Genomic DNA, 56,150 nt, shown 5'->3' with positions numbered 1-56,150 from the left:
GCCAGTACGCCAGCTGGATCGCCCCGCCGCGCATGGGCATCAACCAGCAGCCCGTGGACTACGAGTACGTGAAGATCGCCTGAGCGTCACCGGCCTGCGGGGTGGCCTACTCGCTGGGCACAAACAGCCACAGCAGGGCATAGGCCAACAGGCCTGAGCCGCCGAACAGGGCCAGCACCACCACCCCCAGGCGCCACACCCACGCCTCGATACCTGTCGATTGCGCCAGGCCGCCGCACACGCCGCCCAGCCAGCGGTCAGCGACGCTGCGGCGCAGGCGGTTGACGCCCTGCACCAAGCTCGGCGCCTGCACCTGCGCCCCGAGGGGCACGTCCAGCAGACGCGCCTTGGCTTGCCGGAACTCGTCGTCACTCAAGGCGCCCTCGCGGTGCAGTTGGTCCAGTCGGGTCAGGTCGTCGATCAGGCTCATGGCGGGTCTCCCGTGCTGCCCAGGGGGCAATGCTGCAGGCGATCTTGCCACCGGAGCCCCGCCATCGGGGCCCGGGTCCGACAGACTGCCGCTGGGCGTGACGGACCAACCCACAGCCAGCTCCAGATACAGCGGCCGGGAGATCAGCCGTGAGACGCCAGTAGCCAGCAGCGCGCAGGCCATCAGGCCCAGCACCTGGGACTGGCCCCCCACCATCTCCATCACGATGATGAAGGCGGTGATGGGGCCGCCGGTGCTGGCCGCCAGAAACCCGGCCATGCCCAGGGCCACCAGGACCACCGCCGAAGCCTGCGGCAAGGCCCACCACTGCGCCATGTCATGGCCGATGCCTGCGCCGATGGCCAGGGAGGGCGCAAAGACGCCGCCCGGCACCCCTGCCCAGGCGCTCAGCCAGGTGGCACAGGACTTCAGCAGGGTGTAGAGCAGAGGCGTGTCGGCGCCGCCCTCCAGCAGTTGGCGGGTGGTTTGGTAGCTGGCGCCGGCCGTGGCGCCGTCGCTCACCGCGCCGATGACCGCCACCGCCAGCCCACAGACCGCTGCGAAACGGTAAGGATGATGCTGTCGCCAGCGGCCCAGTCGTCCACCCAGGGGCCGGGCAGACAACACCAACAGGCGGGCGAACAGGCCCCCCGCCAAGCCGCAGGCCAGGGCCGTGAGCAGGGCCGGCCACCAGAGCCCGGCTGGCCAGACCGTGGTGCCCAGGTGCCCGAAATAGCTGTCCTGGCCGAAGACCGCCACCGCCACCAGGCCCGCCAGCACGATGGCGGCGATCACCAGGCTGCTGTGCGTCAAGTGTCGGCGGCGGGTCAGCTGCTCCAGCGCGAAGACGATGCCGCCCAAGGGCGTGTTGAAGGCGGCGGCCACCCCCGCAGCGGCTCCGGCCACCATCAGGTCGTGGGCGTCCAGCGTGGTCCGATCGCTCAGCCAGCGGCGGGCCTGCACCATCAGGCCCGCACCCACCTGCACCGTGGGGCCTTCTCGGCCCATGGACAGGCCGGCCAGCAGGCCACCACAGACCAGGCCGATCTTGTGCAGCGCGACGGACCAGCCCACCAGCTGCGCTCGGCGCCAGCCTGGGGTGTGCTCGTCCAGTGCAGACAACACCTGGGGGATCCCGCTGCCGGCCGCGGTAGGGGCCCAGCGCCGCGTCCAGCCCAGCAGCCCGACGGTGAGCAGCGGCGTCCAGGCCAGCATGACCCAGGGCCCCAGCGGCGTGGCGTTGGAGAGGGCCTGCGCGGCATGGCCGGCCGCCTCCGCCAGCAGCGTGAAGGTCACCACCGCCGCGCCGGTCAGCAGGGCGGCGCCCAGCACCACGGCCCGATCGGCCCAGGGGCGCCAGGCCACCGCTTCCTGCTGCAACTGCGCCCAGAACGCGGGCTCCACGTCCCGCAGGGCGCGCCATCCACCAGCGCAGAACAGCCACAGCAGCCGCCGGCCACGCCGCCACTTGGCCAGCAGGGCTGCTGCCCACCCGGTGCATGTCCGATGGGCGGCTTGGCAGGGAGCAGGGGCCGGCGCTGTCATAGGTGCCAGATTATATTTGTCTAAATATAAATTCCCGGGCGCAGTGCCTGGGGCGGCCTCACAGGTCGGCCAAGGGGGTCCGGGCGGCCCGTGCATCGGCCTCAAGATGGCGCAGCAACTGCGCCAGGTCCCGCTCCAGCCGGCCCAGACAGTCTGCATCCAGTGCCGCCAGCGCCTGCGGCAGCACGCCACTGAACGGCGCAGGCGCCCGTGCCAGCACGTCCTGACCTTGGGGCGTGAGGTGCAGTTGCACGGCGCGGCGGTCGGGGCCCTCGCGGCGTGCTTCCAGCAGCGCGGCCCCTTGCAGCGCGCGCACCAGGTTGCTGGCGGTGGAGGGGTGGACGTCCATGGCCTGGGCCAAGGCGCCGACGCCCAGGCCGGGCTCCGCCGCCACCAGGCTCAGCGCCCAAAGCTGTGCGCCGCTCACGCCGGCATGCTTCTCCACCTGTTGAAAATGGGCCCGCACAGTGTTGAACACTTGGCGGAACTGGCGCAGCACGCGGCTGGCCTGCTGGGGCGCGGGCTGGGCGGAAGTGGGGGGCATGCAGGCATGTTACGGGTGGCCAGGCGGTGCGGGCCCGTGGCCCAGGGGCTTGGGGCCAGGCCGAGCCCCCGGCTCAAAGCAGCTGGAAGGCCAGCACCGCCACGGCGGTGGGGGGCAAGGCCGCCAGGAGCAGCCCACCGGGATGGATGGTCTGGTCTTCAAAGCTGCCCCGCAGGATGGCCGCGCCCGCCGGGTTGGGGGCGTTGGCGATCACGGTCAGCCCGCCGCCCGTCACGGCCCCGGCCACCAGCGCGATCTTGAAGTCTTCCGGCAGACCGGGCACCAGCGAACCCAGGTAGGTCAGGGCGGCGTTGTCGGTGATGGCCGTCAGCGCGGTGGCGCCGAAGAACACGGTGGTGCTGTCCATGCCCAGCAACAGCGGGGAGAGCCACCAGGCCTGCAGGCCTCCCAGCACCACCAGGCCGGCCAGGAAGAAGGCCACCAGCAGCGCTTCGCGCAGGATCAGGGGACTCTGGTGGCGCTGGTAGGCGGCGGTGAAGCCCAGGAAGAACAGGAACAGGCCCAGAAACACCGGCGGATGGTGCGCAAAGGTCACCACCCCGGCCAGGAACAGCAGGTGCACCCCCACCACGCTGGCGGGCACCGGGGCTTCAGTGCCTGGGCGCGCCGCCTGCACGCCCCGCAGGTCGTGCCGGAACAGCCAGACCACCGCCAGGGCGTTGACCACCACGGCCACCGCCGATTTCCAGCCGAAGTGGGCCACCATGAAGGCAAGGTCCCAGCCCCAGACGCCGGCCACCATGAGCACCGGCGGTGCGGCGAACGGCGTGAGCGTGCCGCCGATGGACACGTTGACGAACAGGGTGCCCAGCACCACGTATTTCAGCCGGGTGCTGACGGCCTGACTGAAGACCAAGTCACGCAGCATGAGGGCGGCCAGTGTCATGGCCGCCGGCTCGGTGATGAAGGAGCCCAGCAGCGGCACCAGGGCCAGCAGCAGAAAGACCTGGGCCGGCGCCGCGGCCATCGGCAGCCACTGCGCCAGGCGGATGACGCTGGTGGCGGCCAGCTGCAGGATGGGCCGCGTGCCGGCCACGACCATGATGGCAAAGACGAACAGGGGCTCGGTGTAGTTGCGGCCATCCAGGTAGGCCGTGGCCTCGGCCTTGCCCTGCAGGGCGAACATCACCACCACCAGCACCATGGCCCAGAAGCCAAACACCACTTCCACCTCGCCCAGCAGGTGCCACAGGCCGGCGTGACGTGGATGCCGGTGGGCCAGGCGCTCGAAGAACTTGGTGGAGAAAGTGTGGACCAAGGCCAGGGCGAAGAGGACCGTGGCGATCAGGTGCAAGGTGCTGGGTGGGGACATGGTGAGGGGGCCGGTCAGATGGGTCGACCTAGAGCGGAGTGCACCCGCGCCGCAAGGTTCCGTCACGCGCTGCATTCCGAGGGCAGCAGCAAAAAAGGGGGCCCCGGCAAGGGGCCCCATGAACAGTCGCCATGCAAGTGGGCCGATCCCCCGGCGCTTGCATCACCCTAATGTATGGGGTCCAAGAGGATGGAGGCGTCGTTTCCAGGACGCCAGATCAGGGGACACCACCGGCCGGCCCGGCGCCGGCCGCCTGCAGCCAGGCCGCCCAGTGCTCGATGCAGGCGCGCACCTTGGGCAGGCGGTGGCGCTCCTTGAGCATGACCGCGTACATCGGCACCCCCTCGGCGGGCACTTGCGCATGCAGCACTGGCACCAGCTCGCCGGCCACCACCCAGGGTCGGGCCGCCAAGTGGGTGATGCGCGCAATGCCGGCGCCGTGGCGGGCCAGTGCCACCACCACGGCGGTGTTGTCCGCCCGGGTGTGGGGGCGGATCAGCACCTCGCAGGGGTGCCCGCTGTCGAGCAGCGGCCAGCGGTTGAGCACCGGGCTGGCGGTGTTGCCGATCAGGCGGTGCGCCGGGTCTTGCAGGGCGGCCACACTGGCGGGCGTGCCATGGCGGGCCAGGTAGGCCGGTGAGGCGTACAGGCCGCGGCCCAGGGTGCCGATCTGGCGGGCCACCAGGGCCTCGCTGGCCGGGCTGCCGGTGCGCAGGGCCACGTCGATGCCGTCGCGCGCCATGTCGATGATGCGGTCATCCGCGCAGATGTCCAGTTGCAGGCCCGGGTGGGCGGCGTGCAGCGCCGCCAGGCTGGGGGCGATCACGGCCTCGGCCAGCACCGGGCTCACGCTCACCCGGACCCAGCCCCGCGGCCCGCCCAGCTTGCCGGTCAGCTCGGCCTGCAGCTGGGCCTGGGTGTCCAGCAGCTGCCGGGCATGGGTCAGGAAGGTGTCGCCCTCGTCGGTCAGGCTCAGGCCGTGGGTGCTGCGGTGCATCAGGCGCAGGCCGCAACAGCCCTCCAGCCGGGCCAGGGCCCGGGTGACCTGGCTGACCGCCAACTGGCGCTCGCGGGCAGCAGCCGACAGGCTGCCCAGCTCAGCCACCCGCACGAACAGGGCCACGTCATCCAGTCTCAAGGCGGTCGGTTCCATGCCGCCATGCTGCCTTGGTTTTGCTGAAACTGCAAAACCAATTGCCTTACAGGCCAGTTTCCGACCGTTGGACAACACATAAAAATCAAAACCATCGATACCCCCCCGGCGCCCAAGCCCTTGCGGCGGCGCCACCTGCCGGAGACCACCATGTCCGCCCACCCGCCTGCCTTGCGCCTGCTGCAGACCCCACCGCGCCGCACCGCGACCGCACCGGCCCCTCAACGGCCGCCTGCGGGCCCCATGGCGCCTGTGCCCCTCAGTCCCGCCGTGCAGGAAGCCGCCCGCCAGCGGGCGCAGACCCTGCGGCAGGCCGCGGTGGACGACTTCTGGCGCGGCGCCGATGCGCTGCTGGACCGTGGCCTGTGCCGCATGGGCCGCAGCGCCCGTCGTCTGGCCGCCGCCCTGCGCCGTCGGGCGCCTTGAGAGCCCGCGCCCCCGCTTTCCTTGCCCCTGCCTCGTGGCCTTGCGGATTTGGAGAAACCGTCATGCCCTTGCTCAACGTGCTGCTCAGTCCCGTTCCCGCCCTGGAAGGACCCGCGGCCCAGCGCCTGTGCCAATCGGTGGCCAGCGACCTGCTGGCCCACACCGTGGACCACCTGCACAAGCGCGCCGACCTCACTGCCATCGTGGTGCAGCTGGTGCCGGCGCAGCAGTGGTTCATCGCCGGTCGACCCCTCCCTGAGCTGGGTCAGCCCAGTGCGGCGGTGGAGATCCGTGTGACCGACGACACCAACACCGACGCCGAGAAGGCCGCCTGGCTGGCCGCGGTGCAGGCCAGCCTGGGCCACCACCTGCCCGGCCTGCATGAGGTGAGCTACCTGCAGGTGCAGGACCTGCACCCGGCCGCCTGGGGTTACGGCGGCCGCACCCAGGCGGCCCGGCGGGCCCGCGCGCAGGGGCTGTGAAGAGCCAGGCAGCGTGCGGGGGCGGTCAGTCCACCACCTTGCCCCGCCCGGCCTTGACACCAGCGCGCTGTGCCTTGGCCGAGAGCCGCCGCTGTTGTGAGCCGTAGGTGGGTCGGGTGGCACGCCGGGTGCGTGGCACGCGCGCAGCAGCGTCCACCAGGGCTTGCAGGCGGGCCAGGGCGTCGGCCTTGTTCTGCGCCAGGCTGCGCGATTCCTGGGCCTTGATCACCACCACACCCTCGCTGCTGATGCGCTGGTCGCCGGTCTGCAGCAGCCGCGCCTTGACCGCCTCGGGCAGCGACGAGGCGGCCACATCAAAGCGCAGGTGCACCGCGCAGGACACCTTGTTGACATGCTGCCCGCCGGGCCCCTGGGCGCGGATGGCCACAAAGTCCACCTCGTCGGGGTTGACCGTGGGGGCGGGGCTCATGGCGCCGGCGCCTTCCACCGCCCCAACCACAGCGCATTGCTCACCACGCACACGCTGGACAGGGCCATGGCACCGCCGGCCACCATGGGGCTGAGCAGACCCAGCATGGCCAGCGGGATGCCGACGACGTTGTAGGCGAAGGCCCAGAACAGGTTCTGGCGGATCTTGCGGCCGGTGGCGCGGGCCAGGGCGATGGCTTCCACCACGCCCCAGGGATTGCCGCGCAGCAGGGTGAGGCCGGCGGTGTGCATGGCCACGTCGGTGCCACCGTCAACGTGCGCCATGGCCAGGCCCACGTCGGCAGCGGCCAGGGCGGGGGCGTCGTTGATGCCGTCGCCCACCATGGCCACGCGCTGGCCGGGGGGCAGGCTTTCCTTCAGCTCGGCCACCAGGGCGGATTTGCCTTCGGGGCGCACTTCGGCGTGCACTTCGGTGATGCCCACGGCCTGGGCCAGGTGGTGGGCGGCGCCGGGGTTGTCGCCGCTGATGAGCACGCAGCGCAGGCCCTGGGCCTGCAGCGCGGCCACGGTGGTGGCCGATTCAGCCCGGGCTGGGTCGCCAAAGGCGAAGCTGGCCAGCAGGGCCGGGGGCTGGCCAGGGCTGACATCGGCCAGCCACGAGACGGTGCGACCCAGGGCGGCCTGGGCGTCGGCGGCGGCCTGCAGGGCGCTGCGGTCCACTGCCAGCTCGGCCATCCAGGGGCCGCTGCCCAGGGCCAGGGTGCGGGGCACCGCCGCATGGGCGATCTGCCCGGTGACGCCGCGCCCGGCCACAGCGCGCAGGCCGGTGGTGGGCGGCAGCGGGGCGGGGGGGGCTGACGGACTGGCCGCGCCGGCCTGTGCGGCCAGCACGGCCTTGGCCAGCGGGTGCTCGCTGCCGGCTTGCAGGGCGGCGGCCAGGGTGAGGGCTTCACCTTCCGACGGGCCGGCGGCCGGCGTCAGGGTGGCCAGCAGGCGGGGCTGGCCGGCGGTGAGGGTGCCGGTTTTGTCAAAGGCCACCACCGCCACATCGCGCAGGTGCTCCAGGGCGCTGGCGTCGCGCACCAGCAGGCCGCGACGGGCGGCCAGGCCGCTGGCCACCATCAGGGTGGCGGGTGTGGCCAGGCCCAGGGCGCAGGGGCAGGCGATGACCAGCACGCTCACCGCATGGATCGTGGCCGTGGGCAGCCCGGCGCCGCTCCACCACCAGCCGATGAAGGTGAGCGCCGCCAGCGCCATGACCACCGGCACAAAGACCGCCGAGACGCGGTCCACCTGCTGCTGGATGGGCGCCTTGGCGGCCTGGGCATTGGCCACCAGGCGCACGATGCGGGCGATCTGGCTCTCCGCGCCCAGGGCGGTGGCCTGCACGGTGAGCAGGCCCTCGCCGTTGACGGCACCGCCGGTCACGGCGTCGCCCGGGCCTTTGGCCACCGGCAGGCTCTCGCCGGTGATCAGGGATTCGTCCACATGGCTGCGGCCCTCCAGCACGCGGCCGTCCACCGGCAGGCGCTCGCCGGGTTTCACCTGCACCAGGTCGCCCTTTTTCACCTGGGCGATGGGCAGGTGGACGGGCTGACCCTTGCGCAGCACGGTGGCGGTGGCCGGGCGCAGGGCCTGCAGCGCGTCCAGCGCGGCCAGGGTCTGGCGCTTGGCGCGGGCTTCCATCCACTTGCCAAAGCGCACCAGGGTGATGACGACGGCGGCGCTCTCGAAGTAGAGGTGCGGCATGCCGGTGTCGTCACGCCACCACAGCGCCAGCGACAGGCCCCAGGCGGCGCCGGTGCCCAGGGCCACCAGCACGTCCATGTTGGCGGTGCCGGCGCGCAGGGCCTTGGCCCCGGCCACAAAAAAGCGCCCGCCAAAGATGAGCAGCACCGGCGTGGCCAGCACCGCCTGCCACAGCGGCGCCAGCATCCAGTGCCGGCCCAACAAGTCACCCAGCATGGGCAGCACCAGCGGGGCACTGAGCAAGGCGGCCAGCAGCACCTGCCACCCTTCAGGTACGGCGGCAAGGCCGGTGCGACGGTGTGTTGGCGCGGTGGGGCTGGGGCCGGTGGGCCCTGCGTCATCGCGCGGGTGGGCCTCGTAGCCGGCCTTTTGCACCGCGGCGATCAGGGTCTCGGGCAGATCCGGCAGGGCCAGGTGGTCCACCAGGGCTTCTTGGGTGGCCAGGTTCACCCGGGCCTGCAGCACGCCGGGCACCTTGGCCAGGGCGCGCTCCACCCGGCCGGAGCAGCTGGCGCAGGTCATGCCCTCCACGGCCAGGGCGGTTTCGCTGCGGGGCACTTCGTAGCCGGCCTTCTCGATGGCGGCGCTGGCGCTGGCGGTCAGCTCGGCCATGGCGACGCCGGGGGCCTCGACCGCCGCGGTTTCGGTGGCCAGGTTGACGCTGGCCTGCGTCACGCCGGGCAATTTCTTCAGGGCACGCTCCACCCGGCCAGCACAGCTGGCGCAGGTCATGCCGTGGACGGGCAGGGTGATCATGGGCCCACTGTAGTGCGCCGGACTTTGCGGCGTTTCAAGAGGGCGCTCGGGCACCAGGGCGATACTTGGGGCCGTACCAGGCGGCCTGGCGGCCGCCCCCCTGTGTGTTTGTTGTTGTGGAGCCCTGCGCCATGATTTCCCTGACCCTGCCCGACATGACCTGCGGTCACTGCGTCAAGTCCGTCACCGCCACCGTCCAGCAGGTGGACCCCACCGCCACGCTGACGATCGACCTGCCCCGCCACCACGTGGAAATCGCCAGCCAGCAGCCGGCCGCGGCCTTCAAGGCCGCCCTGGCCGAAGAGGGTTATCCGGCCGCGGACTGATTGCGGCTCAGAAGCCCTCCAGCACGATCTTGCCGCGGGTGCGCCCGCTTTCCTGCAGCGCATGGGCCTGCCGCAGGTGGGCCGCGGTGATGCGGCCCAGGTGCTCCCCGCGGCTGCTGCGCACCCGGCCGGCCTCCACCAGGCCGCTCACCTCGGCCAGCAGCGCCTGCTGCGCGGCCATGTTGGCGAAATGCGGGTCGGTCTGGGTCAGGGCCGCCACGTAGCGCGGCGCCAGCTCAGCCCGGCGGCGCGGGGTGTTCAGCGCGTGGCCCGGCGGCGCACCGCGTCCAGGTAGGCGTGGCCGTCCGGCGGCAGGCCGCTGCGCTGCGAGGCCCAGATCATCTCGCCCAGGCATTCCATCACCTCATGCTGGGCGTCGTGCAGGCTGTTGCGTTTGGCCGCCAGCAGTTCCACCGCCTGGCGGATGCCGCGGGGCTGGTCGATGGAGCACTGCTCGCTCACGCTCAGGTGCATGGCCAGGTGCAGGAAGGGGTTGGTGCGGCCCTCGTCCACGGTGAAGACGGCCGCCAGCGCCGCGTCCACGTCGGCCAGGTCCGCGGCGTACTCGGGGTGCTCGTCGATCCAGCCGGCGGCCAGGGTCTCGATGGGGGTCAGGGGCTGGCCGGCGCGCTGCTTGGCATAGGCCTCGCAGAAGAAGCGGCGGACGTCGTGCTGGGAAGGCTGGAACATGGTGCCCACGATTGTCCTCCCCGTGGGCTGCGCCCCGCCTGGTGCAGGGGCTTCACGTTTCTTTACCGGGCTGGCAAGAGGCTTTGACCGCGCTTCACCAAGATGCGCGGTCGATACAGCGTGCCTTCACACGCCGGGGCGCCGTCCCGGCGGGGCCGGCGCGCATGCCTGAGAGGACTACCATGAACGTTTCCGCCACGACGGCCAGCACCCGAGCGGCCCGCCTGAACGCCGCCCTGCAGGTCTCCACCGCAGAAGCCATGTCCGCCCACCTCCTCCTGATCGATGACGACGCCCGCCTGACCGCCATGGTGGGCGACTACCTGCGCCAGCAGGGCTACACGGTCACCACGGCCGGCAGCCTGGCCCAAGGCCGCGCCCAGCTCAAGGCCACCCTGTTCGACGCCCTGGTGCTGGACCTGATGCTGCCCGATGGCGACGGCCTGGACCTGACCCGCGAGCTGCGCCAGGACGCCCGCACCCGCCGCCTGCCCCTGCTCATGCTCACCGCCCGCGGTGAGCCCATGGACCGCATCCTGGGCCTGGAGTTGGGCGCCGACGACTACCTGCCCAAGCCCTTCGAGCCCCGGGAACTGCTGGCGCGGGTCAAGGCCCTGCTGCGCCGCGCCTCGCCCGATCCCGCCTCCGACGACGTGCTGCGCTTTGGACGGCTGGAGATCGATGTGGGCGCCCGCGAGGCCCGTCTGGACGGCCAGCGCTGTGACCTCACCGGCCACCAGTTCGATCTGTTGCTGGTGCTGGCCCGCAGCCCGGGCCGCGTGCTGACCCGTGACCAGATCATGGACGCCCTCAAGGGCCACCCCATGGAGGCGTTTGACCGCTCCATCGACGTCCACATCTCCCGCATCCGGGCGGTGATCGAGGAGGATCCCAAGTCGCCCAAGCGGGTGATCACCGTGCGTGGCACCGGCTACGTCTTTGCCAAGAAGCAGGACGCGGACAACGCGTGAAGTCACTCTACCTGCGCATCTGGCTCACCGTGGTGGCCGCGCTGGCGCTGTTTGCGCTGGCCGCGGGCTGGCTGGTGCAGCACCACCTGGCGCAGGAGCGCGCCCAGGCCGATGCCCTGCTGGCCGAGCGGCTGGCCGGCTGGTCGTTGATGATCGAGGATTCGCTGCCGCAGGCCGGTGCCCCGGCCGAGGACCAGGCCGCCCGCATCGAGGCCTGGTCTGACCGCCTCAAGCTGCCCATGGCCCTGGACGATGCCCAGGGCCGGCGCATCGGCACCTCCGAGGTTTTCGCCCACATGGAGCGCGACGGGGTGATGCGCCAGCGCCGCCCGGTGGCCCTGCGGCTGTCCGATGGCCGCACGCTGTGGGTCTTCCGGCCGGGTTGGCGGCGCCTGCCGCCCGACCTGGATCGCCTGCCCCTGCCGGGGCGCGCGGCCTCCGGTCCCCAGGGGTCCCGTGAAGCGTTGCAGCCGGCCGACTCGGTGCCGGACGCGCGCCAAGTGCCGCCGGCGGCGCGTTTTCCCCGTGGGCCGGGCCCCCAGGCCCCGGAGGCGGGCATGCCCTGGACCCAGGCACCGGGGCGGTTGGACGGTCCCCAAGGGCCGCCACCCGACCTGCGCGGGCCCGGTGGCCTGGACGGTCCGGAGGGCCTGAACCTGCCCGGCCTGACCGGGCCCTGGTCGGCCCAGATCGGCCTGCTGGCCCTGGGCGGGCTGCTGTTCCTGGCGGTGGCCGTGGGGGCCTACCCGGTGGTGCGGCGCCTGACACGCCGGCTGGAATCGCTGCAGCAGGGGGTGGAAGCCTTTGGCGCTGGCGACTTGGGCCACCGCGTGCCGGTGGAAGGGCGTGATGAAGTCTCGACCCTGGCGCGCAGCTTCAACCAGGCGGCCGAGCGCATCGAGGCCCTGGTGCGCAGCAACCAACGCCTGCTGGCCAACGCCAGCCACGAGTTGCGCTCGCCCCTGGCCCGGCTGAAGATGGCTGCGGCCATGCTGGGCGGCGCGTCCGCTGCACAGCTGCCCCGCCTGCAGCAGGAGGTGGACACCAACATCCGCGAGCTGGACGCCCTGGTCGACGAGGTCCTGCTCTCCAGCCGCCTGGAGGCCGGCGCTGCCATGCCCGCCGAGGACGTGGTGGACCTGCTGGGCCTGGCGGTGGAGGAATGCGCCCGGGTGGGGGCTGAGCTGGAAGGCCCCGAGCTGCAGCTGCGCGCCAGCGACCGCCTGCTGCGCCGCGCGGTGCGCAACCTGCTGGAGAACGCCCGCCGCTATGGCGGCGATGAGGTGCTGCTGCGCCTGGCCGAGGGCCCCGGCGCCGAGGTGCTGGTGGAGGTCTGCGACCGCGGCCCCGGCGTGCCCGAGGCCGAACGCGAGCGCATCTTCGAACCCTTCTACCGCCTGCCCGGACATGCCGAACGCGATGGGGGCGTGGGCCTGGGCCTGGCCCTGGTGCGCCAGATCGCCCGCCACCATGGTGGCGAGGTGCGCTGCCTGGCCCGCGACGGGGGCGGCAGCTGCTTCCAGATCCGGCTGCCGGCTTCGCGCCGGCTGGCCTGAACGGCAGGGCCCTGCCACGGCCAGGGCCCTGCGCGCGGCTGCCCTTGTTCCGGAAATCCGCACAAGACGCCGCTGCGGTTCTGGCAAACCGCACGTCCGGTCCGCTGCGCCCCGGCCGGCGGCGGCGTGTCCACCCCACGGTGCGCCTGCGGTGACGGGGGCGCTGCCCGCGCGCCTCCCCGGGTGCGCCCTCTTGGCACGGCCCCTGCGTAAGGCATGCTCCTGACATCACCCCACGGAGACACGCCCCATGGCCTTCAAGACCGACACCCTTGCCCTGCCCACCCTGAACCGCCGCCACCTGCTGGCCACCGCTGCAGCGGCCGCCGCCACCGGCCTGAGCGCCGGTCTGGCCACCCCCGCCCTGGCGCAGAGCTGGCCGGCCAAGCCCGTCACCATCGTCGTGCCCTGGCCCGCCGGCGGCCCCACCGACATCGGTGCCCGTCCCCTGGCCAAGCTCATGCAGGATGCCCTGCACCAGCCCTTCGTGATCGACAACAAGGGCGGCAGCAGCGGCAACATCGGCGCGGCCATGATGCTGCAGGCCCCGGCCGACGGCCACACCCTGCTGCTGACCTCCAGCGCCACGGTGGTCATCAACCCCAGCCTTTACAAGAAGATGCCGTTTGACCCGGCCAAGGACCTGGCGCCGGTGACCAATGTGCTGCGTGTGCCGCTGGTGCTGGTGACCCATCCCAGCGTGCCGGCGGCCGACGTCAAGGCCCTGCTGGCGCTGATCAAGGCCAAGCCTGGTGAGTACATCTACGCCTCTTCCGGCAACGGCACCCCGCAGCACCTCACCGGCGACCTGTTCTCCGACCAGATCGGCGTCAAGATGGTCCACGTGCCCTACAAGGGCTCGGCGCCTGCCATTGCCGACCTGCTGGCCGGGCATGTGCCCATGATGTTCGACAGCCTGGCCTCCATTGCCCCGCACATCAAGTCCGGCAAGGTCAAGGCCCTGGCGCAGACCGGGGCCCGCCGCTCCAGCCTGCTGCCGAGCGTGCCCACGCTGGCCGAGGCGGGTCTGCCCGGCGTCGAAACCTACGCCTGGTACGGCCTGTTTGCCAAGGCCGGCACCCCGCCGGCCGTGCTGCAGCAGATCAACGCCGAGGCGGTCAAGGCCATGAAGACGCCGGAGTTCCAGCAGGTGCTGGCCGACACCGGCTCGGAGTTCGTCGGCGACACCACCGCCAACTTCGCCACCTTCGTCAAGGCCGAGACCGAGAAGTGGTCGCGCCTGGTCCGCCAGAGCGGCGCCACCATCGACTGAGTGGGCCTGCTGGCCGGCCGTTCCGCCGCCGCCCGGGGCGCACAATGACCGCCCCGACGACCTGGACCCGCATGGCCTACCCGCAAGACTCCGCCTCCTGGCCCGGCTGGCGCGGCCTGCGCCGCGGTGCCGCGCTGCCGCTGCCCTGGGTGCTGGCGGCGGTGTTGCTGGCCGCCCTGGCCGCCGGCCTGCTGGCCTGGCAGTGGCGGGCGGCCCAGGCCCAGGCCCGCATGGCGGCAGAAGGGGCGGCCCGGCTGGCCGCCCACGCGGCAGCGCTGACCCAGCTCTTTGAACGCCACCAGCACCTGCCCCGGCTGCTGGCGCTGGAGCCCCGCCTGCTGCCGCTGCTGCAGGCCCCGGGCGCCGACCCCGGGCCCGGGGCGGCCGAGGCCGCCGGCGGCGCCGGTGCGGCCCAGGGCGTGGCCCTGGTTGCCAGCGAGTACCTGCGCGAAGCGGTGGAGGTCAGCCAGATCGAGGCCGCTTACCTGATGGACCGCCACGGCCAGGTGCTGGCCACCAGCAACCACCGCCAGCCCGGCAGCTACCTGGGCCACCACTACGGCTTCCGGCCCTACTTCCAGCAGGCCCTGGCCGGCGGGCCCGGCCTGCTCTACGCCGTGGGGGTGACCACCCGCCGTCCCGGCCTGTTCCTGTCCTGGCCGGTGCGGGCCGCGCCGGCGGCCGAGGTGCTGGGCGTGGTGGTGGTCAAGGTGGATCTGCAGGCCGTGGAGCGCACCTGGGCCGACGGCCCGGGCCGGGGCGTGGCCCTGCTGGACGACCAGGGCGTGGTCATCCTGAGCAGCGATCCGACCTGGCGCTACCGCAGCGCCCAGCCCCTGTCCCGGGCCCAGCGCCAGGGGCTCCAGGCCAGCCGGCGGTATGGCGAGCAGCCGGTGGAGCCCCTGGCGCCTGCCTTGCAGCTGGCCTCAGACGCGGCCGGCGACCAGACCTTGCGGCTGGACGGGCCGGCGCAGCTGCCCCCGGGTCAGCCCCTGCCCAGCCTGCTGCAGGCGGGACCGGCCGGACCGCCGGGATGGCGCTTGCTGCTGCTGACCGAGCTGGCCAGCGCCCGTCAGGCCGCCGCCCTGGAGGCCACCGTGGCGGCCCTGGCCGTGGCCCTGGCAGGCACCGCCCTGGGCCTGGGCCGCGTGCAGCGGCGCCGGCGTCGTGAGCGGCGCGAGGCAGACCGGGCACTGCGGGCCGCCCACGAGCAGCTGGAGGCCCGCATCGCCGAGCGCACCCAGGCCCTGACCCAGGCCAACGAGGCCTTGCAGGCCCGCGTGCAGGCCCTGCACGAGACCGAACGCATCCTGCACGCCACCCGCGACCAGGCGGTGCAGGCCGGCAAGCTGGCCGCCTTGGGCCAGATGGCCGCCGGCATCAGCCACGAGCTCAACCAGCCGCTCGCCGCCCTGGCCACCTGTGCCAGCAACGCCGCCAAGCAGCTGGAGCGCCAGCACCACGAGGACCTGCGCGAGTCCCTGGACCTGATGCAGGGCCTGACCCAGCGCCTGGGCCGCATCGTCGCCCCGCTCAAGGGTTTTGCCCGCGCCGGCACGCCGCAGCGCCATCCGGTGCCCTTGGCCGAGGCCCTGGGCATGGCCACCCTGCTGCTGGGCCCGCGGCTCAAGGACAGCGGTGCGCAGCTCCAGGTCCTGCTGGACGATGACGCCCTGCAGGTGCTGGCCGACCGCACCCGCCTGGAGCAGGTGCTGGTCAACCTGCTGCGCAACGCCCTGGACGCCCTGGAGGCGCTGCCGCCCGAGGCGCCCCGGCCGCTGCAGGTCCGGGCCTGGCGCGACGACGCCTGGGTGCGCATCGCGGTGGCCGATGGCGGTCCCGGCCTGCCGCCGCAGGTACTGGCCCGGCTGTTCGAGCCCTTCTTCACCACCCGCGCCGGCGCCGGCGGCCTGGGCCTGGGGCTGGCCGTCTCCCGTGCCATCGCCCAGAGCCTGGGCGGACAGCTGCAGGCCGGCTCCGCGACCCCGGACCAGGGGGGCGGCGCCTGCTTCACCCTGAGCCTGGAGGCCGTGCCGGCCCCCGACGGCCTGCCCACCGGGGTCACCTCCACCACCTCCACCCCGTCCACATGACCGGCCCGACCGCGCGTCGACCGATCCAGACATGCCTGCAGCCGATCCTGCCCTGCCCGCCACCCCCCTCGTGCCCGGCTGCCCGCCGCCCCCGTTGGAGGTGCTGCTGGTGGAGGACGACCCCGACGTGCGCCGCACCTGCGCCCAGGCGCTGAGGCTGGAAGACCTGCCGGTGGTGGCCGTGGCCGACGCCGAGGCCGCCCTGGCGCTGCTGGCCGCCGACCCCGCCCGCTGCTGGGGCGCGGTGGTCAGCGATGTGCGCCTGCCCGGTCAGGACGGCATGGCCGTGCTGCGCGGGCTGCAGGTGCAGGCGCCCGGGCTGCCGGTCATCCTCATGACCGGTCACGGCGACATCGCCATGGCCGTGCAGGCCATGCGCGACGGCGCCTACGACTTCCTGGAAAAGCCCTTCAGCGGGGACCGCCTGGCCGATGTGGTGCGCCGCGCGCTGGACAAGCGCCGCCTGCTCCTGGAGAACCAGGCCCTGCGCGAGCGCCTGGCCCAGGTCAGCCAGCAGACGCAGGATGGGCCCGCGCTGGTGGGCCAGGCGCCGGCCATGCGGGCCCTGCGGCGCCACATCCAGGCCCTGGCGCCTTTGGATGTGGAGGTGCTGCTCTATGGCGAAACCGGCACCGGCAAGGAAGAGGTGGCCCGTGCCCTGCACCAGGCCAGCGGCCGGCGCGGCCCCTTCGTGGCACTCAACTGCGGCGCCCTGCCGGAGTCGGTGTTCGAGAGCGAGGTGTTCGGCCACGAGAGCGGGGCCTTCACCGGCGCGGCCCGCCGGCGCATCGGCAAGATCGAGCATGCACAAGGCGGCACGCTGTTCCTCGACGAGATCGAGTCCATGCCCCTGGCCCTGCAGGTCAAGTTGCTACGGGTGCTGCAGCAGGGCGTGCTGGAGCGCCTGGGGGGCAACCAGCCGGTGGCGGTGGATTGCCGCATCGTGGCCGCCAGCAAGGTGGACCTCAAAGCCTGGAGCGACGAGGGCCGCTTCCGCGCTGACCTGTACTACCGGCTGCATGTGGCCTGCCTGCCGCTGCCCCCGCTGCGCCAGCGCCGCGAGGACATTCCGCTGCTGATGGCCCACTTCCTGGCCCAGGCCGCAGCCCGCTACCACCTGGCCGCCGTGCCGGGCTGGACGCCGGCGCAGATGGCCCGCTGGCAGGCCCAGGACTGGCCGGGCAATGTGCGCGAGCTCAAGAACACCGCCCACCGCTTGTGCCTGGGGCTGGAGCCCGAGGCCGAGCCCCCCGCCCCGGGCCCCGGGGTCGGGGTCGGGGAGGGCACCGCGCCTTCGCCGCTGGTGCCATGGACCGGCGACGGTCTGGCCCGCACGCTGGAGCAGGTGGAGCGCCAGCTCATCGAGGCCGCGCTCACGGCCTGTGCCGGCCAGGTGGCCGCGGCGGCCGAGCGCCTGCAGCTGCCGCGCAAGACGCTCTACGACAAGATGGCCCGCCTGGGCATCGCCACGCGCCGCGCCTGAGGCCGGGGCCGGCCCTGCGCCATGGGACCTGTCCCCTGCCGCCCGTCGCCGGGCCTGTCACAGGGGCAGCGGCGCCCACTGTGCAAGGCTGGAGCAATGCCGCGCGGGTTTCCCCCAGCGCGACTAGGGAATGCGAGCAGCGAGGACCCCCTGCGGGCGGCCGATAGCGCATGGCACGCTTGTTGCCGGGAATGCTTCCCGAAGCGCCGGCACTGTCCGCCGGTGCAACAACAGCGCCTTTCCGAGAGAAGGAGACAACCCATGCGCGTGAAACTGCTGAGCCTGCTGGTCAGCCTGGGCATGGCCGCCACCGCGGCCCAGGCCGTGGTGACCGACCAGATGATCGAGAACGATGCCGCCACCACCGGCGACGTCCTGTCCTGGGGTGTGGGCACCGAGGGTCAGCGGTACTCGCCGCTGAAGAAGATCAACCCGGGCTCCATCGGCAAGCTGGTGCCGGCTTGGTCCTTCTCGTTTGGGGGTGAAAAGCAGCGTGGTCAGGAATCGCAGCCGGTGATCCACAACGGCAAGATGTTCGTGACCGGCTCCTACTCGCGGATCTTCGCGCTGGACGCCAAGACCGGCCGCAAGCTCTGGAAGTACGAGCACCGCCTGCCCGACGGCATCATGCCCTGCTGCGACGTGATCAACCGCGGTGCGGCGCTGTACGACAACCTGGTCATCTTCATGACCCTGGACGCGCAGATCGTGGCCCTGAACCAGGACACCGGCGACGTGGTCTGGAAGGAGAAGATCGACAACTACGCCGCCGGCTACTCCGCCTCGGCCGCCCCGATCATCGCCAACGGCCTGGTGCTGACTGGCGTGTCCGGCGGTGAGTTCGGCGTGGTGGGCCGCGTGGAAGCGCGCAATGCCAAGACCGGCGCCCTGGTGTGGAGCCGCCCGACGGTGGAAGGCCACATGGGCTACACCTACGACAAGGACGGCAACCCCAAGGAAAACGGCATCTCCGGCACGACCAACCAGACCTGGCCGGGTGACCTGTGGAAGACCGGCGGCGCCGCCACCTGGCTGGGGGGCACCTACGACAAGCGCACCGGTCTGGCCTACTTCGGCACCGGCAACCCGGCGCCGTGGAACAGCCACCTGCGCAAGGGTGACAACCTGTTCAGCTGCTCGACCGTGGCCATCGACGTCAAGACCGGCAAGATCGTCTGGCACTACCAGAGCACCCCGAACGACGGCTGGGACTTCGACGGCGTCAACGAGTTCGTCACCTATGACGCGGGTGGCGGCAAGATCCTGGGCGGCAAGGCCGACCGCAACGGCTTCTTCTATGTGCTGGACGCCAAGACCGGCAAGCTGGAGAACGCCTTCCCCTTCGTCAAGAAGATCACCTGGGCCACCGGCATCGACCTGAAGACCGGCCGCCCGAACTTCGTGCCTGAGAACCGCCCGGGCGATCCGACCGCCGGCGCCGACGGCAAGAAGGGCCAGACCGTGTTCTCCGCCCCGTCCTTCCTGGGCGGCAAGAACCAGATGCCGATGGCCTACAGCCCGGACACCAAGCTGTTCTACGTGCCGGCCAACGAATGGGGCATGGAGATCTGGAACGAGCCCATCACCTACAAGAAGGGCGCGGCCTACCTGGGTGCCGGTTTCACCATCAAGACCATCAATGACGATTACATCGGCGCGATGCGCGCGGTGGACCCCAAGACCGGCAAGATCGTCTGGGAAGTCAAGAACAACGCCCCGCTGTGGGGTGGTGTGCTGACCACCGGCGGTGGCCTTGTGTTCTGGGGCACGCCGGAGGGCTATCTGCAGGCGGCCGACGCCAAGACCGGCAAGGTGGTCTGGAAGTTCCAGACCGGCTCCGGCATCGTGGCGCCCCCGGTCACCTGGGAAGAAGGCGGCGAGCAGTATGTGGCTGTGGTCTCCGGCTGGGGCGGCGCTGTGCCGCTGTGGGGCGGGGACGTGGCCAAGAAGGTGAACTACCTGGAGCAAGGGGGCTCCGTCTGGGTGTTCAAGCTGATGAAGTAAGGACGGTGCGGCGTCCCGCGCGGACGCTGACCTCCCCTCACAGCTTTCTTGACAGGGCTGCGCTCCGGCGCAGCCCTTTTTTGTTTCGCCCCTCAATTGCAAAATGCGATGGATGCCGCCATGGCTGGCGGGTGGGAGTCGACGATGAACCGACACGGGGGGCCAACCCGCCGGGCCGCGGGCTGGTGGGTGGTGTGGGCCGCAGCGGTGGCCGGCCTGTTGCCGCTGGCGGGCCTGCCGGCCGCCATGGCGCAGGGGGCGCCAGCCGCATCCGCCACCTTACCGGCGGGCGATGCGCCGCCGCGGCCTCCCTGGCACATCGACGTCAACCGGGCCAGCCAGGCCGAATTGGAGATGGTGCGCGGCATCGGCCCGCAACTCTCCGAGCGCATCCTGCAGGCTCGGGCCGCCGGGCCGTTTCGTGATTGGTCTGACCTGGTGGTCCGGGTGCCCGGCCTGGGGCCGCACACGGCCCGCCGGCTCTCGGCCGCCGGGCTGCGGCTGGACGGTCAGCCCCTGGCGCCGGCCGGGGAGACGGCACCGTCCGCAGGCGGCGCCCCGTCCCAGCCGAAGAACCGCAGCACCTCCTGACGGCGGGCCAGGGTGTCGGCTTCACCCAGGGCGATCAGGTCGCGGGTGTAGTCGGCCTCGAACAGCAGGTAGCTGGCCAGGGCGGAACCCTGCGTGGCCGGCCCCTGGCCGCTCACGCCGGCCCCGCGCAGCAGCGCCCGCACCGGTGCGGGCAGGGCATGCAGGTGCCGGGCGGCCAGGTCGTCCAGGCGCTGGCTGGGGGCGATCACCAGCACGTCGATGGGCCGCAGCGGCGTACGTGCCAGGGCCTCGGGCGGCAGCAGGCGCAGGGTGTTGTTGATGCGCTGCAGGCGCTCCACGTCCACCGCCAGGGCGTCCAGAAAGATGTTGGACAGGGCATGGCCGGCGATCTGCGCCATGGGGGGCGGCTGGTCGCTGACCGGCCGCTCGCCCGGGGGCTCGTGCATGCGGCCGGCGCCGATGACCAGCACCCGCTCGGCACCCAGGTGGATGGCCGGCGAGATGGGCGCGGCCTGGCGCATGGAGCCGTCGCCAAACCACTCCAGGCGTCCGGCCAAGGGCAGCTGCACCGTGGGGAAGACGAAGGGAATGGCCGAGGAGGCCATCAGGTGCTCCACCGTGATCTGGGTGCGTACCGCCAGGCGCTGGCTGCGCACCCAGGGCGTGGGCGCATGGCGTGACTGGTAGAAGGTGACGTGCTGCCCGCTGGAGTAGCTGGAGGTGCTGACCGCCAGGGCCTGCAGGTGGCCATCGGCCATCAGGGTGTCCAGGCGCTCCAGTCGCACCATGTGCTGCAGCAGGCCCCCCAGGGGGGAGTTGTCCAGCAGCGAGCGCGGCTTGAGCCGGCGCCAGCGGGCGATGATCCAGCCGATGGACATCATCGTCAGCCAGCCGGCACCGGTGCGGGCCACGCCCAGGGAGTCGGCGCGGTAGACATGGTCGGCGTGGAAGTTCTCCCACACGTTGGCCAGGCGGGCCACGGCACGGGAGAAGTCGTCGCTCTCGGCCGCCAGGGCGCTGGCGTTGATCGCCCCGGCCGAGGTGCCGGCGATCACCGGAAAGGGGCTGGGTGCCTGGGCCGGCCCGGGCCGCAGGCGCAGCAGGGCCTGGAGCACGCCGATCTGGTAGGCCGCGCGTGCCCCGCCGCCGGTGAGGATGAGGCCGGTGACCGGATGGGCGTCAGGCATGTCCGGAGTCTAGGACGCCGGCTGCGCGCCGGAATCGGGGAACTCCTGCCCTGGCGTGGCGCAGTTCCCGGACCGTGCAGGTCCAAACGCTGCGGTCGCGCTCAGTCGTGGCCCTTGCCGTGGCCGCGGCCTTCGCCATGACCGCGGCCGTCGCCATGACCGCGGCCTTCGCCATGACCGTGGCCTTCGCCATGACCCCTGCCCTGGCCGCGCTCGCGCGGGGGCTCGTCCGCGCGCAGGCTGCGCGGCTCTCCCGCTTGGCCGGGTCCCTGCGCCGCGGCAGGGCGGACGTGGCGCTCATACCAGCCGTCCTGCACAAAGTACACCGGCACGCCGCAGGCCTCGTAGCGGTGGCAGTGCTTGTGCCAGTGCTTGCGGTGGCCCGGCGGCACCCACATGTAGACCGGGGGCGGGGGCGCCATGCGCGGTGCTGGCGCGACCACCACCACCGGGCGTGCCACCACCACCTGGGGCTGCGGGAAGCGGCCGATGTCCACCCGACCGTAGACGCCGGGCTGGCTGATGGTGACCGAGACGCCAACGTCGGCGGCCGGCGCCGGCAGGGCGGTGCCCAGTCCCGCCAGGGCCAGCGAGGCCGCGGCAAGCCAGGCCCGGCCGCGCGGACTCGTCTGGCCGGTGGGGGCGGTCCGATCCGGCTGCGCAAGGGGCAGGGTGGGGAGCACAGTCTGGAGCAGGGGCATGGCAGCAGCGTGGGTCGAGGGGTCGGGTTCAGCGGGGGGGAGTGGCACCGCGGCAGGGTGCCGCGCGCTGCGTCTTCAACCCGCCGGGTGGGGTCGGCGTTGACCGGCCTGCCCCCCTAGGGGCCGTGGTGCCGTGGCAGGCGCTGCCTCAGGACGCTTCGTACACCAGGGCCGCACCGGGCGCCACGGCGCGCAGCCGGGCCAGTGCCTCGTCACTGGGCCACAGGCGTGACGCCCCGCCCAAGTCCAGCTCGGCTTGCGCGCTCGCGGTGCGCGCGGCCACCCGCAGGGGCACGCCCTGGCGCACAGGGCCTTGCTCGCTGCTGGTCTCGCGGGCGGGATAGGCCTGCACCAGGTCTTGCAGCGCCTGCGCGTGTTCCGGGGTGGGCGGGGCCAGGGGCAGCAGCAAATGGCGGGCAAAGCGGGCCCGTGCGCCGGGCAGGTCCCAGACAGCGCTCACGTCCAGCCGCAGGCCGCCGGAGAATCGGTCGGGTTTGGCCTTGCCCTGGACAATGATCAAGCTGTCGTCGGTCAGCAGCTCCTTGTGGGCGTTGAGCAGTTCCTCGCCGGCCACGGCCTCGATGGGTTCACTGTTGTCGTCGAGCTTGAAGATGGCGACCCGGCCGCGCTGGCCGTTGATGATGCGCAGCTCGGCCACAATGCCGGCCACCAGCTGGGGTTCGCGCGAGTCGGCCAGATCGGCGATGCGGCGCTTGCAGAAGCGGCGCACTTCCTTCTCGTCCTGGTCGAACAGGTGGCCCGAGAGGTAGAACCCCAGCGCCGTCTTCTCGAGGCTCAGGCGCTCACGAACGCTTTGGGGTTCGGCCGTGGCCAGGGGGGGTTCCACGGTGTGCGAGCCGTGGGCATCGCCGTCGTCGAACATGTCGAACAGGCCGCCCTGCAGGGCATGGGCGGCCTGGGTCTCGGCCCAGTCGAAGGCCAGGCCGATGCTGGCCAGGGTGGCGGCGCGGTCGGGGTGCAGCTCGTCAAAGGCGCCAGCCTTGATCAGGGCCTCGACCACGCGCTTGTTGATGCGGCCCTTGTCGATGCGGGCGCAGAAGTCGAAGAGGCTGCGGAAGGGGCCACCCTCCTGGCGCGCGGCGACGATGGCCTCGATGGCGCCCTGGCCGGTGCCCTTGATGGCGCCCAGGCCGTAGCGGATCTTGCGCCGGCCTTCAGCCCCGGGTAGGGGCTCGAAGCGGTAGACGCCCCGGTTGACGTTGGGCGGTTCGAACTCGATGCGGAAGTTCTTGGTCGCGTCGTTCAGCAGCACCTTGAGCTTGTCGGTGTCGCTGAGTTCGTTGGTCATGTTGGCCGCGAAGAACTCGGCCGTGTAGTGCACCTTGAGCCAGCCGGTGTGGTACGCCAGCAGGGAGTAGGCGGCGGCGTGCGACTTGTTGAAGCCGTAGCCCGCGAACTTCTCCATCAGGTCAAAGACCTCGTCGGCCTTGTCCTGCGAGATGCCCTTCTCGGCCGCGCCCTTGCGGAAGATCGCGCGGTGCTCGGCCATCTCCTCGGCCTTCTTCTTGCCCATGGCGCGGCGCAGCATGTCGGCGCCGCCCAGGCTGTAGCCACCCAGCACCTGGGCGGTCTGCATCACCTGCTCCTGGTACACCATGATCCCGTAGGTCTCGGCCAGCACCGGCTCGACCAGGGGGTGCGGATACTCCACCACCTCCTTGCCGTGCTTGCGGTTGACGAAGCTGGGGATCAGGTCCATCGGGCCCGGGCGGTAGAGCGCGTTCAGGGCGATCAGGTCTTCCAGCCGGCTGGGCTTGGCGTCGCGCAGCATGCCCTGCATGCCGCGGGATTCAAACTGGAACACCGCCTCGGTCAGGCCGTCGGAGAACAGCTTGTAGACCGCCTTGTCGTCCAGCGGCAGCTTCTCGAAGGCGAAGTCCTTCTGGTCGGGGTAGCGCTCGACGATGAATTCCTTGGCCAGCTCCAGGATGGTCAGGGTGGCCAGGCCCAGGAAGTCGAACTTCACCAGGCCGATGGCCTCCACGTCGTCCTTGTCGTACTGGCTGACCGCGCTGTCGCTGCCGGGCTGCTGGTAGAGCGGGCAGAAGTCGGTGATCTTGCCCGGGGCAATGAGCACGCCACCGGCGTGCATGCCGATGTTGCGCACCATGCCCTCCACGCGGGTGGCCAGCTTGAGCAGCTCGGCGACCTCCTCGTCGGCCTTCTCGCGTTCCTCGATCTCGGGCGCCTCGTGGCGCGCGTAGACCATCTTGGCCTTGGCGGGGTCGAAGTTGGGCGGCAGTGGCGCCAGGGTCACGGTCTTGCCGGGCGGGGCCGGAATCAGCTTGGCGATGCTGTCCACATGGCCAAAGCCCATGCCCAGCACCCGGCCGATGTCGCGCAGCGCCGCCTTGGCGGCCATGGTGCCGAAGGTGGCGATCTGGCTGACGGCCGGGCGGCCGTACTTGTCCTTGACGTAGTCGATCACCCGGTCGCGGTTGGCCTGGCAGAAGTCGATGTCAAAGTCGGGCATCGACACCCGCTCGGGGTTGAGGAAACGCTCGAACAGCAGGTTGTACTGCAGCGGGTCCAGGTCGGTGATGAGCAGCGCGTAGGCCACCAGGGAGCCCGCCCCGGAGCCCCGGCCCGGGCCCACCGGGCAGCCGTTTTCCTTGGCCCACTTGATGAAGTCCGACACGATCAGGAAGTAGCCCGGGAAGCCCATGTTCAGGATGGTCTTCAGCTCGAACTCCAGGCGCTCCACATAACGCGGGCGTTCGGCTTCGCGCTTGACCGGATCGGCGAACAGCTGGTGCAGGCGGAAGTCCAGCCCGCGGTGGCTTTCCTCGCGGAAGAACTGCTCGATGGGCATCCGACTGCCGTCGGGCAGCAGCGGGGTGGGGAAATCCGGCAGCCGCGGCTTGCCCAGCACCAGGGTCAGGCTGCAGCGTTCGGCGATCTTGATCGTGTTGACGATGGCACTGGGGATGTCGGCAAACAGCGCCTCCATCTGGGCCTGGCTCTTGAAGTACTGCTCGGCGCAGAAGCGCTTGATGCGCTTGGGGTTGCCCAGGGTCTCGCCTTCGGCCACGCACACCCGGGCCTCATGGGCCTCGAAGTCGTCGGCTTCCAGAAACTGCACCGGGTGGGTGGCCACCACGGGCAGGCGCAGCTCGGCGGCCAGGGGCACGGTGGCGCGCACCAGGGTTTCGTGTTGTGGCAGGCCGCCGCGCTGCAACTCCAGGTAGAAGCGGCGCGGGAAGCGCTCGGCGATCTGGCGGGCGGTGGTGCGGGCGCGGGCCACGTCGCCGGCCAGCAAGGCCTGGCCCACGGCGCCGTGCTCGAAGCCGGACAGCGCGATCAAGCCGTCGCCCAGCTCGTCAAACCACTCCCACTTCAGCCAAGCCTGGTTGCGCTGCACATTGACCGTCCAGCCCCGGGCCAGCAGTTCGCTCAGGTTGTGGTACCCGCGCCGGTCCTGCACCAGCAGCAGCAGGCGGGTGGCGGCGCCACCGGACTCCAGCGGCTCCATCCAGACGTCGGCGCCCAGCACCGGCTTGAGGCCCTTGCCCCGGCAGGCCTTGTAGAACTTGACCGCGCCGAACAGGTTGGCCAGGTCGGTGATGGCCAGGGCGACCTGGCCGTCCTGCTTGGCGGCCTGAACCGCGTCGTCGATGCGCAGGGTGCCGTCGACGACGGAGTATTCGGAGTGGGTGCGGAGGTGTACGAAGGCCATCCCGGGATTCTAGGGAGCCGCCCGCACGCACCGGCGGTCAGTCGCCCAGCACCACGCCTTCGCGCCGGGCGTCGGCGCCGCCACGTCCCGGGCCGGGGCCGGGGGCGAGCAGCAGCTGCACACCGCTGGTCAGGGCCTGCTCCACCACCGTGTGGCCACGCGCGGTCAGGGCGGCGCGGCTGGCCGCGTCCAGCCGTCCGGCCTCCAGGATGAAGGCGGCGCCGTTCACATGCACCGCATTGGGCAGGTCCAGTGCCGCCTGCGGTGCCAGGCCCCAGGCCAGGCTGCCCAGCAAGGCCTTGGCGGTGTAGTGGATGATGGCCGGCCCCCCGGGCGAGCCCAGCGTGGCCACCAGGCGTCCGCTGGCGCGATCGAAGACCAGGGTGGGGCTCATGGACGAGCGCGGGCGCTTGCCCGGCTGCACCCGGTTGGCCACCGGCCGGCCCTGGGCGTCCTGCGGCTGCAGCGAGAAGTCGGTGAGCTGGTTGTTGAGCAGGAAGCCGCCCGGCAGGCCGGTGCCGCCGTCACTCATGAGGCCGCTGCCGAAGGCGGCCTCGATGCTGGTGGTCAGGGCGACGGCCTGGCCCTGTGCATCGATCACGCTGAGGTGGCTGGTGCCGTACTCGGGCTGCTCGGGCTGGGGCGCCCAGGCCTGTGCCTGGCCGGGCGTGGGGGAACCGGGCCAGGCCGGCGGCTGGCCGGCGCGGGCCGGGCCGTTGTCGCGCGGGCCCATCAGCCGGGCGCGCTGGGCCAGGTAGTCGGGATGCAGCAGGCTGCGCCAGTCTCCGCCCGGGGCCGGTACGAAGTCCGGATCGGCCACATGCTGGGCCCGGTCGGCAAAGGCCAGGCGCGCGGCCTGGGCGTACCGGTGCAGCCAGGCGGCGTCGGGCTGCAGGCCCGCTCCCTGGCCCTGCAGCGGCACCGCGCGGGCGCCCTCCTGCGCCGGGTCGGCCAGCAGGCCCAGGAGCTGCATCAGCGCCAGGTGGCCGGAGGAGGGCGGCGGAAAGCCGCAGACCCGCCAGCGCGGGCCCCAGTCGGTGCACAAGGCTTGGCGCAGCACCGGGCGGTAGCCCGCCAGATCGGCCAGGCTGAGGCCGCCGGGGCGTGCATGGTGGCGCACGCGTCGCACCACGTCCTCGGCCACCGGACCCTGGTGGAGGGCGTCGGCCCCTTCGGCGGCCAGCCGGCGCAGCACCGCGGCCAGGGCGGGGTTGCGCAGGCGGTGGCCCACCGGCCAGGGTTGCACCGTGCTGCCGTGGGGGGCGTCACCGGGTGGCGCATAGAAGTAGGCCCGGGCCTGCGGGTCCTGTGCCAGGACCGTGTCCTGGGTCAGCAGCGCATGCAGGCGGGGTGAGACCTCGAAGCCCTCCTCGGCCAGACGCAGGGCGGGTTGGCACAGCGTGGCCCAGGGCAGACGGCCATGCTGACCGTGGGCGGCCTGCAGCATGCGCAGCACGCCGGGCACGCCCACCGCCAGGCCGCTGGCCCTCGCCAGGGCGAAGGGCAGCGGCTGCCCATCGGCCTGCAGGAACAAGCCGGGCAGGGCCGCAGCCGGTGCGGTCTCGCGTCCGTCCCAGGCCTGGGTCTGCCGCCCGTCCCAGTGCAGAAGAAAGGCCCCGCCTCCCAGGCCGCTGGACTGCGGCTCCACCAGGGCCAGCACCAGCTGGGCGGCAATGGCCGCGTCCAGCGCCGAGCCGCCCTGGCGCAGCATGGCCAGGCCGGCCTGGCTGGCCAGGGGGTGGGCGGTGGCCACGGCGTGGCGTGTGAACTCCACCGCGGCTTTGGGCGTCCAGCCGCTGGCGCCTTCAGGTACAGCCAGCGGGGCGGCAGCCTGCGCGGCAGCGGCCGCAGGGCTTGCCAGGGGGACGACCAGGACGGCGGTGGCCCAGGCCAGGCCAGCCCCCCACCGGAGAGGGGACGTCGAGGGGTGGGGCATGGCGGCGGAGCTCGTGGGCGGCGTATGGACGGCGGGTGGGTGCCCTCAGCACACCAGGTCGAAGTGTCCCTGGGCCAGGGTCTGCCCGTTGACGATCAGGTCCACCGTATGTCGACCGGCATGGTGGCGTCGGGTGGTGAAGTCGGCGACGCGGTGGCGACGATGCAACTCCAAAGACTGCCCCGGCGCCAGGGACAGCGCGCGCCACTTGAAGACTTTGCGACGGGCGCTGCCGTCGTGCTTGACGAAATGCACGCCGTAGTCGACCTCCAGGGTCTGGGTGCCGGGCCCCAGGCCGGTGAGCGTGACCTGCAGCAGGGCGGCCTCACCCAGGTGCAACGGCGTCGGGCTGACCTGCCAGCCGCTGACGGTCACCTGCGCGGCCTGGCCGGCGCCCACCAGGGCCAGGGCGCCCGGGTGCCCTTGCTTGATCAGGCCGCGCAGGGCGTGGCGCAGGGTGGCCCGCGCGGCGGGCGTGGTGCAGGGCCAGGTGGCCAGTTGCTCCAGCACCCACGCGGGGTGGACCTTGGCGATGTCGTTGAGGTGGTTGGCCACCGAACGCCGGACGTCCTCGCTGGGATCGGCCCACAGGGCGCGGAGGATGGGCCGCTGACCGCTGGGGTCCCGGGCCAGGGCGTCCAGCCGCTGGCCCCAGGGCAAGCGTGGGCGGGTGCCTTCGCTGGCCAGCCGGCGCACATGGGCATCAGGGTCGCTGGCCCACACCCGAGCCTGGTGCAGCACCCGCGCCGGGTCCCGCGCCAGCAGGGGCCGCACCGCGAACTCGGCTGTGCCGAAGCGGGTCAGGCGGGCGAGGGCGGCCAGGGTCTGGGCATCGTCGGGGTGGCCGCGGCGGCTGACCGCGTCGCACAGTGCCAGAGGCGCAAAGCCGGCGGGCAAGGCCGGTGCCACCGCCTCGGCCAGGTCCACCAGCGCCCGGAAGTCGGCCGGGCCGTGGTCGCAGATGGCCTGGCCCAGGCGCGCCAGCCGTGCCATCAGCGCCAGCGCCGCCCAACCGGGCGCGGTGTCGGCCTCCAGGGCAGCGGCGGGCAGGCCGGCTGCGGCCAGCACCTGCACCACCTGCCGGCGCTGGGCTTCGCCCAGCAGGTCGTCTTTGAGCGGGGGGCGGGCGTCGGCAGGGGGCAGTGGCATGGGCAGGCGCGCAGGTGGTGGTGGGCGGGCAGGGGGGAAAGGGGTGGCCTGCGGGCGCAGCGCCGCCCGGCTGGCCCCGGAAAACGACCGGGCCCCGCACTGTCGCCAGCCGGGGCCCGGGGGTCAAGCGCGGTGAAGGCGCTTCAGAGCAACGGCACGCCGGTCTTGCCCTGGATCTCCTCGCGGCTCACGCCGGGGGCCAGCTCCACCAGCTTCAGGCCTTCGGGGGTGACGTCCATCACGCCCAGGTCGGTGATGATGCGGTCGACCACGCCCACGCCGGTCAGCGGCAGGGTGCACTGCGGCAGGATCTTCAGGTCGGTGGTGCCGTCCTTCTTCTTGGCCACGTGCTCCATCAGCACGATCACGCGCTTGACGCCGGCCACCAGGTCCATGGCACCGCCCATGCCCTTGACCATCTTGCCGGGGATCATCCAGTTGGCCAGGTCGCCCTGGCCGGTGACCTGCATGGCACCGAGGATGGACAGGTTGATCTTGCCGCCGCGGATCATGGCGAAGCTGTCGTGGCTGCCGAAGATCGACGAGCCCTTCATCGTGGTGACGGTCTGCTTGCCGGCGTTGATGAGGTCGGGGTCCACCTCGTCCTCATAGGGGAAGGGGCCGATGCCGAGCATGCCGTTCTCGCTCTGCAGCCACACCTCGATGTGGTCGGGCACGTGGTTGGCCACCAGGGTGGGGATGCCGATGCCGAGGTTGACGTAGAAGCCGTCCTGCAGTTCCTGCGCCGCGCGGGCGGCCATCTGGTCTTGGGTCCAGGCCATGAAGGGTCTCCTGATTACTTGCGGTCGCGGGTGGTGCGCTTTTCGATGCGCTTCTCGGGCGTGGCATTGACCACGATCCGGTGCACATAGATGCCGGGCAGGTGCACGTCATCGGGCTCGATGGTGCCGGTGGGCACCAGGCGCTCGACTTCGACCACGCAGATCTTGCCGGCCATGGCCGCGGCCGGGTTGAAGTTGCGCGCGGTCTTGTTGAAGCGCAGGTTGCCGGACATGTCGGCCACATCGGCCTTGACCAGCGCCACCTCGGGGTTGAGGGCGCGCTCCATCAGGTAGACCTCGCCGTCGAACTCGCGGGTTTCCTTGCCTTCGGCCACCAGGGTGCCCACGCCGGTCTTGGTGAAGAAGGCGGGGATGCCGGCACCACCGGCGCGCAGCTTCTCGGCCAGGGTGCCCTGGGGGGTGAATTCCAGTTCCAGCTCACCGCTCAGGTACTGGCGCTCGAACTCCTTGTTCTCGCCCACGTAGCTGGAGATCATTTTCTTGATCTGGCGGGTGGTGAGCAGCTTGCCCAGGCCGAAGTCGTCGACGCCGGCGTTGTTCGAGATCACCGTCAGGTCCTTGACGCCGCTGTCGCGCAGCGCCTCGATCAGGGCCTCGGGGATGCCGCACAGGCCAAAGCCGCCCACCGCCATCAGCTGGCCGTCGCGCACGATGCCTTCCAGCGCCGCGGCGGCGCTCGGGTAAACCTTGTTCATTCGGATCGCCTTCAGGGCTTGTTCGGATAGGCGTGCAGCGTACTACGTAACACATTACGTAGTCAGTACGTAGATTTGACTAAGGACCGGTCCCCCGGGCCCCGCAAGGCGGGTGCGGGCAGGGCCGGCAGTCCCCATGCCCGACCTGGATTACCGCACTGCCTTTGACCTGGCGCCCATCGGCCTGGTGCTCTCGCGCCACCGGCTGGTGGTGGACTGCAACCAGCAGGTGTTGGCCATGTTCCGCGCCCATCGCGACGAACTGATCGGCCAGTCCTTTGAGGTGATGTATCCGAGTGCCGATGAATACCAGCGCACCGGCGAGCGCATCGTGGCCGCGCTGGGGGAGGACGGCCGCTATGCCGATGACCGGGTCATGAAGCGCATGAACGGCGAGCTGTTCTGGTGCCACGTCTCTGGCCGGGCCCTGCAGGCCGACGATCCCCACGCGGCCGGCATCTGGAGCTTTGAGGACCTCTCAGCCCGGCGGGTGCTGAAGGTGGAGTTCACGGCCCGGGAGCGCGAGATCGCCGCGCTGCTGGTGGAAGGCGACACCAGCAAGGTGATCGGCCGCAAGCTGGGCATCAGCCCCCGCACGGTGGACGTGTACCGGGCCCGCCTGATGCGCAAGGTGGGCGCGCACACCACGCCCGATCTGGTGCACCGGCTGCTGCAGGGCTGAACGCCGCCGCGCCAAGCGGCGCGCAGAGGCGGCGTCAAGCCGGCCGACCCTCAGCCGACGAGTTGGCGCACCCAGTCGGGCATGGGCGTGGACTTGCCGCTGGGAAAGTCCACCCACACCGTGGTGGCGCCGCCCTCGGCATGGATCACACCCGGCATGTCGGTGCGCTCCAGGGTGATGAAGGTGTCAAAGCTGCTGCGGCCGGGGTTGGCCACATAGTGCCGCGCCAGCACATCGCCCGGGTACTCCAGCTGCCGCAGGAAGTTGCAGAAGGCGTTGATGATCACCGGCCCCTGGCCGCCCGGGTTGGGCTCGGCGCCGATGCGGTGCAGCCACTCCACCCGGATCGTCTCCAGGTAGCGGAAGTACACCGCGTTGTTCACATGGCCCATCATGTCCATGTCACCCCAGCGGATGGGGATGATCATCTCGTGGGTCAGCTTCTTGTCGTCGGGCAGGGTGAAGCGCATGGCGGTGGGCTCCGGTTCAGGCCAGGCCCAGTTCGCGCTTGACCTCGGCCAGCGCGGCCTTGAGCTCGCCCACCTCGGCCGACAGGCGTGCCACCTCGGTGCGCAGGCTGGCCAGCTCACCGGCCGCCACCGTGCCGGCGTCTGTGCCGGTGGCCATGCTGGCGGCAGGCAACTGCGGCTCGCCGCACAGCAAGTGGGCCCAGCGGGCCTCGCGCTCACCGGGGCCGCGCGGCAGCTTGACCACGCGGGCGGGTGTCTTCTCGCTCAGTTCGTCCAGGAAGGCCTCGACCGAGGAGATGTCCGCAAAGCGGTGCAGCCGCTCGGTGTTCAGGCGCAACTCGGCCGCCGTCTGCGGGCCGCGCAGCATCAGCGTGGCCAGCAGGGCGACGGACTGGCTGGGCACGCCCAGCACCCGGGCCATGTTGTGGTCAAAGCGGGCCACGCGGGTGCCGCTGACGGTGTTGACCAGGTGGTGGGCCTTCAGGCTGTCCACCGCCACCAGCACGTCGGACTCGGCGGCCTCCATTACCGGGGCGCGGGCCGTCTTCTGGTTGCAGCCCGCCACCAGCGCGTTGAGCGAGAGCGGGTAGGTGTCGGGCACGGTGTGCTGCTTTTCCACCAGCACGCCCAGCACCCGGGCTTCCAGGGGGGTGAGGGTCAGGTCGGCACCCATGGGCTCAGACCCCGAAGCCGTCGTCGGCCTGGATGACCGCACCGTTGATGAAATGGCTTTCGTTGGCGCAGAGCATCATCAGCGCCGCGTCCAGGTCCTGCGGGTGGCCCACGCGCTTGCGCGGCAGCATCTGCACCAGCTTCTGGCCGGCCTCGGTCTGCCAGTGGTGGTGGTTGATCTCGGTGTCGATGTAGCCGGGGCAGATGGCGTTGACGTTGATGCCGTGGCGGCCCCACTCCAGCGCCATGGCACGGGTCATGTGCACGACGGCGGCCTTGCTCATGGCGTAGACGCCGATCTGGCTGAGCACCCGCAGTCCGGCCATGGAGGCGATGTTGACGATGCGCCCGCCGGTGAAGGTGCCCGGGGCGGCGCCGCGGGAGCGGGCGATCATGCGCTTGGCCACCTCTTGCGCCACGAAGAAGGCGCCCCGGGTGTTGGTGTCCATGATGAAGTCGTAGTCTTCCGGTGTGACCTCGGTCAGCTTCTGGGTGGTGCTCACGCCGGAGTTGTTGACCAGGATGTCCAGGGTGCCGACTTCGGTCTCGGCATGGGCCACGGCCGACTTGATGCTGTCGACGTCGGTCACGTCCAGCTCCACGACATGCGCATCGCCCCCGGCGCCTTCGATTTCGGCGCGCAGGTCTTTGAGGCGGTCTACCCGCCGACCCGCCAGGACGACGGCGGCGCCGGCGTGGGAGAGGGTGCGGGCGAACTGGGCGCCCAAGCCACTGGAGGCGCCGGTGACAAGGGCCACGCGGCCCGACAGATCGATGTTGTAGCTCATGGGGGTCGGCGGAGTCGGAAGCGGTCGTCAGGCCGGCCACCGGGGTGGCCGGAGGGGGGAGCGGCGTGCGGGCGCGCCCTGCGCCCTGCATGCCGGGCGTCTGCGAAGACGATAGCACGCAGGGGCGCGGCGCCGGCGGACATGGCTCAAGCCGTGTCGGGCGGACCGGCGCGGCCCTGGGCCAGCTGGTCCAGCCAGTCTTGCGGCGGGATGGGCCGCGAGAAGAGGTAGCCCTGAAACTCGTGGATGCCCAGGCCGCGCAGCAGCTCGAACTGGGCCTGGGTCTCGACGCCCTCGGCCACCGTGGTCATGCCCAGGCCCTGGCAGATCTGCAGCGCGCCGCGTACCACGGCCATCGCCCGGGCGTTGGCGCCCAGGTCCTTGACGAAGGCCCGGTCGATCTTGACCTTGTTGAAGGGCAGGTGCAACAGGTGCGAGAGCGAGGAGTAGCCGGTGCCGAAGTCGTCCAGGGCCAGCACGAAGCCGTGGCGCTGCAGGCGCCGCAGCAGCGGTTGCACCACGTCCAGGCCGCTGGCCAGGGCCGACTCGGTGAGCTCCAGCTCCAGCTGGTCGGGGCGCACGCCGTAGCGGTCGCAGGCGTGCAAGGCCAAGCGCTCGAAGCTGGAGCCCTGGAGCTGGCGCGGCGAGAGGTTGACGGCCACCTTGACGCGACCGTCCAGCCGCTCCACGTCGCGCGCCAGCCGCGCTGCGGTGTGCAGGGCCTGCCGCCCCAACAGCTCGATGGCACCGGTCTGCTCGGCGATGGGGATGAACTCCGCCGGCGAGACTGCGCCGAATTCCCGCGTCTGCCAGCGCATCAGCAGTTCGGCGCCGGTGTGCCGGCCCTGGGCATCGACCTTGGGTTGGGCGACAAACTGGAAGGCGCTGCGTTCCGCGTCCACCCGCAGCAGGCCCTGCAGCCGCACGCGGCGCAGCGCGCCCTGCTCCAGCGCGGGTTCATACAGGCACAGGCAGTTCTTGCCGCGTTCCTTGGCGGCGTACATCGCGGTGTCGGCCTTGCGCAGCAAGGTGGGCGTGTCCTCGCCGTCTTGCGGACAGAGCACCGCGCCGATGGAGGGGCTGACCAGCACCTCCTGGGCGTTGACCAGCTCCACCGGCTGGGCCAGGGCGGCGATGAGCACCTGGGCGGCCTCGCGCACGCTGGCCTCGTCGCTGTCCGGTGGCAGCACGATGACAAACTCGTCGCCGCCCCAGCGGGCCACCAGGGCCTGCGGCAGGCAGCGCAGGATGCGTGCGGCCACACTGCGCAGCAGCTCGTCGCCCGCGCGATGGCCCAGGGAGTCGTTGACGGCCTTGAAGCCATCCAGGTCCATGAACATCAGGCCGAAGGCTGCGGGGTCGGGCCCGGCCAGCCGCGCGGCCAGCTGGCGCTCCAGCAGCACCCGGTTGCCCAGCCCGGTGAGGTTGTCGCTCAGGGCCAGCCGCTCCAACTGCCGGGCTGCCTCGTGGCGCTCGCTGATGTCTTGCACGGAGACCACGCCGCAGCGCCCCATCACCCCCACCGCCGCCACCCAGGTCACGGTGATCTCGACCGGCAGGGGCTCCGCGCGGTTGCCGCAGCTCAGGCGGTGTTCGCCGCGCCAGGCCTGTCCGGGCGGGGCGGCCAACCCCAAGGCTTGGTCCAGGGCCAGGCCGATCAGTGCCGGCGGCCCGGTCAGCCCCAGCAGCCGGGCCATGGCTTGGTTGCCCTCCACCACCTGCCAACGGTCGTCCACCACGGCCAGGGCGTCGCTGGTGGAGGCGAAGGCCTGGGCCAGCATGTGCAGGGTCTTTTCGGCGTCGCGCTGGCCGGTGATGTCCTTGATGGTGCCGGTCACCCGCAAGGGCCGGCCCTGGGCATCGCGCTCCAGGGCCCGTCCCCGCACCCGCAGCCAGCGGATGCCAGCGGGGGTGGCCACCCGGTAGGCGACGTCGATGTCCTCGGATTGCCCTTTCAGGTGCAGCTGCCACACCCGGGTGGTGGTGTCCCGGTCTTCGGGCTGCATCATCCGCAACAGCGCCTCGGTGTCCAGGCGCATGCCCTCGTTGGGCAAGCCGCGCACATCCTGGCCGCTCACCTCGAAGGTCTGGGTGTCGGCGTGCCATTCCCAGATGCCCTCTCCGCTGGCCCACAGGGCCATCTGCAGCCGGCGCTCCGATTCGCGCACCTGCTGCAGCGCTTCATACAGCTCCTGGCTCTTGCTGGTCAGCAGGGACTCGGCCGCCTTGCGCGCCAGGCGCTCGCGCTCGAGCCGCCGGCCCATGAGCTGCAGCTGCGACTGTTCGCTGGAGGTGGGGGCCAGGGGCTCGGCCATCACGTGACTGGCGGCTCAGCGTCTCAGTGCCGGCGCGGCGCCCGTCGCACGGTGAAGACGGTGCCGCTGGCACCTTCCGGCCCTTGCCAAGGCTCGCCGTCCACCGTCACCGTGTCGCCAAAATGCGCCGCCGCCCCCTCAATCAGGCCCACCGCCAGGGCCCGTAGGTCGCGCGGCGACTGGTAGAGCAGCCGCATGGCTTGCTCGTCGCGTGAGAGGACCGAAAACCGCGGCAGGCTGGCCTGCGGGTAGAGCTTGCGCACCTGCACATGGATGTGGTCATCGATGGCGGCCAGCAGCTCGAACAAGCCCTGGCGCTGCGCGAACATGGCTGGATAGAGGACGGTAAAGCGCCCCAGCAGGTGCTGCCCGAAGGCCCGAACCAGGGTCTCGGCCGGCAGGCCGGTCTGGCGCGCCAGCGCCCCCACCAGGGCCAGGACCTCGGCATCGTCGTAGTAACCCACCGCGGTGTAGGCCCCGCCGTGGCTCAATCCAGCCTCGCCCAGCATGGCGTCGGCCACCTCGGGCGAGAACTTGGCCTCGACCATTTCGATGAGTTCGGTGAACACCATGCCCAGCATCTGTGGCTCCTGTTGTCGGCCTCCGGGGCCGTCGGGCGAGATCCGCCGCCGGCCCGGCGGCGATCCCGGTCCTGCGTCAGCCGTGGGGGCATGCTAGGGGCGCCGAGGGCCGGAGCATCTTCACAACAGCGGGGTGCGGACACCCCATGTCGGCCGATGCCGCGGGCAAGGTATCGGGTTCTCCAGAATCGAACGACCGTGCTTTTTTGTGGCGTTCTCGCTAGAATTGGCGGCCGAAACGCGTGCGCCGCCCCCTCCTCCGGCGCGACCCGCAGCCCCCGCACTTCCAAGGACATGACATGACACCCCAGGCGCTGATCGAGCAGCACGGCCCGCGCGATTCGATGGAGTACGACGTGGTGATCGTCGGTGCCGGCCCTGCCGGCCTGGCCACCGCCATCCGCCTCAAGCAGCTCAATGCCGACCTCTCGGTGGTGGTGCTGGAGAAGGGCTCCGAGCCCGGCGCCCACATCCTCTCCGGGGCGGTGATGGACCCGCGCTCCATGGACGAGCTGTTCCCCGACTGGAAGGAGCGCGGCGCGCCCTTGAACCAGCCGGTCACGCACGACCAGCTGCTGGTGCTGTCCGAAACCGGCGCCCAGGCCACGCCTGAATGGCTCATGCCGCGCAATTTTCACAACCATGGCTGCTACGTCATCAGCCTGGGCGCGGTGGTCAAGTGGCTGGGTGAGCAGGCCGAGGCGCTTGGCGTCGAGATCTTCCCCGGCTTCACTGCTGCCGAGGTGCTGTTCGACGAACAGGGCGCCGTCAAGGGCGTGGCCACTGGTCATGTGGGCCTGGGCAAAGACGGCGAGGCCACCGGCAACTTCCAGCTGGGCATGGAACTGCTGGGCAAGTACACCGTGTTTGCCGAAGGCGCGCGTGGCCACCTGGGCAAGCAGCTGATCGCCAAGTACGGCCTGGCCGAAGGCAAGGACACGCAGACCTTTGCCATCGGCATCAAGGAGCTCTGGGAGATCCCGGCTGACAAGGCCCAACCGGGCCTGGTGGTGCACACCGCCGGCTGGCCCTTGGGCGATGACGTCTTTGGCGGCGGCTTCCTCTACCACCTGGAAGGCAACAAGGTCACCTTGGGCTATGTGGTGGGCCTGGACTACGAGAACCCCTGGCTGTCCCCCTTCGAGGAGATGCAGCGCTGGAAGACCCACCCGTCGATCAAGGCGCACATCGAGGGCGGCAAGCGCCTGGGCTACGGCGCCCGTGCCCTGAACAACGGCACGCCGCAGGCCTTGCCCAAGACCGTGTTCCCGGGGGGCGCGCTGGTGGGCTGCGACGCGGGCTTCCTGAATGCCGCGCGCATCAAGGGCAGCCATGCGGCGCTCAAGAGCGGCATGCTTTGCGCCGAGGCCTTGGCCGAGGCCCTGGGCGCCGGGCGCCAGCAAGACGAGCTGTCCGGCTTTACCCAGCGCTTCGAGCAGAGCTGGCTGCATCAGGAGCTGTGGACCTACCGCAACTTCAAGAACTGGTTCAAGAAGGGCCCGTTGACGGGCAAGCTGATGACCGGCATCGAGCACTGGCTCCTGCCCAAGGTGGGGGTGCCCGTGCCGCCCTGGACCACCCACAACACGGTCAAGGACCACACCAAGCTGCGCCCCGCGGCAGAGTGTCCCAAGATCAGCTATCCCAAGCCGGATGGCGTGATCACCTTCGACCGCCTCTCCAGCGTGTTCATCTCCAACACCAACCACGAGGAAGACCAGCCGGCGCACCTGACGCTCAAGGACGCCTCGGTGCCGGTGAAGGTGAACCTGGCCACCTACGGCGGCCCCGAAAGCCGCTACTGCCCGGCCGGGGTGTACGAGTTCGTGCAGAAGGACGGCCAGGACCAGCTGGTCATCAACGCCCAGAACTGCGTGCATTGCAAGACCTGCGACATCAAGGACCCGACCCAGAACATCGTCTGGGTGACGCCGGAAGGCGGCGGCGGCCCCAACTACGCCGGCATGTAAACCGGATGCCCAGGGGGGCTGCCGGCCGGCCCGCCCCCTCTGCGACAATGCCCGGCGCTCCGCCGCCGGACGGCTGGACCGCTTTACGCAAGCCATGAACCAGCCTGTCAACATCCTCTGCATGAAATGGGGCCGCATGTACGGCCCCGAGTACGTCAACCACCTCTACGCAGGCGTCCAGCGGCACCTGAAGCGGCCTTTCCGCTTTGTCTGCTTCACCGACGACACCACCGGCCTGCGCCCGGAGGTGGAAGCCATGCCCCTGCCGGAGCTGGGCCTGCCTCCGGGACACCCCGACACCCGCTGGCGCAAGCTGGCGCTGTTCCGCCGTGACCTGGGCGGCCTGAGCGGCACCTCGCTGTTCCTGGACCTGGACCTGGTGATCGTGGGCGACATGTCGCCCTTCTTCGAGCTGCCCGGCAAGTTCCTGATCATCCGGGACGACGACCTGTTCCGGGCCAAGCCGCTGCGCAAGATCAACCCCGAGCGCGACCGCTTCCTGCACAGCGTGGGCAACTCCTCGGTGTTCCGCTACGAGATCGGCGAGCACGCCTACATCCTCGACGCCTTCACCGCCGACCCGTCGGCCGCCACGTCGAACTACGAGATTTCTCAGCAGTTCCAGAGCGCGCAGCTCCAGGCCCATGGCCACCTGGCTTACTGGCCCAGCCACCTGTGCGTGAGCTTCAAGAACCATTGCGTGCCGCGTCACCTCAAGAGCTACCTGGCCGACCCGCAGCCACCGGCAGACGCGCGCATCGTGGTCTTTGCCGGCACGCCCAAGATGTCGGACGTGCTGGAAGGGGGCGGGCACCGCTGGTACCGCCGCATCGGCAACGTGGACTGGCTGCGCCAGGCGTGGTCGAGCGTGCCGTGAGTGCACCTACCCAGGCGCCTTGGATGGCGCTGGCCTGGGCGCGCTTGCAGGCGCGTGGCCGCCGCAGCGTCAAGCGCCTGCGGCGGCCGGGCTGGATGCAGCGCCTGCAGCAAACCAACCTCCACAGCCGTGAACCAGTGGTCGCGCCGGGTGGGCCGGTGGTGTCGCTCACCACGTATGGCCCCCGGCTGCAAGAGGTCCACCTGACGCTGGAGAGCATTGCTGCCGGGCGGCTCAAGCCGTCGCGGCTGACCCTCTGGGTGGGGCACGAAACCTTGGCGGCCGGGCTGCCCGCGGCGCTGCAGCGCCTGCAGGCCCGCGGCCTGGAGGTCCACGCCGGAGCGGACTGGGGCCCGCACACCAAGTATTTCCCGTTGGTGACCTCGCTCCGGGGTTGTGAGCGCCCGGCGGTCACCGCCGACGACGACCAGCTCTACCCCGCCGATTGGCTGCAAGCCCTGTGGCAGGCCCATCTGGCCCAGCCTGGGCTGGTGCACTGCCACCGCGCCCACCGCATCGGCCTGGAGGCCCAGGGCGGGCTGAGGCCGTACCGGCAGTGGGGCGAGTGCCACAGCACTGCGCCCAGCCCGCTGCATTTCGCCACCGGGGTATCGGGTGTGCTCTACCCGGTGGCGGTGCTGCAGGCGCTGCGCGCGCAAGGGGAGGCGTTCACCGCCTGTTGTCCCCGGGCCGACGACATCTGGCTCAATGTGGTTGCCCTGCGTTGTGGTGCCGGCGTGCGCCAGCTCGCGGTCCTGCCCCGGGCCTACTACGAGCTGCCCGGGACCCGTGCCCAGGGGCTGGCCCAGCACAACGTGGGCGAGGGGGGCAACGACCTGCAACTGGCCCGCACCTACGGGCCGCAGGATCTGGCCGTGCTGCGCCAGGCCGCCGGCCTGTCTTGAGCCGGAGCGTCAGGCCTCGTCCAGCCGGCGCGGGGGAAAACTGTCCCAGGACAGGCAACCCGGGCACTGCCAGAAGTGACGCTGGGCCTCGAAGCCGCAGCAGGCGCAGCGGTAGCGCTGCAGCGGCTTGGCCGCCCGGCCCACGGCCTGGCCAATGGCCGTCAGGGGCGCCGTGGCCGCGTCGCCTTCACCACGTTCCTGCAGCCATGGCGAAGCCAGTGCCAGCTGGGCGGCACTCAGGGTCGGGTTCTGCTGCAGATGCTGCAGCAGGCGCGGTGAGGACTTGAGCACCTGCCCGTCCAGCTGGCACAGCGCTGCCAGCAGATCCAGGCTGGGGGCGTTGTCATAGGCGGCCTGCAGCCGCTCCTGCGCCAGCGCCTGCATGCCTGTGCGCACCGCCAGGTCGGCATAGTCGCCTGCCACCAGCGCCAGACGGTCGGGCATGCGCAGCCCCATCTCATGCAGCGCCTCGAAGGCCGCAGGCAGCCGCTGCCGGCGCATCAGGAACTGCCCCCGCTGCAGCCAGGGCCGGGCGGTGGTGGCGGGCACGCCGCAGGCCTTGATCAGGGCCTCATCGGCGCCTTCCAGGTCGCCCTTGGCCTCCCGCTCGGCGGCGGTCTCGCACCAGTAATGCGCCATGCGGTTGGCAAAGGAGCCCAGGCCATGCCTCTCCAAGGCGCCCGCCATGTCGCGCGCTGAACTCCAGTCGCGTCCGCGCTCGTACAAGCCCAGCAAGGCCAGTCGGGCCTCGGTGTCAAAGACACTGCCCAACAGGGCCTGGTAAGCCGCCTCGGCACGGTCCAGCAGGCCCGCCTTCATGAAGTCCTGCGCCAGCGCGTGCTGGGCCCGGTGGTGGTCGGCTTCGCTCAGGTCGGCCCGGTCCAGCAAGTGCTGGTGCACCCGCACCGATCGTTCGAACTCGCCCCGCCGGCGGAACAGTGCGCCCAGGGCGAAATGCAGTTCGGTGGAGTCCGGGTCGCGCTGCACCGCTTCGATGAAGGCGTCGATGGCCTTGTCGTGCTGCTCGTTGAGCAGCAGGGCCAGGCCCTTGTGGTAGGCACGGCTGTCATCGGGGCGCTCGCCGCGCAGCTGTCTGAGGTCCAGCCGCGAAGCCAGCCAGCCCAGGGCAAAGGCCAGGGGCAGGCCGATCAGCAGCCATCGGGGATCAAGATCCATGTCGTCTCGGGGTGGGGGCGTCCGGGGGGAGCTGGGGCGGTGCGCTGGTGTCCGGGGCGGTGGCTGGGGGCTCGGCCGCCGGTCTCCGGCCGGGGGCAGCCAGTCGCCACTGCCGCCACCAGCTGGGCGTCATGGCCAGCACGCCCGTGACGGCGCCCGCGGCAAAGGTGACCGCGACGATCACCACCATGGGGGCCGACCACACGTAGCCGAAGAACCAATGCACCTGCGCGCTGTCTTGGTTGTTCAGGGCGAACGCGAACAGGGTGAAGAAGAGAAAGGCTCTCAGGAGCCAGCGCAGAAATTTCATGCCGTCCTCGCTGGCGCATTCTAGGAGCCTGGCGGGGGGCTTCCCGGTCCGCATCGGCCTCGTCAACGCGGCCTGGCACCATGGCCTGCGCGCAGCGGGCATGAAAAAAGGGCCCGAAGGCCCTTTGGGGTTGCACACGCCACGGGGCGCATGTCTCAGTTCGGGTCCGAGGCCATCGCCTGACCTGCCGCGTCCACGCCTTCGCGCAGGGCCTTGCCCGGCTTGAAGTGGGGTACCAGCTTCTCCGGGATCACCACCGCCTCGCCGCTGCGCGGGTTGCGGCCCATGCGCGGGGGGCGGCGGTTGATCGAGAAACTGCCAAAACCCCGGATCTCGATGCGGTGGCCGCGCGCCAACGCCTCGGTCATGGCATCGAGGATGGTCTTGACGGCCAGCTCGGTGTCACGCTGAGGCAGCTGTGAAAAGCGCTCAGCCAGGCGCGCCACGAGATCGGATCGGGTCATGGTCTTGGACAGGGCTTGGGGGCAGGGGACCTGGGGACTTCCTGATCAGGGGCTGATCAGTTGCCGCCCTGGTCCAGCTTGGCGCGCAGCAGGGCGCCCAGGCTGGTGGTGCCGGCGTTCTCGCGCTCGTTGGACTGCGACAGACGCTGCATGGCTTCCTGCTGGTCGGCTTGGTCCTTGGCCTTGATCGACAGCTGGATGTTGCGGGTCTTGCGGTCCACGTTGACGATCATCACCGAGACTTCGTCGCCTTCCTTCAGCACGTTGCGGGCGTCTTCGACGCGGTCGCGGCTGATTTCGGAGGCGCGCAGGTAGCCTTGCACGTCGTCGGCCAGCTGGACTTCAGCGCCGCGCGGGTCCACGGTCTTGACCACGCCGTTGACGATGGAGCCACGGTCGTTGACCGAGGTGAAGGTGGCGAAGGGGTCGCCATCCAGCTGCTTGATGCCCAGGGAGATGCGCTCGCGCTCGACGTCGATGCCCAGAACGATGGCGTCGACCTCCTGGCCCTTCTTGTAGTTGCGCACAGCGGCTTCGCCAGCCTCGTGCCACGACAGGTCGGACAGGTGCACCAGGCCGTCGATGCCGGCAGCCAGGCCCACGAACACGCCGAAGTCGGTGATCGACTTGATGGGGCCCTTGACGCGGTCGCCGCGCTTGACGGTGGCCGAGAACTCTTCCCACGGGTTGGCGCGGCACTGCTTCATGCCCAGGGAGATGCGACGCTTGTCTTCGTCGATCTCCAGCACCATCACTTCGACTTCTTCGCCCAGGGTCACGACCTTGGACGGCGCAACGTTCTTGTTGGTCCAGTCCATTTCGGAGACGTGCACCAGGCCTTCGATGCCCGGCTCGATCTCGACGAAGGCGCCGTAGTCGGCGATGTTGGTCACCTTGCCGAACAGACGGGTGCTGGTCGGGTAGCGACGGGCCACGCCCATCCAGGGGTCGTCGCCCAGCTGCTTGATGCCCAGGGAGACGCGGTTCTTCTCGGCGTCGAACTTCAGGACCTTGGCGGTCAGTTCTTGGCCGACGGTCACCACCTCGGAGGGGTGACGCACACGGCGCCAGGCCATGTCGGTGATGTGCAGCAGGCCGTCGATGCCGCCCAGGTCCACGAACGCACCGTATTCGGTGATGTTCTTGACCACGCCGGAGACGATGGCGCCTTCGTGCAGGGTTTCCAGCAGCTTGGCGCGCTCTTCGCCCATGGAGGCTTCCACCACGGCACGACGCGACAGCACCACGTTGTTGCGCTTGCGATCGAGCTTGATGACCTTGAATTCCATGGTCTTGCCCTCGAACGGCGACATGTCCTTGACAGGACGCGTGTCGAGCAGCGAGCCGGGCAGGAAGGCGCGGATGCCGTTGACCAGCACGGTCAGGCCACCCTTGACCTTGCCGGAGACGGTGCCAGTCACGAAGTCGCCAGACTCCAGGGCGTTTTCCAGCGACAGCCACGAGGCCAGACGCTTGGCCTTGTCGCGCGACAGGATGGTGTCGCCGTAGCCGTTCTCCACGGCATCGATGGCCACCGACACGAAGTCGCCGACCTGGACCTCGACCTCGCCCTGGTCGTTCTTGAACTCGTCGATGGGCACGTAGGCTTCGGACTTGAGGCCGGCGTTGACGACGACGAAGCTGTGGTCGATGCGCACCACCTCGGCGGTGATCACCTCACCAGCCCGCATTTCGGACTGTTGCAGCGACTCCTCGAACAAGGCGGCAAAGGATTCTCCGCCGAAGGCGGCGACTTGAGACTGGGACATGGGGTACCTGACACCGGCCGGCAGGCCGGAAGACGATTGCTGCGCGGGCGCGCAACAGGGTTGGAGTTGAAGAGTTCACCGCCCCCAGGCGGCCCTGACGGGCCAGGAGGGAGGGGCGGTGGGCCCCGCCGCACCGCGGGTCTTGGCGCCGATGGCGCTCAGACCCGCTGGAACGGCCTGCCCTGCTGCCACCAGCCCAGAACCCGCTGCACCGATTCCTCGATGCCCAGTTCAGAGTTGTCCAGCAGAAGGGCGTCCTCGGCCGGCTTGAGTGGCGCCACCGCGCGGGTTTGGTCCCGTCGGTCGCGTTGCTCCAAGTCAGCGCAAAGCTCATCAAGTTTAGCGCAAACGCCACGCTCCGCCAATTGCCGTTGCCGGCGTTCGGCGCGCTGGCGGGCGGTGGCCGTGAGATACACCTTGAGCTCGGCTTCCGGAAAGATCACGGTGCCCATGTCGCGGCCGTCGGCCACCAGGCCAGGCAGGCGGCGGAAGCCCAGTTGCAGTGCGTGCAGCGCCTGGCGCACGGCCGGGTGCACCGAGACCCGCGAGGCCAGGCCACCGGTGGCCTCGAGCCGCAGCGGGTCGGTGATGTCGCGGCCGCCCAGGAACACACGGTGGTCGGCAAAGCGCAGGTCCAGGCCCGCAGCCAGGGTGGCCAGGCCGGCCTCGTCGTCCAGGCTCACGCCCGCCTCTTGGGCCGCCAAGGCGGTGGCGCGGTAGAGCGCGCCCGAGTCCAGCAGGTGGTAGCCCAGGCGTTGGGCGACCTGTGCGGCCAGGGTGCCCTTGCCCGAAGCGGTCGGCCCGTCCACCGCGATCACCGGCACGGCCCCGGCGGCCGCCTCGGCCAGTTCGAAGAGGGTCTCGAAATAGTCGGGGAAGGTTTTGCCCACGCAGCGGGGGTCTTCGATGCGGACGGGCACGCCGCGGCCCGGTGCGTCGCTGAGCGGGTTGAAGGCGGCCAGTGACAGGCACATGGCCATGCGGTGGTCGTCGTAGGTGTGGATGCTGGCGGCCTGCCAGCGCTGCGGTGGGGTGACGACGATGTAGTCTGCCCCTTCCTCGATGCTGGCGCCGACCTTGCGCAGTTCGCAGGCCATGGCGGCGATGCGGTCTGTCTCCTTGACACGCCAGGAGGCGATGTTGCGCAGGCGGGTGGGCCCGTCGGCGAACAGCGCCATGACGGCCAGGGTCATGGCCGCGTCGGGGATGTGGTTGCAATCCAGGTCCAGGGCCTTGAGCGGCCAGGCGCCGCGACGAACCGCCAGCCAGCCGGGACCGCCTCGCACCTGGGCCCCCATGGCCTGCGCGGCCTCCACAAAGCGGATGTCCCCTTGGATGGCGTCCAGGCCCACGCCTTCGATGCGGACTTCGCTGTCGATGCCGGCCAGGGCGCCCAGCGCCACAAAGTACGAGGCCGAGGAGGCATCGCCCTCGACGTGGATGCTGCCCGGGGTGCGGTAGGCCGAGCCTTGCGGCAGCACGAAACGTTCATAGCCCTGGCGCTGCACCTCGATGCCGAACCGGGCCAGCAGGCCCAGGGTGATGTCGATATAGGGCTTGGAGATCAGTTCGCCTTCCACCTCGATGGTCACCGGGGCATTGGTGGTGAGCAGCGGCAGGGCCAGCAGCAGGGCCGTCAGGAATTGGCTGGAGACGTCGCCGCGCACCCGGATCGGCGTCGTGGTGTCCAGGGGGTGTACCTGGCCGTCACCGATGCGCAGGGGCGGGTAGCCGGGCTGGCCCAGGTTGGCCACGGGGCAGCCCAGCTGTCGCAGCGCCTCGACCAGGTCGCCAATGGGGCGCTCATGCATGCGGGGCACGCCTGAGAGCTCGAACTGTCCGCCCTGGGTGCTGGCCAGCACGGCCAGTGCGGCGCACAGGGGCCGCATGGCGGTGCCGGCATTGCCCAGGAACAGCGCGGCCTCCCGGGTCTGCAACCGGCCGCCCAGACCGGTGACCCGCAGGACCCGGCCCTGCTGCTCCAGGCCACATCCCAGTTGCTGCAGCGCTGCGAGCATGACGCGGGTGTCGTCAGAGTCGAGCAGGTCGTGAACTTCCGTGGTGCCCTGGGCCAGGCCCGCCAGCAACAGCACACGGTTGGAGATGCTCTTGGAGCCGGGCAGGCGCACGGTGCCGGCGGCGCGCACCAGGGCCGGAACGTCAAGGAAGGCGGTGGTGAACATGCGGCTTCTCGCGGGAACGGCTGATCGAGGCATGCCCGACGGCGGACCTGCCGTCAGGCCGGGGGGGAGACTCCGGGCCCGGGCGAGGGGCCCGGACCGTCTGGAGGGTATGGGGTGGCGGGCTTCAGCCGCGGCGGGGCGGCTGCGCGCCCATGCGCCACTGGCTGCGGGCCATGGACACGCCGCGGATCAGCGCTTCCAGGGCCTCGCCCTTGCATTCGCGCAGGGCCTGCTCCAGCGCGCCCAGGGCGCCGCGGAAGCGTTCGGACTGGCGCAGCACTTCCTCGCGGTTGGCGATCAGGATGTCCCGCCAGACCGCCGGATCGCTGGCGGCGATGCGGGTGAAGTCGCGGAAGCCCGGGCCAGCCAGCGCCAAGAATTCGTCGCTTTCCTGCTGCTGCAGGATGCCCGCGAAATAGGCGAAGGCGATGAGATGGGGAAAGTGGCTGACCGCGGCAAAGGCCGCGTCGTGGGCCTCCGGCGTCATGGTGGTCACCTGGCAGCCCAGGGCGGTCCACAGGGCCCGGGCCTTGTCCACCATGTGCGGTGCGGTCTGGTCGATCGGCGTGAGGATGATCTGGCGGTCGCGGTAGAGCTGCGAGTCGGCGTACTGCACACCGGCCAGCTCCTTGCCGGCAATCGGATGGGCCGGCACGAAGGTGGTGCAGCGCTCCTTGAGCACCCGACGGGCGGCGTCGATCACGTCGCGCTTGGTGCTGCCCACGTCCATGAACAGGACATTGGGGTTGACCAGGTGCCGGATGGCCCGGAAGGTGGCCTCGGTGGCCGAGACCGGCACCGCCAGCAGCACGATGTCGGCGCCGGAGACCGCCAGCAGCGCCGATTCTGCTGCCTGGTCGATCACGCCCATCTGTCTGGCCCGTTCGGTGGTGGAGGGCGATTTGCTGTAGCCGATCACCTTCTCCACCAGTCCGGCCTGTTTCATGGCCAGGGCGAAGGAGCCTCCCATGAGGCCGCAGCCGATCACACCCAGTTGCTTGAACATCGTCGTTTCCGCTCTCGTCTGCGGCTCAGTGCACGTCCAGGGGATAAGTGCCCAGCACCTTGAAATAGGCGCAGGCGTCACGCAGCGCCGCCAGCGCCGTGGCCACGTGGGGCTCGTCGGGATGGCCCTGCAAGTCGATGTAGAAGTAGTACTCCCACTGACCTGAGCGGGCCGGACGCGACTCGAAGCGGGTCATGGAGACGCCGTGCTGCTTGAGCGGCACCAGCATGTCGTGCACGGCGCCGGGACGGTTCTTCACCGACACCACCAGGCTGGTGCAGTCGTGGCCGGAGGCGCGCGGCGCGGGATGCCGCGAAGGGTCGGTCACGATGACAAAGCGGGTGCGGTTGTGGACGTCGTCCTGGATGGCCGGTGAGACCACATGCAGGCCGTATTCGCTGCCCGCGCGCAGGCTGGCAATGCCTGCCACCGTGGGGTCCAGCCCCGCCAGCCGTGCGCCCTCGGCGTTGCTGGAGACCGGACGCCGTTCGGCATGCGGCAGGTGGGCGGACAGCCAGTTGTGGCACTGTCCCAGGGCCTGCGGATGGGCGCACACCGCCTGGATGCCTTCCAGGGTGTTTTCCTTGCGCAGCAGGTTGTGCCGCACGTAGAGGCTGGTCTCGCCGATGATGAACAGCGGCGTGGTCAGAAAGATGTCCAGCGACCGGGCCACTACGCCCTCGGTGGAGTTCTCGATAGGCACCACGCCGAAGTCGGCCGCACCGGCAGCGGTGGTGCGGAACACATCGTCAATGCTCGCGCAGTGCACCCGCACGATGGAGGAGCCGAAATAGCCCAGGGCGGCCTCTTCGCTGAAGGTGCCCGCCGGGCCGAGGTAGGCCACGCGGGTGGGGGTCTCCAGCGCCCGGCAGGCCGACATGATCTCGCGCCAGATCGGGGCGATGCTGTCGGTCTTGAGCGGTCCCGGGTTGCGGCCTTTGAGTCCGTCGATGACCTGCGCCTCTCGCTCGGGCCGGAAGACCACGGAGCCTTCCTTCTTCTTGAGCTCACCCACCGCCAGCGCCAATCCGGCACGGCGGTTGAGCATCTCCAGCAGGTCGCGGTCGAGCGCGTCGATCTGGTCGCGCAGGGCCAGCAGCTCGGGCTGCACGGCGGGTGGGGTCGGGGCGTGGTCAGCCATGGCGGTGGGCGAAGTCCTGCAGGTAGTCCACCAGCGCCCGGACACCGTCCAGGGGCATGGCGTTGTAGAGGGAGGCACGCATGCCGCCCACGGACTTGTGGCCCTTGAGCTGCAGCAGGCCGCGCTCCTTGGCGCCGGCCAGGAAAGTCTCGTTCAAGGCCGGATCGGCCAGGAAGAAGGGTATGTTCATCCGCGAGCGGGCGGGGGCGGCCACCTCGTTGCGGTAGAAGCCGCCACTGCCGTCCAGCGCTGCATACAGCAGGCCTGCCTTCTCGATGGCGCGGCGCTCCATCTCGGCCACACCACCCTGGTCGCGGATCCAGTCAAACACCAGCCCGGCGATGTAGATGCCGTAGGTCGGGGGGGTGTTGAACATGGAGCCGTTGTCGGCCACGGTGCGGTAATTGAAGGCCGAGGGGCAGAGGGGCAGGGCGCGGTCGAGCAGGTCTTCGCGCACGAAGACCAGCGTCACGCCGGCCGGGCCGATGTTCTTCTGGGCACCGGCGAAGGCCAGGCCCACGCGGGACCAGTCGATGGCGCGGGAGAGGATGTGCGAGGAGCAGTCGATCACCAGCGGTGCATCGCAGCCCAGGGCACGCAGGTCGGGCAGGGTGTGGAACTCCACACCGTGGATGGTCTCGTTGCTGCACAGGTGCACATAGGCGGCCTCTGTGCGCAGCTGCCAGTTCCGCGGGTCCGGGATGTCCCGGAAGCCACCGGCCTCGCCGCTGGCGGCGACGCGGGCCTGCGCGTAGCGGCCCGCCTCCTTGAGCGACTTCTGGCTCCAGGCGCCGGTGACCACCACGTCCACCGCGCCGCCGCCAGAGAGGTTCAGCGGCACGATGGCGTTCTCGCCCAGGCCGCCGCCCTGCATGAACAGGATGTGGAATTCCGAGGGCACCTGCAGCAGCTCACGCACGGTGGCCAGGGCCTGGGCGTGGATGGACTGGAACTCCTTGCCGCGGTGGCTCATCTCCATCACGCCCATGCCGCTGCCGTGCCAGTCGAGCATCTCGGCGGCGGCGGTGCGCAGCACCGACTCGGGCAGCACGGCCGGGCCGGCCGAAAAATTGAAGGGACGCTGGCTCATGAGGGGCTCACTTCTTCTCGGCGGCGGCCTTGAGCTTGGCGGCCAGGCTGTCTTGCAGCGCCTTGATCTTGGGGTCGACCTGGGCCTTGGTCTCTCCCACCACCTTCTGCTGCAGGGCGGCGCTCATCTCGGCGCCCACGGCGGCGTACTTGCGCGAGGTCGGGGACTCCAGCCAGGCGATGAGCTGTCGAAGCTCCTCCTCGGTGAACTTGCTCTCGAACATCGGTTGCAGCACCGCCGGCGCCAGCTTCTGTGCCCGGTCCCTGAGCAGCGCATCCAGTTCATCCTGGAACTTCTTGACCTCCGGCTGCAGTTCCTTGCCCACGGCGTCCCGCCGTTCGGCCGGCAGGCGCTGCAGGGCCTGTCCCACGCCGCTGACGATGGGCTGCATCACTTGCACCACCAGCATCTTGGCCACGTTTTCGTAGGCCTGGGTGTGCAGCTGCACCGCCTTCTGGGCCAGCTCCTTGCGGGCGTCGGCCTGCGCCAGCGGCGCGACACCGGCCAGCGTGAGGGCCAGCACGAGGGAGGTCAGGGCACGGGTCATGCATCGGTTCCTTGGTCGGGAGCGCCGGCCTCGTCGGCCTCGGCGCCTGGTTCAGCCTGGGCATCGTTCTCGACGATGCGCTGCAGGCCACTGAGCTTGCTGCCGTCGTCCAGCGCGATGAGCGTGACGCCTTGCGTGGCACGGCCCAACTCGCGGATCTCGGAAACCCGGGTGCGCACCAGCACGCCCTTGTCGGTGATCAGCATGATCTCGTCTTCGGCACGCACCAAGGTGGCGGCCACCACCTTGCCGTTGCGCTCACTCTGCTGGATGGCGATCATGCCCTTGGTGCCGCGGCCGTGGCGGGTGTACTCGACGATGGAGGTGCGCTTGCCGTAGCCGTTCTCCGTGGCGGTCAGCACGCTCTGGCTCTCGTCCTCCGCCACCAGCATGGCGATCACGCGCTGGCCCTCCTCCAGCATCATGCCGCGCACGCCACGGGCCTGGCGGCCCATCGGGCGCACGTCATCCTCGTCAAATCGCACGGCCTTGCCACCGTCAGAGAACAGCATCACGTCGTGCTTGCCGTCGGTCAGGGCCGCACCGATCAGGTAGTCGCCCTCGTCCAGGTCGACGGCGATGATGCCGGCCTTGCGCGGGTTGCTGAAGTCCGGCAGCGCCGTCTTCTTGACCGTGCCCAGCGCCGTGCACATGAACACGAAGTGGTCTTCGGGGAAGCTGCGGAACTCACCCGTGAGCGGCAGCACGACAGTGATCTTTTCGTCGGGCTGCAGCGGGAACATGTTGACGATGGGCTTGCCGCGCGAAGCCCGGCCACCTTGCGGCACCTCCCAGACCTTCAGCCAGTAGACGCGGCCACGGTTGGAGAAGCACAGGATCCAGTCGTGCGTGTTGGCGATGAACAGCTGGTCGATCCAGTCGTCATCCTTGGTGCTGGCGGCCTGCTTGCCGCGGCCTCCACGCTTTTGGGCCCGGTACTCGGCCAGCGGCTGGCTCTTGATGTAGCCGGTGTGGCTGAGCGTCACCACCATGTCGGTGGGGGTGATCAGGTCCTCGGTGCCCAGCTCCTGCACGTTGTGCTCGATGGTCGAGCGGCGTGCGCCCAGCTTGGTCTGGCCGAACTCCTGACGCAGCGCCACCAGCTCCTCGCTGATGATGAAGGTCACACGCTCGGGCTTGGCCAGGATGTCCAGCAGATCGGCGATCTGCGCCATCACGTCCTTGTACTCGCCGACGATCTTGTCCTGCTCCAGGCCGGTCAGGCGCTGCAGGCGCATCTGCAGGATCTCGCCGGCCTGGTCGTCCGACAGTCGGTACAGGCCGTCGGCCTGCATGCCGAAGTGGACCGGAAGTCCCTCGGGGCGGTAAGCCGAGGCCCCACCGGGGTTCTCGCCTTCGGCACGGGACAGCATCTCGCGCACCAGCGAGCTGTCCCAGCCCACGTTCATCAGGGCGGCCTTGGCCATCGGCGGCGTCGGCGATTCCTTGATGATGCGGATGAACTCGTCGATGTTGGCCAGCGCGACGGCCAGGCCTTCCAGCACGTGGCCGCGCTCGCGCGCCTTGCGCAGCTCGTACACCGTGCGCCGGGTCACCACCTCGCGGCGGTGTTCCAGGAAGATTTCCAGCAGCTGCCTGAGGTTGCACAGCTTCGGTTGGCCGTCCACCAGGGCGACCATGTTCATGCCGAAGCTGTCCTGCAGCTGAGTCTGCTTGTAGAGGTTGTTCAGTACGACCTCGGGTACTTCACCGCGCTTGAGCTCGATGACCACCCGCATGCCCGACTTGTCGGATTCATCCTGGATGTGGCTGATGCCTTCCAGCTTCTTCTCGTGCACCAGCTCGGCAATGCGTTCGAGCAGCGTCTTCTTGTTGACCTGGTAGGGGATCTCGTCAACGATGATCGCTTGGCGTTGGCCGCGGTCGATGTCCTCGAAGTGCACCCGGGCGCGCATGACCACCCGGCCCCGGCCGGTGCGGTAGCCCTCGCGCACGCCGGCCATGCCATAAATGATGCCGGCCGTGGGAAAGTCCGGCGCCGGGATGATCTCCATGAGCTCGTCCAGCGTGGCGTCAGGCACTTTCAGCAGGTGCAGGCAGGCGTCCACCACCTCGTTGAGGTTGTGCGGCGGGATGTTGGTGGCCATGCCCACGGCGATGCCGGCCGCGCCATTGACCAGCAGGTTCGGCAGCCGGGTGGGCAGCACCAGGGGCTCTTTCTCGGAGCCGTCGTAGTTGGGGCCGAAATCGACGGTTTCCTTGTCGATGTCCGCCAGCATCTCGTGGGCGATCTTGGACAGCCGGATCTCGGTGTACCGCATCGCCGCAGCGTTATCGCCGTCGACCGAGCCGAAGTTGCCCTGGCCATCGACCAGCATGTGGCGCAGCGAGAAGTCCTGGGCCATGCGCACGATGGTGTCGTACACCGCCGTGTCACCGTGCGGGTGGTACTTACCGATGACGTCGCCGACGATACGGGCCGACTTCTTGTAGGGCCGGTTCCAGTCGTTGTTGAGCTCGTGCATCGCGAACAGCACGCGGCGATGCACCGGCTTCAATCCGTCCCGGGCGTCGGGGAGTGCCCGGCCGACGATCACGCTCATCGCGTAATCCAGGTAGGAACGCCGCATCTCCTCCTCGAGGCTGATGGGCAGGGTTTCCTTGGCGAATTGAGTCATGGAGGAGAGCGGTCTCTGCCTGTGCCGAAGTGGTGTGCCCGGGCTGGGCCGCACCTGGTCCCGACGATCACCCGCCCGTGGCGCGCGCGCCACGGGCTGACTGTCACACGGGTGCCAAAACTTCTGGCAAAAGTTCGGATTCTAAGGGCTTATGCCTGTATCAACACTGCAACAGAAAACCACGCGAAACTGCTCCATCGCAACACAATCTGGCCGTCCGGGGCGCTATGGCAGAATCTTTTTGCCATTGGTCTGACCTCGACAGACTGGTTCGCAGACCCGGCGCCCCCTTGGCCGGGATCGACGCAGGTGAGTACGGTCCATCCGTGAGGAGAATCATGACGAAGATGAACAAGGTGGCGATGTTGTTCGCCGCTGCCGCCCTGGCGGCTCCGATGTCGGGCGCCATGGCCCAGACCATCGACAACTGGCGCGGTGCCGACGGCACCGTGTGGAAGAACGGTACCGCCGAGCACTGCTGGCGCGATGCCAACTGGACCCCGGCCACTGCTGCTGCGGGTTGCGGCGCTCCGGCCAAGCCGGCGGCAGCCCCCGCTCCGGCCCCGGCGCCCGCTCCGGCCCCGGCGCCCGCTCCTGCGCCGGCCCCCGTGGCCGCGCCGGTGCCGGCTCCGGTGGTGGTGGCTCCGCCTGTGGTCACCCCGCCCGCTCCGCCGGCACCTCCGGCTCCGCCGCCCGCGCCCAAGCCCGCCACCGAGAAGGTTTCCTTCGCGGGTGACGGCCTGTTCGCCGTGGGTGGTGCCACGCTGGCGCCCGAGTTCAAGGCCAAGCTGGACGACCTGGTGTCGAAGATCAAGGGCATGGCGCTGGAAGTGATCATCATCACCGGCCATACCGACAGCGACGGCAACGAAGCGGCCAACCAGAAGCTCTCCCAGCGTCGCGCCGACGCCGTCAAGGAGTACCTGGTGTCCAAGGGCGTGGAGCGCAACCGCGTCTACACCGAAGGCAAGGGTTCCAAGGAGCCTGAGGCCGACAACCGCACGAAGGAAGGCAAGGCGAAGAATCGCCGCGTCGAGATCGAGGTGGTGGGCACCCGCACCGTCGTGAAGTGACCTGACGCCTCAGCGCTGTCATCCGAACCCCGCTGCGGCGGGGTTTTTTCATGCAACTCCAACGCCCCAAGCGGGACTGGCCATGCTCAATGCCGACGCGGCTGAACTCGACAAGTTCGGCGAACTCGCCCACCGCTGGTGGGATCCTGATGGGGAGTTCAAGCCCCTGCATCAGATCAATCCCCTGCGGCTGGACTGGATCCGCCAGCAGGCCCAGATCACCGGCGCCCGGGTGCTGGACGTCGGGTGTGGCGGTGGCATCTTGGCCGAGTCGATGGCCCAGGCCGGCGCCCGGGTGACCGGCATCGACCTCTCGCCCAAGCCGCTGAAAGTGGCTCGGCTGCACGCCATGGAGGCCGGCGTGCAGCTGGACTACCGCGAGGTGGCGGCCGAGGCCCTGGCGCAGGAGATGCCGGGCCAGTTCGATGTGGTCACCTGCATGGAGATGCTGGAGCATGTGCCCGAACCCGCCAGCGTGGTGCAGGCCTGTGCGACGCTGGTGCGGCCTGGTGGCACGGTGTTCTTCTCCACGCTCAACCGCAACCTCAAGTCCTACCTCCTGGCCATCGTCGGGGCGGAGCATGTGCTCAAGATGATCCCCAAGGGTACCCACGACCACCAGCGATTCATCCGCCCGGCGGAGCTCGCGGCGCAGGCGCGGCAGGCCGGGCTGGCGGCCTTTGCCATGGCCGGACTGGAGTTCAATCCGCTGACCCAGCGCTACCGGCTCAGCGCCGATGCCAGTGTCAATTACCTGGTGGCCTGCCGGCGGGTGTGATGGACGCTCCCGACCGCCCTGGCGCACCCGCGCTGCAAGCCGTGCTGTTTGACCTGGATGGCACCCTGGTGGACAGTGCGCCGGACCTGGCCGGCGCCCTCAATGACCTGCGAGCCGAGCTGGGGCTTGCACCCTTGGCCCAGGCCCTGCTGCGGCCGTATGTGGGCACAGGTGCTCGCGGCATGCTGGAGCGGGGGCTGGGCCTGCGGCCGCAGGACGCGGACTTCGTGGCCCGTCGCGACCGGTTCCTTGACCTTTACGAGGCACGCATGTTGTGGTTGACGGGCCTGTTTCCTGGTATCCAGGCGGTGCTGGATGGCCTGGCGGCGGCGGGCCTGCCCTGGGGCGTCGTGACCAACAAGGCCACGCGGTTTGCAGAACCCCTGGTGCGTGGTCTGGCCTTGATGCCTGCGCCCGGTGTGCTGGTCTGTGGCGACACGACGCCCCACGCCAAGCCGCACCCCGAGCCGCTGTGGCATGCGGCCCGGCAGTTGGGTGTGTCGCCTGCGCAGGTGCTCTACGTGGGCGATGACCTGCGAGATGTGCAGGCCGGCCGTGCTGCCGGCATGGCCACCGTGGCGGCGCTCTGGGGCTACCTGGGCGACGGTGAGCCGCCGGTGGCCTGGGGGGCTGATGCCCTGGTGGACAGCCCCCAAGCCCTGGCCAGCTGGCTTGGAATCGCTTAGACTAAAGAGCTTTCCTGGGGCCGACCTGGTTTCGACGTGGGTGCGGAGTTGGGATAGGGCATGCCGAGCACCAGTCCGCTCGTTAAACCACTGGAACAAAGTAACTGCAAACGACGAAAAGTTTGCCCTCGCCGCTTAAACACCGGTGAGCCTCTCAACGGTTGGCCCATGGGCCGGGCGTGAGCCGCAAGGCAAGCGCTGAGAGGTCATTCACATGGGCTGGCTGGCGGATGGGCCACACATCCGTTGGCAAGATCTCGTGGCTGGTTTGCCTGTCAGCGTGCTGCTGCGCGGTCGGGCAGATGAGACTCAAACCAGACAGCTAAGCGTGTAGATCTACCTGGCGATGGCTTGCGGACGGGGGTTCAATTCCCCCCGGCTCCACCACATCTAGTTCCACGGAAGTCCGTGGAAGTCCAAAAAGGCTTAGAGAATCAAACCTCTAGGCCTTTTTTTTGTCCGTGGTGGTCCACGGTCTTCCGCTAGCTGCCAGGCCTTGCCGCAGTAACCTTTACAGTAACCGCCCCCGTCTGGTTACTGCATGCCTGGAGTTACTGCACCATGGCCCGAGAGCTGATCCCCGGTGACACCACCATCCGCAACATCAAGCCCGGCGACTCCCGCAGGCGCCTGAGCGATGGCGCGGGCCTGTACCTGCTGTTGTTCGTCAAAGGGGGCGCCCACGGCTGGCGTCTGGACTACAGCGTTCAAGGCGTGCGAAAAACCCTGAGCCTGGGCACCTACCCCGACACGGGCCTAGCCCTGGCCCGCCGCAAGGCTGAGGAGGCTCGCGCCCTGGTGAGCCAGGGCGTTGACCCCAGCGACGTGCGCAAGCAAGCCAGGGCCGATGCCCAGCGCCAGCACCAAGAGGCCAAGCGGGAAGCCGCAGGCCTGCCCCCGGTGGATGCTTTCGAGCCAGTGGCCCGTGAATGGCTGGAGCGGGTCCACAGCCACAAGGTGAGCGCCAACCATGCCGAGCGCACCCGCATACGCCTGGAACAAGACCTGTTCCCCTGGCTGGGCCGCCTGCCCCTGGCCGCCATCAAGGCGCCTGACGTGCTGGCCTGCCTGCGGCGTGTGGAAGGGCGGGGCGCGCTGGAAACCGCCCACCGGGTGCGGCAGGCCGCCGGCCAGGTCTTCCGCTACGGGGTGGCTACCGGCCGGTGTGAGCGTGACCCCACCACCGACCTACGGGACGCCCTGCCACCCGTGCGCACCAGTCACCACGCCGCCATTACCGAGCCCGGCCGCGTGGGCGAGCTGCTGCGCGCCTTTGACGACTACCGGGGCCATGCCGTTACCCGGGCCGCCCTGCGCCTGGCGCCCCTGGTCTTCCAGCGCCCCGGCGAGCTGCGCGCCGCAGAGTGGGCAGAAATGGACCTGACCGCCAGCACCTGGACCATTCCAGCCGCCCGCATGAAACGCAGCCTGACCGGCAAGGCCACAGGTGCGCCCCACCTGGTGCCCCTGTCCCTCCAGGCCGTGGCGGTGCTGCAGGAGCTGCAGCCCCTGACCGGACATGGCCGCTTCTGCTTTCCCAGCCCCCGCACGGATGAGCGGCCCTTGAGTGACAACGCCATCTTGTCCGCCCTACGCCGCATGGGCTTTGGCAAGGATGAGATGAGCGGGCACGGGGTGCGCGCCATGGCCCGCACCCTGCTGCATGAGCGCCTGAACTTTCCGCCTGAAGTGATAGAGGCCCAGTTGGCCCACGCGGTGCCCGATGCCCTGGGCCGGGCCTACAACCGCACCGAGTTCTTGGACCAGCGCCGCACCATGATGCAAGCGTGGGCCGACTACCTGGACCGCCTCAAGCGGGGCGGGGCGGACGTGGTGCCCCTGCGCCCCGGCAACGCTGCGGCCTGAGCCCAGCACCGGGGCAGGCTGCCAGCCAGCCAACCGCCCACGCAACTGCCCAGCCGCCCGCCCTGGTGCTGGCGCTGGTGCGGCGCTGGTGGCCGCAGTGGGCACCACGCCTGCCACTCCACACCCTGGCCCGGCCCTGCCGGGCCTTCGTCCTTCTGGCCTGCCTGGCAGGGCCAGGCCCAGGGGTGCGCCTGCGCCCAGGGGGTGGATGAACGTACAGCCCAGTCCAGCCCATGAC

49 protein-coding genes and 1 other RNA gene (1 of these 50 running past the window's edge) are annotated in these 56,150 nt (G+C 70.3%); 20 read left to right on the top strand and 30 right to left on the bottom strand.

The genetic code is table 11. The features are described from left to right. Positions 1–83 carry the final stretch of a benzoyl-CoA 2,3-epoxidase subunit BoxB gene (gene boxB / locus G3A44_RS03215; RefSeq protein WP_163456042.1) on the top strand. The gene continues 1,408 nt to the left of window position 1, outside the view, so only the last 83 of its 1,491 coding nucleotides appear in the window; its start codon lies off the left edge, out of view; its stop codon occupies positions 81–83. 23 nt (positions 84–106) lie between these two features. Here boxB and G3A44_RS03210 read toward each other — a convergent pair whose 3' ends face one another. The 4 genes from G3A44_RS03210 to G3A44_RS03195 form a co-directional block, all read right to left on the bottom strand. Next, entirely contained in the window at positions 107–1,834 is a 1,728-nt protein-coding gene (locus G3A44_RS03210) for a chloride channel protein (RefSeq protein ID WP_310734314.1), read from the bottom strand. Between the two features lie 199 nt (positions 1,835–2,033). Next, positions 2,034–2,519 (bottom strand): MarR family winged helix-turn-helix transcriptional regulator, encoded by a 486-nt coding sequence (locus G3A44_RS03205; RefSeq protein ID WP_163456040.1) that lies wholly within the window; start codon positions 2,517–2,519, stop codon positions 2,034–2,036. Between the two features lie 73 nt (positions 2,520–2,592). Then, positions 2,593–3,852, bottom strand: coding sequence for a putative Na+/H+ antiporter (locus tag G3A44_RS03200; RefSeq protein ID WP_163456039.1), 1,260 nt, complete (start codon positions 3,850–3,852; stop codon positions 2,593–2,595). 217 nt (positions 3,853–4,069) lie between these two features. Continuing rightward, the gene (locus G3A44_RS03195) at positions 4,070–5,005 is read right to left on the bottom strand and encodes a LysR family transcriptional regulator (RefSeq protein ID WP_163456038.1); all 936 of its coding nucleotides are present in this window, start codon (positions 5,003–5,005) and stop codon (positions 4,070–4,072) included. A gap of 150 nt (positions 5,006–5,155) precedes the next feature. Between G3A44_RS03195 and G3A44_RS03190 the strand changes: the two genes are divergently transcribed. Then, complete coding sequence (locus tag G3A44_RS03190) at positions 5,156–5,431, top strand: hypothetical protein (protein WP_163456037.1); 276 nt, start codon at positions 5,156–5,158, stop codon at positions 5,429–5,431. Positions 5,432–5,493: 62 nt separating this feature from the next. Further along, entirely contained in the window at positions 5,494–5,913 is a 420-nt protein-coding gene (locus G3A44_RS03185; protein ID WP_163456036.1) for a tautomerase family protein, read from the top strand. A 25-nt stretch (positions 5,914–5,938) separates the two neighbouring features. On the opposite strand, the gene arfB is transcribed toward G3A44_RS03185, so the two are convergent. Together arfB and G3A44_RS03175 are read right to left on the bottom strand one after the other, a co-directional pair. Further along, complete coding sequence (gene arfB / locus G3A44_RS03180; RefSeq protein ID WP_163456035.1) at positions 5,939–6,343, bottom strand: alternative ribosome rescue aminoacyl-tRNA hydrolase ArfB; 405 nt, start codon at positions 6,341–6,343, stop codon at positions 5,939–5,941. Beyond that, positions 6,340–8,808, bottom strand: a complete 2,469-nt coding sequence (locus G3A44_RS03175) for a heavy metal translocating P-type ATPase (protein WP_163456034.1) — start codon at positions 8,806–8,808, stop codon at positions 6,340–6,342. Before G3A44_RS03175 ends, arfB begins: the two co-directional genes overlap by 4 nt. Before the next feature lie 131 nt (positions 8,809–8,939). Here G3A44_RS03175 and G3A44_RS03170 point away from each other — a divergent pair, with 131 nt between their 5' ends. Further along, positions 8,940–9,134 carry a heavy-metal-associated domain-containing protein gene (locus G3A44_RS03170; protein ID WP_163456033.1) on the top strand — a complete coding sequence of 65 codons (195 nt, stop codon included), beginning with the start codon at positions 8,940–8,942 and terminating at the stop codon, positions 9,132–9,134. A gap of 7 nt (positions 9,135–9,141) precedes the next feature. Here G3A44_RS03170 and G3A44_RS24235 read toward each other — a convergent pair whose 3' ends face one another. Further along, positions 9,142–9,354 (bottom strand): zinc-binding dehydrogenase, encoded by a 213-nt coding sequence (locus G3A44_RS24235; RefSeq protein WP_375138616.1) that lies wholly within the window; start codon positions 9,352–9,354, stop codon positions 9,142–9,144. Positions 9,355–9,392: 38 nt separating this feature from the next. Continuing rightward, the gene (locus G3A44_RS03160) at positions 9,393–9,824 is read right to left on the bottom strand and encodes a DUF1841 family protein (protein ID WP_163456031.1); all 432 of its coding nucleotides are present in this window, start codon (positions 9,822–9,824) and stop codon (positions 9,393–9,395) included. A 260-nt stretch (positions 9,825–10,084) separates the two neighbouring features. Here G3A44_RS03160 and G3A44_RS03155 point away from each other — a divergent pair, with 260 nt between their 5' ends. From G3A44_RS03155 to G3A44_RS03125, 7 genes are all read left to right on the top strand, one after another. Beyond that, complete coding sequence (locus tag G3A44_RS03155) at positions 10,085–10,795, top strand: response regulator (RefSeq protein ID WP_163456097.1); 711 nt, start codon at positions 10,085–10,087, stop codon at positions 10,793–10,795. Beyond that, complete coding sequence (locus tag G3A44_RS03150; RefSeq protein WP_163456030.1) at positions 10,792–12,351, top strand: sensor histidine kinase; 1,560 nt, start codon at positions 10,792–10,794, stop codon at positions 12,349–12,351. Before G3A44_RS03155 ends, G3A44_RS03150 begins: the two co-directional genes overlap by 4 nt. A 250-nt stretch (positions 12,352–12,601) precedes the next feature. Then, positions 12,602–13,624, top strand: coding sequence for a Bug family tripartite tricarboxylate transporter substrate binding protein (locus G3A44_RS03145; protein WP_163456029.1), 1,023 nt, complete (start codon positions 12,602–12,604; stop codon positions 13,622–13,624). 44 nt (positions 13,625–13,668) lie between these two features. Beyond that, positions 13,669–15,717 (top strand): sensor histidine kinase, encoded by a 2,049-nt coding sequence (locus G3A44_RS03140; protein WP_163456028.1) that lies wholly within the window; start codon positions 13,669–13,671, stop codon positions 15,715–15,717. Positions 15,718–15,748: 31 nt separating this feature from the next. Continuing rightward, a complete protein-coding gene (locus G3A44_RS03135; RefSeq protein ID WP_163456027.1) occupies positions 15,749–17,200 on the top strand; it encodes a sigma-54-dependent transcriptional regulator in 1,452 nt (483 codons plus the stop codon). 261 nt (positions 17,201–17,461) lie between these two features. After that, positions 17,462–19,204, top strand: coding sequence for a PQQ-dependent methanol/ethanol family dehydrogenase (locus G3A44_RS03130; protein WP_163456026.1), 1,743 nt, complete (start codon positions 17,462–17,464; stop codon positions 19,202–19,204). Between the two features lie 144 nt (positions 19,205–19,348). Beyond that, positions 19,349–19,795 (top strand): ComEA family DNA-binding protein, encoded by a 447-nt coding sequence (locus tag G3A44_RS03125; RefSeq protein WP_239061667.1) that lies wholly within the window; start codon positions 19,349–19,351, stop codon positions 19,793–19,795. On the opposite strand, the gene G3A44_RS03120 is transcribed toward G3A44_RS03125, so the two are convergent. From G3A44_RS03120 to G3A44_RS03090, 7 genes are all read right to left on the bottom strand, one after another. Next, entirely contained in the window at positions 19,714–20,943 is a 1,230-nt protein-coding gene (locus G3A44_RS03120; RefSeq protein ID WP_163456025.1) for a patatin-like phospholipase family protein, read from the bottom strand. The genes G3A44_RS03125 and G3A44_RS03120 overlap by 82 nt on opposite strands. Before the next feature lie 101 nt (positions 20,944–21,044). Continuing rightward, entirely contained in the window at positions 21,045–21,644 is a 600-nt protein-coding gene (locus G3A44_RS03115; protein ID WP_239061666.1) for a hypothetical protein, read from the bottom strand. A gap of 148 nt (positions 21,645–21,792) precedes the next feature. Continuing rightward, positions 21,793–25,341, bottom strand: coding sequence for a DNA polymerase III subunit alpha (dnaE, locus tag G3A44_RS03110; RefSeq protein ID WP_163456024.1), 3,549 nt, complete (start codon positions 25,339–25,341; stop codon positions 21,793–21,795). A 37-nt stretch (positions 25,342–25,378) separates the two neighbouring features. Then, on the bottom strand, positions 25,379–27,277 hold the full coding sequence (locus G3A44_RS03105; protein ID WP_163456023.1) for a gamma-glutamyltransferase family protein: 1,899 nt from the start codon (positions 27,275–27,277) through the stop codon (positions 25,379–25,381). Between the two features lie 45 nt (positions 27,278–27,322). Next, on the bottom strand, positions 27,323–28,426 hold the full coding sequence (locus tag G3A44_RS03100) for a DNA alkylation repair protein (protein WP_163456022.1): 1,104 nt from the start codon (positions 28,424–28,426) through the stop codon (positions 27,323–27,325). Positions 28,427–28,569: 143 nt separating this feature from the next. Beyond that, complete coding sequence (locus G3A44_RS03095; protein ID WP_163456021.1) at positions 28,570–29,208, bottom strand: CoA transferase subunit B; 639 nt, start codon at positions 29,206–29,208, stop codon at positions 28,570–28,572. Positions 29,209–29,222: 14 nt separating this feature from the next. Continuing rightward, positions 29,223–29,924, bottom strand: a complete 702-nt coding sequence (locus G3A44_RS03090) for a CoA transferase subunit A (RefSeq protein ID WP_163456020.1) — start codon at positions 29,922–29,924, stop codon at positions 29,223–29,225. A gap of 136 nt (positions 29,925–30,060) precedes the next feature. Here G3A44_RS03090 and G3A44_RS03085 point away from each other — a divergent pair, with 136 nt between their 5' ends. Next, positions 30,061–30,606, top strand: a complete 546-nt coding sequence (locus G3A44_RS03085; protein ID WP_163456019.1) for a PAS and helix-turn-helix domain-containing protein — start codon at positions 30,061–30,063, stop codon at positions 30,604–30,606. Between the two features lie 50 nt (positions 30,607–30,656). Here G3A44_RS03085 and G3A44_RS03080 read toward each other — a convergent pair whose 3' ends face one another. From G3A44_RS03080 to G3A44_RS03060, 5 genes are all read right to left on the bottom strand, one after another. Then, on the bottom strand, positions 30,657–31,076 hold the full coding sequence (locus G3A44_RS03080; protein WP_163456018.1) for an acyl-CoA thioesterase: 420 nt from the start codon (positions 31,074–31,076) through the stop codon (positions 30,657–30,659). A gap of 16 nt (positions 31,077–31,092) precedes the next feature. Beyond that, positions 31,093–31,749: a YceH family protein gene (locus G3A44_RS03075; RefSeq protein ID WP_163456017.1), complete on the bottom strand. Its 657-nt coding sequence runs from the start codon at positions 31,747–31,749 to the stop codon at positions 31,093–31,095. Positions 31,750–31,753: 4 nt separating this feature from the next. Beyond that, positions 31,754–32,536, bottom strand: coding sequence for an SDR family oxidoreductase (locus tag G3A44_RS03070; RefSeq protein ID WP_163456016.1), 783 nt, complete (start codon positions 32,534–32,536; stop codon positions 31,754–31,756). A gap of 146 nt (positions 32,537–32,682) precedes the next feature. Then, positions 32,683–34,851, bottom strand: coding sequence for a putative bifunctional diguanylate cyclase/phosphodiesterase (locus tag G3A44_RS03065; protein ID WP_163456015.1), 2,169 nt, complete (start codon positions 34,849–34,851; stop codon positions 32,683–32,685). A gap of 23 nt (positions 34,852–34,874) precedes the next feature. Continuing rightward, positions 34,875–35,432 carry a heme NO-binding domain-containing protein gene (locus G3A44_RS03060; RefSeq protein WP_163456014.1) on the bottom strand — a complete coding sequence of 186 codons (558 nt, stop codon included), beginning with the start codon at positions 35,430–35,432 and terminating at the stop codon, positions 34,875–34,877. 299 nt (positions 35,433–35,731) lie between these two features. On the opposite strand from G3A44_RS03060, the gene G3A44_RS03055 reads away from it, so the two are divergent. From G3A44_RS03055 to G3A44_RS03045, 3 genes are all read left to right on the top strand, one after another. After that, complete coding sequence (locus G3A44_RS03055; protein ID WP_163456013.1) at positions 35,732–37,402, top strand: electron transfer flavoprotein-ubiquinone oxidoreductase; 1,671 nt, start codon at positions 35,732–35,734, stop codon at positions 37,400–37,402. Between the two features lie 94 nt (positions 37,403–37,496). Then, on the top strand, positions 37,497–38,279 hold the full coding sequence (locus G3A44_RS03050; RefSeq protein WP_163456012.1) for a hypothetical protein: 783 nt from the start codon (positions 37,497–37,499) through the stop codon (positions 38,277–38,279). Next, entirely contained in the window at positions 38,276–39,184 is a 909-nt protein-coding gene (locus G3A44_RS03045) for a glycosyltransferase family 2 protein (RefSeq protein ID WP_163456011.1), read from the top strand. The genes G3A44_RS03050 and G3A44_RS03045 overlap by 4 nt, the downstream gene beginning before the upstream one ends. Positions 39,185–39,193: 9 nt before the next feature. On the opposite strand, the gene G3A44_RS03040 is transcribed toward G3A44_RS03045, so the two are convergent. The 10 genes from G3A44_RS03040 to gyrA all read right to left on the bottom strand — a co-directional run bounded on the left by G3A44_RS03040 (position 39,194) and on the right by gyrA (position 51,509). Further along, the gene (locus tag G3A44_RS03040; RefSeq protein WP_163456010.1) at positions 39,194–40,360 is read right to left on the bottom strand and encodes a lipopolysaccharide assembly protein LapB; all 1,167 of its coding nucleotides are present in this window, start codon (positions 40,358–40,360) and stop codon (positions 39,194–39,196) included. Continuing rightward, the gene (locus G3A44_RS03035; protein ID WP_163456009.1) at positions 40,350–40,670 is read right to left on the bottom strand and encodes a LapA family protein; all 321 of its coding nucleotides are present in this window, start codon (positions 40,668–40,670) and stop codon (positions 40,350–40,352) included. Before G3A44_RS03035 ends, G3A44_RS03040 begins: the two co-directional genes overlap by 11 nt. Before the next feature lie 155 nt (positions 40,671–40,825). Continuing rightward, complete coding sequence (locus G3A44_RS03030) at positions 40,826–41,134, bottom strand: integration host factor subunit beta (protein ID WP_163456008.1); 309 nt, start codon at positions 41,132–41,134, stop codon at positions 40,826–40,828. A 56-nt stretch (positions 41,135–41,190) separates the two neighbouring features. Next, a complete protein-coding gene (gene rpsA, locus G3A44_RS03025; RefSeq protein ID WP_163456007.1) occupies positions 41,191–42,903 on the bottom strand; it encodes a 30S ribosomal protein S1 in 1,713 nt (570 codons plus the stop codon). 158 nt (positions 42,904–43,061) lie between these two features. Beyond that, the gene (locus G3A44_RS03020) at positions 43,062–45,086 is read right to left on the bottom strand and encodes a bifunctional 3-phosphoshikimate 1-carboxyvinyltransferase/cytidylate kinase (RefSeq protein ID WP_163456006.1); all 2,025 of its coding nucleotides are present in this window, start codon (positions 45,084–45,086) and stop codon (positions 43,062–43,064) included. 124 nt (positions 45,087–45,210) lie between these two features. Then, complete coding sequence (locus G3A44_RS03015; protein ID WP_163456005.1) at positions 45,211–46,092, bottom strand: prephenate dehydrogenase; 882 nt, start codon at positions 46,090–46,092, stop codon at positions 45,211–45,213. Between the two features lie 25 nt (positions 46,093–46,117). Continuing rightward, on the bottom strand, positions 46,118–47,233 hold the full coding sequence (gene pheA, locus G3A44_RS03010; protein ID WP_163456004.1) for a prephenate dehydratase: 1,116 nt from the start codon (positions 47,231–47,233) through the stop codon (positions 46,118–46,120). Further along, positions 47,226–48,323: a 3-phosphoserine/phosphohydroxythreonine transaminase gene (gene serC, locus G3A44_RS03005; RefSeq protein ID WP_163456003.1), complete on the bottom strand. Its 1,098-nt coding sequence runs from the start codon at positions 48,321–48,323 to the stop codon at positions 47,226–47,228. The genes pheA and serC overlap by 8 nt, the downstream gene beginning before the upstream one ends. Positions 48,324–48,330: 7 nt before the next feature. Then, positions 48,331–48,870 (bottom strand): DUF2059 domain-containing protein, encoded by a 540-nt coding sequence (locus G3A44_RS03000; protein ID WP_163456002.1) that lies wholly within the window; start codon positions 48,868–48,870, stop codon positions 48,331–48,333. Further along, on the bottom strand, positions 48,867–51,509 hold the full coding sequence (gene gyrA, locus G3A44_RS02995; protein ID WP_163456001.1) for a DNA gyrase subunit A: 2,643 nt from the start codon (positions 51,507–51,509) through the stop codon (positions 48,867–48,869). Before gyrA ends, G3A44_RS03000 begins: the two co-directional genes overlap by 4 nt. A gap of 338 nt (positions 51,510–51,847) precedes the next feature. Between gyrA and ompA the strand changes: the two genes are divergently transcribed. From ompA to G3A44_RS02970, 5 genes are all read left to right on the top strand, one after another. Beyond that, positions 51,848–52,582 carry an outer membrane protein OmpA gene (gene ompA / locus G3A44_RS02990; RefSeq protein WP_163456000.1) on the top strand — a complete coding sequence of 245 codons (735 nt, stop codon included), beginning with the start codon at positions 51,848–51,850 and terminating at the stop codon, positions 52,580–52,582. Positions 52,583–52,664: 82 nt separating this feature from the next. Beyond that, on the top strand, positions 52,665–53,360 hold the full coding sequence (ubiG, locus tag G3A44_RS02985) for a bifunctional 2-polyprenyl-6-hydroxyphenol methylase/3-demethylubiquinol 3-O-methyltransferase UbiG (protein ID WP_163455999.1): 696 nt from the start codon (positions 52,665–52,667) through the stop codon (positions 53,358–53,360). Further along, entirely contained in the window at positions 53,360–54,046 is a 687-nt protein-coding gene (gene gph, locus G3A44_RS02980; protein WP_163455998.1) for a phosphoglycolate phosphatase, read from the top strand. Before ubiG ends, gph begins: the two co-directional genes overlap by 1 nt. A 16-nt stretch (positions 54,047–54,062) precedes the next feature. Then, positions 54,063–54,433: a transfer-messenger RNA gene (gene ssrA / locus G3A44_RS02975) on the top strand. Positions 54,434–54,607: 174 nt separating this feature from the next. After that, positions 54,608–55,912, top strand: coding sequence for a tyrosine-type recombinase/integrase (locus tag G3A44_RS02970; RefSeq protein WP_163455997.1), 1,305 nt, complete (start codon positions 54,608–54,610; stop codon positions 55,910–55,912). Positions 55,913–56,150: the final 238 nt, after the last annotated feature.

It is taken from the genome of Ideonella livida (assembly GCF_010499455.1).
Classification (GTDB): domain Bacteria; phylum Pseudomonadota; class Gammaproteobacteria; order Burkholderiales; family Burkholderiaceae_C; genus Ideonella; species Ideonella livida.
This window is presented reverse-complemented; position numbering and strand designations above follow the sequence as displayed.

Coding starts and splice junctions, on each gene's coding strand:
- ubiG (WP_163455999.1), top strand. CDS start 52,665: ATGCTCAATGCCGACGCGGCTGAACTCGACAAGTTCGGCGAACTCGCC.
- G3A44_RS03065 (WP_163456015.1), bottom strand. CDS start 34,851: ATGGCCGAGCCCCTGGCCCCCACCTCCAGCGAACAGTCGCAGCTGCAG.
- G3A44_RS02970 (WP_163455997.1), top strand. CDS start 54,608: ATGGCCCGAGAGCTGATCCCCGGTGACACCACCATCCGCAACATCAAG.
- G3A44_RS03035 (WP_163456009.1), bottom strand. CDS start 40,670: ATGAAATTTCTGCGCTGGCTCCTGAGAGCCTTTCTCTTCTTCACCCTG.
- pheA (WP_163456004.1), bottom strand. CDS start 47,233: ATGGCTGACCACGCCCCGACCCCACCCGCCGTGCAGCCCGAGCTGCTG.
- G3A44_RS03020 (WP_163456006.1), bottom strand. CDS start 45,086: ATGTTCACCACCGCCTTCCTTGACGTTCCGGCCCTGGTGCGCGCCGCC.
- G3A44_RS03100 (WP_163456022.1), bottom strand. CDS start 28,426: ATGCCACTGCCCCCTGCCGACGCCCGCCCCCCGCTCAAAGACGACCTG.
- G3A44_RS03055 (WP_163456013.1), top strand. CDS start 35,732: ATGACACCCCAGGCGCTGATCGAGCAGCACGGCCCGCGCGATTCGATG.
- G3A44_RS03080 (WP_163456018.1), bottom strand. CDS start 31,076: ATGCGCTTCACCCTGCCCGACGACAAGAAGCTGACCCACGAGATGATC.
- G3A44_RS03090 (WP_163456020.1), bottom strand. CDS start 29,924: ATGAACAAGGTTTACCCGAGCGCCGCCGCGGCGCTGGAAGGCATCGTG.
- G3A44_RS03130 (WP_163456026.1), top strand. CDS start 17,462: ATGCGCGTGAAACTGCTGAGCCTGCTGGTCAGCCTGGGCATGGCCGCC.
- G3A44_RS03070 (WP_163456016.1), bottom strand. CDS start 32,536: ATGAGCTACAACATCGATCTGTCGGGCCGCGTGGCCCTTGTCACCGGC.
- G3A44_RS03085 (WP_163456019.1), top strand. CDS start 30,061: ATGCCCGACCTGGATTACCGCACTGCCTTTGACCTGGCGCCCATCGGC.
- G3A44_RS03030 (WP_163456008.1), bottom strand. CDS start 41,134: ATGACCCGATCCGATCTCGTGGCGCGCCTGGCTGAGCGCTTTTCACAG.
- dnaE (WP_163456024.1), bottom strand. CDS start 25,341: ATGGCCTTCGTACACCTCCGCACCCACTCCGAATACTCCGTCGTCGAC.
- G3A44_RS03105 (WP_163456023.1), bottom strand. CDS start 27,277: ATGCCCCACCCCTCGACGTCCCCTCTCCGGTGGGGGGCTGGCCTGGCC.
- G3A44_RS03195 (WP_163456038.1), bottom strand. CDS start 5,005: ATGGAACCGACCGCCTTGAGACTGGATGACGTGGCCCTGTTCGTGCGG.
- G3A44_RS03190 (WP_163456037.1), top strand. CDS start 5,156: ATGTCCGCCCACCCGCCTGCCTTGCGCCTGCTGCAGACCCCACCGCGC.
- G3A44_RS03175 (WP_163456034.1), bottom strand. CDS start 8,808: ATGATCACCCTGCCCGTCCACGGCATGACCTGCGCCAGCTGTGCTGGC.
- G3A44_RS03095 (WP_163456021.1), bottom strand. CDS start 29,208: ATGGCCTGGACCCAAGACCAGATGGCCGCCCGCGCGGCGCAGGAACTG.
- G3A44_RS03120 (WP_163456025.1), bottom strand. CDS start 20,943: ATGCCTGACGCCCATCCGGTCACCGGCCTCATCCTCACCGGCGGCGGG.
- G3A44_RS03075 (WP_163456017.1), bottom strand. CDS start 31,749: ATGGGTGCCGACCTGACCCTCACCCCCCTGGAAGCCCGGGTGCTGGGC.
- G3A44_RS03135 (WP_163456027.1), top strand. CDS start 15,749: ATGCCTGCAGCCGATCCTGCCCTGCCCGCCACCCCCCTCGTGCCCGGC.
- G3A44_RS03155 (WP_163456097.1), top strand. CDS start 10,085: ATGTCCGCCCACCTCCTCCTGATCGATGACGACGCCCGCCTGACCGCC.
- G3A44_RS03185 (WP_163456036.1), top strand. CDS start 5,494: ATGCCCTTGCTCAACGTGCTGCTCAGTCCCGTTCCCGCCCTGGAAGGA.
- ompA (WP_163456000.1), top strand. CDS start 51,848: ATGACGAAGATGAACAAGGTGGCGATGTTGTTCGCCGCTGCCGCCCTG.
- arfB (WP_163456035.1), bottom strand. CDS start 6,343: ATGAGCCCCGCCCCCACGGTCAACCCCGACGAGGTGGACTTTGTGGCC.
- G3A44_RS03125 (WP_239061667.1), top strand. CDS start 19,349: ATGAACCGACACGGGGGGCCAACCCGCCGGGCCGCGGGCTGGTGGGTG.
- gyrA (WP_163456001.1), bottom strand. CDS start 51,509: ATGACTCAATTCGCCAAGGAAACCCTGCCCATCAGCCTCGAGGAGGAG.
- G3A44_RS03170 (WP_163456033.1), top strand. CDS start 8,940: ATGATTTCCCTGACCCTGCCCGACATGACCTGCGGTCACTGCGTCAAG.
- G3A44_RS03040 (WP_163456010.1), bottom strand. CDS start 40,360: ATGGATCTTGATCCCCGATGGCTGCTGATCGGCCTGCCCCTGGCCTTT.
- G3A44_RS03000 (WP_163456002.1), bottom strand. CDS start 48,870: ATGACCCGTGCCCTGACCTCCCTCGTGCTGGCCCTCACGCTGGCCGGT.
- G3A44_RS03140 (WP_163456028.1), top strand. CDS start 13,669: ATGACCGCCCCGACGACCTGGACCCGCATGGCCTACCCGCAAGACTCC.
- G3A44_RS03160 (WP_163456031.1), bottom strand. CDS start 9,824: ATGTTCCAGCCTTCCCAGCACGACGTCCGCCGCTTCTTCTGCGAGGCC.
- G3A44_RS03145 (WP_163456029.1), top strand. CDS start 12,602: ATGGCCTTCAAGACCGACACCCTTGCCCTGCCCACCCTGAACCGCCGC.
- G3A44_RS03115 (WP_239061666.1), bottom strand. CDS start 21,644: ATGCCCCTGCTCCAGACTGTGCTCCCCACCCTGCCCCTTGCGCAGCCG.
- G3A44_RS03200 (WP_163456039.1), bottom strand. CDS start 3,852: ATGTCCCCACCCAGCACCTTGCACCTGATCGCCACGGTCCTCTTCGCC.
- gph (WP_163455998.1), top strand. CDS start 53,360: ATGGACGCTCCCGACCGCCCTGGCGCACCCGCGCTGCAAGCCGTGCTG.
- G3A44_RS03050 (WP_163456012.1), top strand. CDS start 37,497: ATGAACCAGCCTGTCAACATCCTCTGCATGAAATGGGGCCGCATGTAC.
- G3A44_RS03205 (WP_163456040.1), bottom strand. CDS start 2,519: ATGCCCCCCACTTCCGCCCAGCCCGCGCCCCAGCAGGCCAGCCGCGTG.
- G3A44_RS03015 (WP_163456005.1), bottom strand. CDS start 46,092: ATGTTCAAGCAACTGGGTGTGATCGGCTGCGGCCTCATGGGAGGCTCC.
- rpsA (WP_163456007.1), bottom strand. CDS start 42,903: ATGTCCCAGTCTCAAGTCGCCGCCTTCGGCGGAGAATCCTTTGCCGCC.
- serC (WP_163456003.1), bottom strand. CDS start 48,323: ATGAGCCAGCGTCCCTTCAATTTTTCGGCCGGCCCGGCCGTGCTGCCC.
- G3A44_RS03060 (WP_163456014.1), bottom strand. CDS start 35,432: ATGCTGGGCATGGTGTTCACCGAACTCATCGAAATGGTCGAGGCCAAG.